56 protein-coding genes (2 of these 56 running past the window's edge) are annotated in these 55820 nt (G+C 62.5%); 26 read left to right on the top strand and 30 right to left on the bottom strand.

The annotated features are described in order from the left end of the window. The 8 genes from NGM28_RS13080 to NGM28_RS28810 all read right to left on the bottom strand — a co-directional run. Positions 1-497, bottom strand: partial view of a DUF1441 family protein gene (locus NGM28_RS13080; RefSeq protein ID WP_252090429.1) — the 5' portion only. It extends 25 nt beyond the left edge of the window; only the first 497 of its 522 coding nucleotides appear in the window; the start codon lies at positions 495-497; the stop codon falls past the left edge of the window. Positions 498-633: 136 nt separating this feature from the next. Next, positions 634-981, bottom strand: coding sequence for a phage holin family protein (locus tag NGM28_RS13075; protein WP_046856366.1), 348 nt, complete (start codon positions 979-981; stop codon positions 634-636). A gap of 208 nt (positions 982-1189) precedes the next feature. Continuing rightward, positions 1190-1732, bottom strand: coding sequence for a hypothetical protein (locus NGM28_RS13070; protein ID WP_252090428.1), 543 nt, complete (start codon positions 1730-1732; stop codon positions 1190-1192). A 2-nt stretch (positions 1733-1734) separates the two neighbouring features. Continuing rightward, the gene (locus NGM28_RS13065; protein ID WP_252090427.1) at positions 1735-2067 is read right to left on the bottom strand and encodes a hypothetical protein; all 333 of its coding nucleotides are present in this window, start codon (positions 2065-2067) and stop codon (positions 1735-1737) included. After that, complete coding sequence (locus tag NGM28_RS13060; RefSeq protein ID WP_252090426.1) at positions 2064-4802, bottom strand: bifunctional DNA primase/polymerase; 2739 nt, start codon at positions 4800-4802, stop codon at positions 2064-2066. Before NGM28_RS13060 ends, NGM28_RS13065 begins: the two co-directional genes overlap by 4 nt. Then, positions 4799-5002 (bottom strand): TraR/DksA C4-type zinc finger protein, encoded by a 204-nt coding sequence (locus NGM28_RS13055; RefSeq protein WP_252090425.1) that lies wholly within the window; start codon positions 5000-5002, stop codon positions 4799-4801. The genes NGM28_RS13060 and NGM28_RS13055 overlap by 4 nt, the downstream gene beginning before the upstream one ends. Continuing rightward, complete coding sequence (locus NGM28_RS13050) at positions 4995-5483, bottom strand: phage regulatory CII family protein (protein ID WP_252090424.1); 489 nt, start codon at positions 5481-5483, stop codon at positions 4995-4997. The genes NGM28_RS13055 and NGM28_RS13050 overlap by 8 nt, the downstream gene beginning before the upstream one ends. A gap of 126 nt (positions 5484-5609) precedes the next feature. Continuing rightward, a complete protein-coding gene (locus NGM28_RS28810; RefSeq protein ID WP_353620518.1) occupies positions 5610-5816 on the bottom strand; it encodes a Cro/CI family transcriptional regulator in 207 nt (68 codons plus the stop codon). Between the two features lie 109 nt (positions 5817-5925). Here NGM28_RS28810 and NGM28_RS13045 point away from each other — a divergent pair, with 109 nt between their 5' ends. The 10 genes from NGM28_RS13045 (at position 5926) to NGM28_RS13000 (ending at position 12677) form a co-directional block, all read left to right on the top strand. Next, positions 5926-6627 carry a LexA family protein gene (locus NGM28_RS13045; RefSeq protein ID WP_252090423.1) on the top strand — a complete coding sequence of 234 codons (702 nt, stop codon included), beginning with the start codon at positions 5926-5928 and terminating at the stop codon, positions 6625-6627. 287 nt (positions 6628-6914) lie between these two features. Further along, a complete protein-coding gene (locus tag NGM28_RS13040) occupies positions 6915-7424 on the top strand; it encodes a hypothetical protein (RefSeq protein ID WP_252090422.1) in 510 nt (169 codons plus the stop codon). After that, the gene (locus NGM28_RS13035) at positions 7421-7666 is read left to right on the top strand and encodes a pyocin activator PrtN family protein (protein WP_252090421.1); all 246 of its coding nucleotides are present in this window, start codon (positions 7421-7423) and stop codon (positions 7664-7666) included. The genes NGM28_RS13040 and NGM28_RS13035 overlap by 4 nt, the downstream gene beginning before the upstream one ends. A 112-nt stretch (positions 7667-7778) precedes the next feature. Next, a complete protein-coding gene (locus NGM28_RS13030) occupies positions 7779-8249 on the top strand; it encodes a hypothetical protein (RefSeq protein ID WP_252090420.1) in 471 nt (156 codons plus the stop codon). After that, positions 8246-8500 (top strand): AAA family ATPase, encoded by a 255-nt coding sequence (locus tag NGM28_RS13025; protein WP_252090419.1) that lies wholly within the window; start codon positions 8246-8248, stop codon positions 8498-8500. The genes NGM28_RS13030 and NGM28_RS13025 overlap by 4 nt, the downstream gene beginning before the upstream one ends. Continuing rightward, positions 8497-10302, top strand: coding sequence for a DNA cytosine methyltransferase (locus tag NGM28_RS13020; protein ID WP_252090418.1), 1806 nt, complete (start codon positions 8497-8499; stop codon positions 10300-10302). The genes NGM28_RS13025 and NGM28_RS13020 overlap by 4 nt, the downstream gene beginning before the upstream one ends. Further along, a complete protein-coding gene (locus NGM28_RS13015) occupies positions 10299-10628 on the top strand; it encodes a DUF4406 domain-containing protein (protein WP_252090417.1) in 330 nt (109 codons plus the stop codon). The genes NGM28_RS13020 and NGM28_RS13015 overlap by 4 nt, the downstream gene beginning before the upstream one ends. Before the next feature lie 256 nt (positions 10629-10884). Continuing rightward, positions 10885-11109: a hypothetical protein gene (locus NGM28_RS13010; protein WP_252090416.1), complete on the top strand. Its 225-nt coding sequence runs from the start codon at positions 10885-10887 to the stop codon at positions 11107-11109. After that, the gene (locus NGM28_RS13005; protein WP_240065368.1) at positions 11106-11381 is read left to right on the top strand and encodes a pyocin activator PrtN family protein; all 276 of its coding nucleotides are present in this window, start codon (positions 11106-11108) and stop codon (positions 11379-11381) included. The genes NGM28_RS13010 and NGM28_RS13005 overlap by 4 nt, the downstream gene beginning before the upstream one ends. A 336-nt stretch (positions 11382-11717) precedes the next feature. Then, positions 11718-12677: a T3SS effector SopD family protein gene (locus NGM28_RS13000; protein WP_252090415.1), complete on the top strand. Its 960-nt coding sequence runs from the start codon at positions 11718-11720 to the stop codon at positions 12675-12677. A gap of 351 nt (positions 12678-13028) precedes the next feature. Here the strand turns inward: NGM28_RS13000 and NGM28_RS12995 are convergent, their stop codons facing one another. Then, the gene (locus tag NGM28_RS12995; protein WP_252090460.1) at positions 13029-14150 is read right to left on the bottom strand and encodes a site-specific integrase; all 1122 of its coding nucleotides are present in this window, start codon (positions 14148-14150) and stop codon (positions 13029-13031) included. 132 nt (positions 14151-14282) lie between these two features. Between NGM28_RS12995 and dusA the strand changes: the two genes are divergently transcribed. From dusA to NGM28_RS12980, 3 genes are all read left to right on the top strand, one after another. Continuing rightward, positions 14283-15263, top strand: coding sequence for a tRNA dihydrouridine(20/20a) synthase DusA (dusA, locus tag NGM28_RS12990; protein WP_353620519.1), 981 nt, complete (start codon positions 14283-14285; stop codon positions 15261-15263). 268 nt (positions 15264-15531) lie between these two features. Further along, entirely contained in the window at positions 15532-16458 is a 927-nt protein-coding gene (gene tal / locus NGM28_RS12985) for a transaldolase (protein ID WP_240065371.1), read from the top strand. A 102-nt stretch (positions 16459-16560) separates the two neighbouring features. Next, positions 16561-18429 (top strand): alkaline phosphatase D family protein, encoded by a 1869-nt coding sequence (locus NGM28_RS12980; protein ID WP_252090413.1) that lies wholly within the window; start codon positions 16561-16563, stop codon positions 18427-18429. A gap of 97 nt (positions 18430-18526) precedes the next feature. Here NGM28_RS12980 and rssC read toward each other — a convergent pair whose 3' ends face one another. Next, positions 18527-19009, bottom strand: coding sequence for an anti-sigma factor antagonist RssC (gene rssC, locus NGM28_RS12975; RefSeq protein WP_011534794.1), 483 nt, complete (start codon positions 19007-19009; stop codon positions 18527-18529). Continuing rightward, positions 19006-20190: a two-component system response regulator RssB gene (rssB, locus tag NGM28_RS12970; protein ID WP_213657630.1), complete on the bottom strand. Its 1185-nt coding sequence runs from the start codon at positions 20188-20190 to the stop codon at positions 19006-19008. Before rssB ends, rssC begins: the two co-directional genes overlap by 4 nt. A gap of 269 nt (positions 20191-20459) precedes the next feature. Here rssB and NGM28_RS12965 point away from each other — a divergent pair, with 269 nt between their 5' ends. Beyond that, positions 20460-20759 (top strand): PilZ domain-containing protein, encoded by a 300-nt coding sequence (locus NGM28_RS12965; protein WP_240065374.1) that lies wholly within the window; start codon positions 20460-20462, stop codon positions 20757-20759. Positions 20760-20823: 64 nt separating this feature from the next. On the opposite strand, the gene NGM28_RS12960 is transcribed toward NGM28_RS12965, so the two are convergent. Then, a complete protein-coding gene (locus tag NGM28_RS12960) occupies positions 20824-21531 on the bottom strand; it encodes an MlaA family lipoprotein (protein ID WP_213657632.1) in 708 nt (235 codons plus the stop codon). Positions 21532-21720: 189 nt separating this feature from the next. Between NGM28_RS12960 and pcrP the strand changes: the two genes are divergently transcribed. Both pcrP and NGM28_RS12950 read left to right on the top strand, forming a co-directional pair. Further along, positions 21721-22284 carry an HAD superfamily inactivated hydrolase PcrP gene (pcrP, locus tag NGM28_RS12955; RefSeq protein ID WP_252090412.1) on the top strand — a complete coding sequence of 188 codons (564 nt, stop codon included), beginning with the start codon at positions 21721-21723 and terminating at the stop codon, positions 22282-22284. A gap of 123 nt (positions 22285-22407) precedes the next feature. Then, the gene (locus NGM28_RS12950; protein WP_213657634.1) at positions 22408-22671 is read left to right on the top strand and encodes a DUF4404 family protein; all 264 of its coding nucleotides are present in this window, start codon (positions 22408-22410) and stop codon (positions 22669-22671) included. Positions 22672-22779: 108 nt separating this feature from the next. Here NGM28_RS12950 and queF read toward each other — a convergent pair whose 3' ends face one another. Beyond that, positions 22780-23610 carry an NADPH-dependent 7-cyano-7-deazaguanine reductase QueF gene (queF, locus tag NGM28_RS12945; RefSeq protein WP_240065376.1) on the bottom strand — a complete coding sequence of 277 codons (831 nt, stop codon included), beginning with the start codon at positions 23608-23610 and terminating at the stop codon, positions 22780-22782. A 68-nt stretch (positions 23611-23678) separates the two neighbouring features. Beyond that, positions 23679-24197 carry a cupredoxin domain-containing protein gene (locus NGM28_RS12940; protein ID WP_252090411.1) on the bottom strand — a complete coding sequence of 173 codons (519 nt, stop codon included), beginning with the start codon at positions 24195-24197 and terminating at the stop codon, positions 23679-23681. Positions 24198-24427: 230 nt separating this feature from the next. On the opposite strand from NGM28_RS12940, the gene NGM28_RS12935 reads away from it, so the two are divergent. Further along, on the top strand, positions 24428-25108 hold the full coding sequence (locus tag NGM28_RS12935; protein ID WP_240065378.1) for a heavy metal response regulator transcription factor: 681 nt from the start codon (positions 24428-24430) through the stop codon (positions 25106-25108). Beyond that, positions 25108-26457, top strand: coding sequence for a heavy metal sensor histidine kinase (locus NGM28_RS12930; protein ID WP_286088983.1), 1350 nt, complete (start codon positions 25108-25110; stop codon positions 26455-26457). Before NGM28_RS12935 ends, NGM28_RS12930 begins: the two co-directional genes overlap by 1 nt. Before the next feature lie 93 nt (positions 26458-26550). Here NGM28_RS12930 and NGM28_RS12925 read toward each other — a convergent pair whose 3' ends face one another. From NGM28_RS12925 to NGM28_RS12915, 3 genes are all read right to left on the bottom strand, one after another. Further along, positions 26551-27795, bottom strand: coding sequence for a lipoprotein-releasing ABC transporter permease subunit (locus NGM28_RS12925; protein ID WP_252090410.1), 1245 nt, complete (start codon positions 27793-27795; stop codon positions 26551-26553). A 63-nt stretch (positions 27796-27858) separates the two neighbouring features. Continuing rightward, the gene (lolD, locus tag NGM28_RS12920) at positions 27859-28542 is read right to left on the bottom strand and encodes a lipoprotein-releasing ABC transporter ATP-binding protein LolD (protein ID WP_193383909.1); all 684 of its coding nucleotides are present in this window, start codon (positions 28540-28542) and stop codon (positions 27859-27861) included. Positions 28543-28549: 7 nt separating this feature from the next. Then, positions 28550-29800 (bottom strand): lipoprotein-releasing ABC transporter permease subunit, encoded by a 1251-nt coding sequence (locus tag NGM28_RS12915; RefSeq protein WP_240065380.1) that lies wholly within the window; start codon positions 29798-29800, stop codon positions 28550-28552. 93 nt (positions 29801-29893) lie between these two features. Here NGM28_RS12915 and NGM28_RS12910 point away from each other — a divergent pair, with 93 nt between their 5' ends. Further along, the gene (locus tag NGM28_RS12910) at positions 29894-30478 is read left to right on the top strand and encodes a PilZ domain-containing protein (RefSeq protein WP_252090409.1); all 585 of its coding nucleotides are present in this window, start codon (positions 29894-29896) and stop codon (positions 30476-30478) included. Positions 30479-30507: 29 nt separating this feature from the next. After that, positions 30508-31230 carry a glycerophosphodiester phosphodiesterase gene (locus NGM28_RS12905; RefSeq protein WP_011534808.1) on the top strand — a complete coding sequence of 241 codons (723 nt, stop codon included), beginning with the start codon at positions 30508-30510 and terminating at the stop codon, positions 31228-31230. 42 nt (positions 31231-31272) lie between these two features. On the opposite strand, the gene sthA is transcribed toward NGM28_RS12905, so the two are convergent. The 3 genes from sthA to NGM28_RS12890 form a co-directional block, all read right to left on the bottom strand. Beyond that, entirely contained in the window at positions 31273-32667 is a 1395-nt protein-coding gene (gene sthA / locus NGM28_RS12900) for a Si-specific NAD(P)(+) transhydrogenase (RefSeq protein ID WP_213657644.1), read from the bottom strand. A 203-nt stretch (positions 32668-32870) separates the two neighbouring features. Then, on the bottom strand, positions 32871-33869 hold the full coding sequence (locus tag NGM28_RS12895) for an FAD:protein FMN transferase (RefSeq protein WP_252090458.1): 999 nt from the start codon (positions 33867-33869) through the stop codon (positions 32871-32873). A gap of 218 nt (positions 33870-34087) precedes the next feature. Further along, positions 34088-35551, bottom strand: coding sequence for a glyceraldehyde-3-phosphate dehydrogenase (locus NGM28_RS12890; protein WP_240065382.1), 1464 nt, complete (start codon positions 35549-35551; stop codon positions 34088-34090). 167 nt (positions 35552-35718) lie between these two features. Here NGM28_RS12890 and mfd point away from each other — a divergent pair, with 167 nt between their 5' ends. Genes mfd through NGM28_RS12875 form a run of 3 tightly spaced genes read left to right on the top strand, consistent with a single transcriptional unit; the run spans position 35719 to position 43066 of the window. Next, positions 35719-39168: a transcription-repair coupling factor gene (gene mfd, locus NGM28_RS12885; RefSeq protein WP_240065383.1), complete on the top strand. Its 3450-nt coding sequence runs from the start codon at positions 35719-35721 to the stop codon at positions 39166-39168. A 9-nt stretch (positions 39169-39177) separates the two neighbouring features. Then, positions 39178-39738, top strand: coding sequence for a CsiV family protein (locus NGM28_RS12880; RefSeq protein WP_252090408.1), 561 nt, complete (start codon positions 39178-39180; stop codon positions 39736-39738). Between the two features lies 1 nt (position 39739). Further along, positions 39740-43066: a DEAD/DEAH box helicase gene (locus NGM28_RS12875; RefSeq protein WP_252090407.1), complete on the top strand. Its 3327-nt coding sequence runs from the start codon at positions 39740-39742 to the stop codon at positions 43064-43066. Positions 43067-43327: 261 nt separating this feature from the next. Here NGM28_RS12875 and nagZ read toward each other — a convergent pair whose 3' ends face one another. The 3 genes from nagZ to NGM28_RS12860 are packed head-to-tail and all read right to left on the bottom strand — an operon-like array spanning position 43328 to position 45611. Continuing rightward, entirely contained in the window at positions 43328-44326 is a 999-nt protein-coding gene (nagZ, locus tag NGM28_RS12870) for a beta-N-acetylhexosaminidase (protein WP_252090457.1), read from the bottom strand. Between the two features lie 22 nt (positions 44327-44348). Beyond that, positions 44349-44873: a L,D-transpeptidase gene (locus NGM28_RS12865; RefSeq protein ID WP_252090406.1), complete on the bottom strand. Its 525-nt coding sequence runs from the start codon at positions 44871-44873 to the stop codon at positions 44349-44351. Between the two features lie 39 nt (positions 44874-44912). Further along, complete coding sequence (locus tag NGM28_RS12860) at positions 44913-45611, bottom strand: TetR/AcrR family transcriptional regulator (RefSeq protein ID WP_240065387.1); 699 nt, start codon at positions 45609-45611, stop codon at positions 44913-44915. Positions 45612-45830: 219 nt separating this feature from the next. Between NGM28_RS12860 and lexA the strand changes: the two genes are divergently transcribed. After that, the gene (lexA, locus tag NGM28_RS12855; protein WP_252090405.1) at positions 45831-46439 is read left to right on the top strand and encodes a transcriptional repressor LexA; all 609 of its coding nucleotides are present in this window, start codon (positions 45831-45833) and stop codon (positions 46437-46439) included. Between the two features lie 13 nt (positions 46440-46452). Further along, positions 46453-46929, top strand: a complete 477-nt coding sequence (gene sulA, locus NGM28_RS12850) for an SOS-induced cell division inhibitor SulA (RefSeq protein WP_240065389.1) — start codon at positions 46453-46455, stop codon at positions 46927-46929. 36 nt (positions 46930-46965) lie between these two features. On the opposite strand, the gene NGM28_RS12845 is transcribed toward sulA, so the two are convergent. The 7 genes from NGM28_RS12845 to NGM28_RS12815 all read right to left on the bottom strand — a co-directional run bounded on the left by NGM28_RS12845 (position 46966) and on the right by NGM28_RS12815 (position 55281). Continuing rightward, on the bottom strand, positions 46966-47199 hold the full coding sequence (locus NGM28_RS12845; protein WP_011534820.1) for a hypothetical protein: 234 nt from the start codon (positions 47197-47199) through the stop codon (positions 46966-46968). A gap of 51 nt (positions 47200-47250) precedes the next feature. Beyond that, positions 47251-47772, bottom strand: a complete 522-nt coding sequence (locus NGM28_RS12840; protein ID WP_252090404.1) for a DUF6586 family protein — start codon at positions 47770-47772, stop codon at positions 47251-47253. Positions 47773-47971: 199 nt separating this feature from the next. Further along, a complete protein-coding gene (gene topA / locus NGM28_RS12835) occupies positions 47972-50581 on the bottom strand; it encodes a type I DNA topoisomerase (RefSeq protein ID WP_252090403.1) in 2610 nt (869 codons plus the stop codon). Between the two features lie 100 nt (positions 50582-50681). Then, on the bottom strand, positions 50682-50933 hold the full coding sequence (locus NGM28_RS12830) for a DUF1653 domain-containing protein (RefSeq protein ID WP_044488277.1): 252 nt from the start codon (positions 50931-50933) through the stop codon (positions 50682-50684). A 78-nt stretch (positions 50934-51011) separates the two neighbouring features. Next, positions 51012-52187: an acetyl-CoA C-acyltransferase FadA gene (gene fadA, locus NGM28_RS12825; RefSeq protein WP_011534824.1), complete on the bottom strand. Its 1176-nt coding sequence runs from the start codon at positions 52185-52187 to the stop codon at positions 51012-51014. A gap of 31 nt (positions 52188-52218) precedes the next feature. Continuing rightward, a complete protein-coding gene (fadB, locus tag NGM28_RS12820) occupies positions 52219-54366 on the bottom strand; it encodes a fatty acid oxidation complex subunit alpha FadB (protein WP_252090402.1) in 2148 nt (715 codons plus the stop codon). Positions 54367-54843: 477 nt separating this feature from the next. After that, entirely contained in the window at positions 54844-55281 is a 438-nt protein-coding gene (locus NGM28_RS12815) for a hypothetical protein (protein WP_240065391.1), read from the bottom strand. A gap of 110 nt (positions 55282-55391) precedes the next feature. Between NGM28_RS12815 and NGM28_RS12810 the strand changes: the two genes are divergently transcribed. Then, positions 55392-55820 carry the 5' portion of a universal stress protein gene (locus NGM28_RS12810; protein ID WP_213657660.1) on the top strand. It continues 12 nt past the right edge of the window, so the window shows 429 of its 441 coding nt (coding positions 1-429); its start codon is at positions 55392-55394; the stop codon falls past the right edge of the window.

Below are 55820 nucleotides of genomic sequence, written 5' to 3'. Positions count from 1 at the left end.
TCTTCGTCGTCTGGCTCGTCAGGATCCCCGGCGAGATCGTCGTCCTCGTCATACGCGGACAACCTCCTCAGTATTGATTCGATGGGTTCGCGGATCAGCTGGTTATCCACTTGCACGCCGTACTTGGCGGACAGCGAAATCGCCAGCTCATCGGGGAAGGTGTTCAGCAACTCGATCTTCGCTGCGGTGATCACCGCCTCGAAGCGCTCGACCATTTCGGCCTCGACCACAACCTCACCCAGCTCCCGAGCCAGTGCGATCTCTTCGCGGTCGCCACGCAGCCTGTCAAGTCGGTCCCGTGCGGACTCCTTCTTGCCGTTCAACGCGGCTTGGCGCATCAACCATTCGATTACCGCCTGGGTGTCGTACTGGTTTTCGTTGCCGCGACCCACGCCGAACTCATCAACCGGCATGCCCTCGTTCTGCCACCGGCTCAACGTACGTTCGTCGCGCCCAACGATCTCACCCAGTTCGACCTTGCTGACTGTCTTGCCCATCACTAAGTCCTTGAAAAGACGGACATCCCTGCCAGATTTCCAGCTGCAGAGAAACCGCGAGTCTGCGCACCCGTGTAGGGGGCGGCCCGGGGGGAGGACCCAGAAAATCGGCCCCCACCCCCTGCCCCCAGCCGGCTCACTGGCCTGCCTCGGTGCCAGCTGGCGGCACCTGCGCCAGGCCCAGCCGCTTGGCGGCCCAGCGCTCGTAGAGGTTGATCGCGACATCGGCACCGGCCATCGCGGTCAAGCAACCGACCGCCGCCGCCATCCACACCGAGGCGCCGAGCGCATACAGCAGCATGTTGGCCGAGAGCCCGCAGGTAACGCAGGCCCCCGAACGCAGCGCGAGCCGGCGAACCAATCCCCAGCCGCGAGCACCCGCCTTGTCCGCCCGCCACATTTCACCCGACACCCCGCCGACCAGGGACAGTACGATCACCATCCAGATCGGCATCTCGACTAACGCTTGTTGCTCGCTGTTCATGTAAGCCTCATTGGCAAAGCACGATGCCGGAAAAAGAAAACCCCGCCAGATGGCAGGGTTCTCGATGCGCCGACAGATCGGAGCGGGTTGCACAGCACGGTGCTTGTGGGGGGAAGCGCCTAAGCGCACTTTTGATATCGTGGCGCCTTTTTACCAGCGACCGGAAAAACCGAAAAGCGGTATTTTTCGGTACGCAGCCATGTGGTCGTTATGTAGCATCCATGTTGCAGGCAAGTTGCATAGTGACCCGACGAACGGTCATCAAGCGAACCCGCCCCGCCCTCGCTCCCAGGATGCCCAGCACCTGCAGGTGCAGCGCTTTCACCCAGTTGCGGTAGGTACGATCAGCGTCCTCGGCCAGCCCTACTTCGCGCATCTGCTCACGTACCGTCGCGTCGTGCAGGTAGCGCAGCTCGGCCAGCTTGGCCAGGGTTGCACCCCGAGCATCACGCCGCGCCAGCTCCGCCACTGCCGCATCAACTTCTGCTGCGGCATGGTCGAGGCCCGCACCCGATACCAGAATGCGCGCACCAGACGACCCTGTACGCGGCGCCGATCCCTTCCACTCCATGATCGTGCCCATCTGGCTGCCAAGACTCGCCTCCAGTCCCAGCTTCCCACGCTGCTCTCCCCAGTGCTTCATCAACTCGCCCACCAGGCGCAGGCGTTCGGTCTGGTCGATCAGTTGAGCCATGTCGACCTGGTGCTGGGCAAGTTGCACCAGGATCTGGAGGCGCAATCCGTGGTTCATCGTCATAGGCATCCCTCCAGAATCAGTACCCAACACAAAAACCAGCAACCCAACACAAACCCAACACAGATAAAACCCAATGAATTCAATGCATTTTCAATAGGTGTGTTGAGTGTGTTGGGTTTGTTGGGTTTTTGAGTCCTCGCATAGGTTTTTTTATTGAGCTGCCGGGGCATGAGAAATAAATCACGCGCACGCACGCGCGCGCGCGAACCCAACACACCCAACACAGGGGTACGGGAAGCCTTGAAATTCGGGGTCTCTACGCGTGTTGAGTTGCTCAAACCTACCCAACACAAACCCAACACACCCAACACGGGGGTTCTTGGTTTCATGCAGCGCCCCCCTTTACGTGTTCCCACGCATCGACGTTCCACCCTGCAAGTTTCGCCTTGCTGCGCCAGGTGATAACGGCTTGCCCAAGCTCGGCCGCATTAAACGATGGGGGCAGGGAAGCCTCAGGTCCATCGGGGAAGAAGAACGCCGCGAATCGCCGGTTATTCCTCTCTGTCCATGGGATCGAGCGCGTCTTATCGACCGTTGCACTGAGCATCAGTGAGAACTTCGTCTGACTCATAGAGTGCTCTTTGTTACGTGAGCACCACTCAATGAACAATGCGTAAAGGTCGGTCGCGAGACAGCAACCCCATAGGCCTCGACCAAGCTCTCCAGTTTGCCAGAGGTGCAGGAAAGTTTGCCATGCTGTTCGGCTAAGCGCGACTAACCGTTGCCGCGCTTCTGTCTTCGGAGGGCGGGTACGCTGGTCGAAATCACCCAGCTCGACAGCCAACAGCCAGCCGTACAAGGCTGCGACTCCACCATGGGCCAGTTCGTGACTGATCGCTTTCTGACGTTCAACGGGCAGCGTCTCCATGGGCCACATGACCAGCATCCGTCGGTCAGCGTCGCTGATCGGCCAGGGCATGATCTCGTTGCTCAAGAAGACCGCATTCATGTGGTTGGCCTCTTCCCAACCGTTGATGAACTTAGACTCCATGCGCACCGTCTTGCCGGTGATCATGTGCTTGATCTTGCCGACCTGGTTGTAGCGCTGGTCCCTACTGACGACCTCTTCGAACACTGCCCAGAGCTTGCGGCTCTGCCAGGCGTTGAAGCTGCCTTCTAGCTGCGTCTGCCCGACCGTCGCCGCATACTGTCCGTAAAGCTGACCGAAGACGTCGGCGAACAGCAGGCTTTTGCCCGAGCCCTCCATGATCGAGTGCATCAGAACGGCGGTATCCATCTTGGCGCCCATGTGCTGCAACGGGAACGCGAGCCACTTCGTCAGCCAGCTCAGCGCCTGCTCGTCGTGGTTGCACAAGAACGAGATCAGCCAGCGCAGGTTCTCGCAGGCGGCATCATTCCGCACCGGCTCCAGGGGCAGCCCCTCGAAGGTGTTGATGTAGGTATTTGGGTCTTTGGTCATGGTCGGGTCGAACACGATGTGATCGACGTCCACCACACGACGCTCCCGACAGTTCAGCCACCACTTGTACTCTTCGCCTAGGGCCATCTTCACAGCCCCCTCCGGGATTCGCCGCTTCTTCTCCCGGTCCCAGACATCCTTTGTACCGTCGATGTACACATAGCGCTCGATGGGGTCCAGCCTTAGCGCCCCGCCCTTCTTGCTCGCAAGGCGCCGTGCTTCATCCAGCTCCTGGGCCTGTTCAGGGGAGATCAGCTTTTTGTCGGCCCGCTCCATCCACTCCTTGGCTAACGGCTTGCCTAGCAACGCCTCGAAGCCCGATTTCTTCATCGGCTTCGCCTTGTCGATGTCCCAGACGTGCGTGGTACCTTCGATCAGTGCGAAGCGGCGCATAGCGCCTTCGATATCCAGCGCACTGCCCCCCTCCCCCCCGGAGGCCGAGGAGCCGGCCGGACTGGGCGCTGGCTCAACATCAGTGCAAGCTGACTGGTCGTCGTGGCCGGCCTGCTCGACCATCGATGGGGTACGGGGAAGCTCGCCCATCGGCGGCGGTGCCGGGGGTCGCGACTTGGCCTCGATACCGAGGATCTTCGCGGCCGCCCTGGTGGCCGCCCGCCGATCGCCATCGTGCACCAGGATGCAGAACACATCGAACGCATCGTTCCTGTGGTCGTTGGCCAGCGGGTCGGAGGCGTGATGTGAAAACAGCTTGCCATCCGTGATGGTCACGCCAGGCATCCCAGAGCTGCTGTGTGGGCTCAACCACTTCCCGTCGATACGCTTATAGCCGTGCGCCTCAATTATCGTGGCGATGTCATGTATGCGATTGAATTCAGGGATGACCTCGGGGAGCTTGTCACCAGACCGGGCTGCTGCCATGGATGGCTTTGGAGCTGGCCTAACGGCAGGCGCAGCCAGCTTCGGTTTCCACGGGCAAACGGCCTCCCCTTTTGGCTTGAACTCGTCCCAGCCCTGCCAGATAGCCAGCAATTCGGCCGGCAGGTCCGGCAAGCCACCCGCCTCTGGCTCGGTGCGCCATGTGTAGGGCTTACGAGTGCCAGGGTGAATGGATGGCGGCAATACATCCTGCACCAGGCCGCCCCGCAGCTCGAAAACTGTCACTTTCTTGAAGGGCTCAGCTGCCGTGCGGAAAGCTGCCTCGCGGCCGGTATCACCCTCGGCCATAGCAGTCTTCACTTGCGCCATGAGCCCCTTGTAGATGGCGCCATCCGGGTCGTTTTTGTTCGGCCAAACCAGGGCATGACGGCTCAGTTCCACGCCGTCAGGGACGCGGAACATCACGCGGAATCGTTCAGGGTTGCCCACCGAGGTTGGGTATGCATCAGCGAGTGCATCGACATCTAACCCGAGCGTCTGCTGCAAGACCTGCCGGGTCAACTCGACATCATCAACGTCGAGCGAGCAGACGCGACTCGGCCCGAGCACAACACCGAGGTTGTGGTTCGGGTTCGCGGTCCAGAACGCTTGAGCTTTCAAGGCATCAGTGAAATAGCCACCAGGCTTATTCCACCCGGCACCCTTCGGTCCCTTCTCACCCGGCTCAATCGAGACCAGGGCCAGACCGAAGGTTTCAATGTAACGCCGCGCCCAATCAGCTGTGGCAGGAGTTGGGCGCTCGCTCATCGGCGCCGCTCCCGCAGGCTCTGGCAATCAACGCAGGTTTCGCAGCCAGCAACCGACTGCTGGCGGGCCAGCGGGATCGGCTCGTCGCAGTCCTCGCAGAACTGCGCGCTCGGCTTGACCGGCAGTCGTGCAAGACGCTGCAGCGACAGCTGGAGGAAGTACTCGGCGTGGTCATTAGCGAAATCGACTTCATCAGCCATGATTAATGTCCTCCATGGCCTCGCGCGCACCCGCCGTGATGGCGAGCACCTGGCGGATAACATCCAACCCCCGCTGCTCCAGATCCAGCACCTCAGCCAAGGTCCATATCTTGTCCGAGGCACCGTCGTGCAGACTGCCCACGAACTGGCCGGATTCTTCGAGGAGTTTCGCCACAGCCTGCAGCGCATCGTTGGTAGCCGGCACCGGCTCAGGGCGGTACCACACCACGCCGGCCGGGCGGACCAGCGCATCAAGCAGACGCGGATCGGCGGTCAACTGCACGATCTCTTCCAACTCGTCGGGGGTTGGCCAGCGGCGCTCTTCGTTGTGGTGGAGCTTCTTCTGCAAGGTATCCACCTCTAGCCCCATGTCGAAGGCCAGCCTGGTGATACCACCGTGATAATCGCGACCAGCGCGATAGAGCGCCTGCCGCAAGGTGAGGACCGGGCCAGCGCCCGGCAATAGATCAATGCGACTCATAACCGTAAATCCTCGGTTTACGGCCTAGTCATAGGGCCAGGTAAGACCTATCCTACAACCACGACCGTACTGTGCTGTGCGACGTCGTAGCTGGGCTGGGGAGGTCAGAGTCCCCAGCCCAGCACCCTAGTGTTCCGGCTTGCGGCGCCGTCCAATTGGACGGATCTCGACAGCCGTGCATTCCCCAGCCTCATCACACCGCACACGGATATCGCGCGATGAGTTGAGCATCTGAGAAACCGCGCTCTGCGTGACACCAAGTAGCTCAGCCAACTCCGGCTGGCTCTTGTCCTTTGCGAAATCTCGCAAAGGCACACCAAACTCGCTTTCCATCCCAATGTCCTCAATGGGTCAGTGCGCGAATATTAGTATTACTTCTTTTTTCGAGCAAGCAAAAAATAAGCAACACTCTTTGATGACGATAAGGGACGCTAATAGTCTGATGGACATGACTACCAAACCCCCTTACCAGGCCCAAGAAGCCGATCGCCTCAAGGCGATCTACAGAGCCCGCAAATCCGAGGACCCAAGCCTCAACCAGGAGCGAGTTGCTCATGAGTGCGGCTGGTCCAGTCAAAGCGTGGTCAGCCAGTACATGAATGGCAAAATCCCGCTCAACATCACCGCACTAATAAGCCTGAGTCGAGTTCTGCGTTTCGCTCCTGAAGAGGTGAGCCCGCGCCTTATCAAGGCCCACCAGCTTGACAATGCCAACCTATCTATCAGAAACACCACGCCCCTTGGCCCAGCCGGCCGCCTTCTGCCGGTGATTGGCTATGTGAAGGCAGGCGCGTTCTGTGAGGCCATTGAGCAGTTCCAGCCATCTGATGCCGACGACTGGGTAGAGGCTGGAGGCCCCGCAGGTCCACGCGCCTTTGTTCTACGCGTGGAGGGCTTCAGCATGGAACCTGACTTCAAGCCAGGCGAAAAAGTTGTTGTGGATCCAGACATGCAATGGGAAACAGGGGATTTCGTCGTCGCCAAGCGCACCCGCGACCAGGCCGCCACCCTCAAGCAACTCCGAATGGAAGGCGGCAAGTACTATCTCTATGCCACCAACCCTGACTGGCCTGAGCGCATCATCCGGCTGGATGAGGAATGGACCATCTGCGGTAGAGCACGAAGAAAAATCGTAGACCTGTAACCTACACAAACCCGCTTCGGCGGGTTTTTTCATACCCGCCCACCAGAAATATCAGTGCCACTGTTGACAGCTTAAATCAGTAATACTAATTTTATCTCAGCTTTACACCTCTGACTGAAGGGCTGAGATATGAAAACCGCACAGCACACACTCACTTCCAAGGTCTTTCTGCACCCTACCGCGTGCAGCCGAGCCCGCATCGACGCATTTCAGCGCCGTACCGGTCTCCACATCGTCGTTTCCGCAAACGGTAACGCCCAAGCAGTACCAGCGACCGGGGGTGCCGCATGAGCGAATTCACCATCCCCCTCAGCCGGGTCATGGTGCTTGAGCGCACCCTCGAACATGGCGGCACCGCAACCTGCAAGCTGCAACGTCCCGAGGCATCGCTCGACGCCCAGGTCTACATCGAGAACGACAACACGACCCATCACATCAAGGTGACGATGGGGCCGCTTGTCAGCTCGCTGACCCTTCCCCGCAGGCTGGCGACCAAATGCCAATCCTTGCGCGACTTCCTGCAGGACCTGGCCAACGGCCGAGCTGATTCCGGTGCAATGTCGGAAGAGGCACTTGCCCTCCTGGAGGCGCAGGACAGCGTGGACGAAGTGCTACTGGTCGGCCAGATCGCCTACGTCATCAACACCGTCAACCGAGCACTCCCCCTTGGCGCAGTTGTGACCAACGACCAAGGCGAGGTATGCGCCGCAGTCACCGGATCCGACAAGGAGCACCTCGCCGCAGCCGTTCGCGCGAAGCTCCAGCCCGGCCATGAGGGGCTCGGGGAGTGCGCATGACCACGCTAGAACAGCTGCGCCGCGAATGGCCCACCCCCTACCTGACACTAACCGAGGTGAGGGAGCACTACTTCCCCCACATCGGGTCAGACCGCCGCTTTAGGGAGCTGATCAACAAGGGCGTAATCGAGTTGAAGATGAGCAAGATGCACAACTCAGTGAAAGCACAGAACGTGTTCTACCTGCGTAGCATCGCGCAGTACCTCGACGACCAGGCCGAACAAGCCTCGCAAACCGCTTGAACCAGGCGGCCCCGGCCTTCAGGGGCATTTAGCCCGCCACCGACTCTGACCCTTCCCGGTGGCGGGTTACTTCGGAGCACACCACATGCAACCGCATCACTACGCAATGGCCATGGGGATTATTTGGCTGATCACCCTGACAGCACTCCCCTACCCACTCGCGCGCTCCCATCGCCGGATGTACGACGCCGGCCGGGAGGCGGGGCTTGAAGAGCGTAACGCAGTCTATGCGTGCCAGACCCAGGCGCTGATCGACAACCTCGCCGACAAGAGCCTGGAGCTCGACGAGGTGCGAGCGCAGTCGCAACGCATCACCGCAGCCCACACCCACACCATCCGCGAGCTGGAGCAACGAATCATGTCCTACACCGGTATGGCGGTGACCAGGGCAGACTACGACAAACTACTCGGCACCGCCGAAACGCTACGTCTGGCCCAGCGCACGCTGAGCGTCTTGAAGGCGACCGATCAAGCCGAACGGGCTGCCGAACAGGCCGCCGCCGTAGACGACCTCGCCAAGCGCGTCCATGGCCAACTGCGCGCCACCCCGGCCAACCCAGCCAACGCGGGGGAAGCAGCATGACCGCCAGCACCCCACGTAGCTGCGTCGTCCACGGCCCCGAAGGCTGCGGCAAGACCACCAACGCCCAGGCCATCGCGAAGGCTCTGGGGCTACCCCACGTTCTCGACGGATGGGAGCCAGGCCAAGCCGCGCCGCTGATCAACACCTTGATCCTTACAAGCGCCCGCGATCCAAGCTGGTATTTCAAGGGCCGCGTCATGACCTTCGACCAAGCCATGTTGCTGGTCGGCCAGCAGGAGGTGCAGGCATGACCCCTCGCAAGCACGTCTTGAAGCACTTCCACATGTGCTGCGGCCTGGGCGGCGGCGCCAAAGGATTCAACCGCTCGAAACCCATCGTTGGCAACCTGCAGGCCGACTGGCAGTGCATCGGCGGCGTCGACGTCGACCCGGCCGGGCTGGCCGATTTCGAACGCCTGTCGGGCGTGAAGGGTACGCTGATCGACCTGTTTACCCGCGATCAGTACATCCGCTTCCACGGGAAGGAGCCACCACCAGGGTGGCGCGAGGCGACACCGGAAGACATCCGTCGCGCCGCAGGTGGCCAGCGCCCTGACGCCGTGTTCATCAGCTCCCCCTGCAAGGGCGCGAGCGGGCTGCTGTCCGAAACCATGAGCCTGACACCCCGGTACCAGGCCTTGAACGAACTGACGCTGCGCTGCATCTGGCTGTTCTGCGAGGCCTGGGCCGATGACCCAGTACCGCTGCTAGTGTTCGAGAACGTACCACGCCTCGCCACTCGCGGCCGGCACCTGCTCGACCAGATCAACAGCCTGCTGGGCCAATTCGGCTATGCAGTCGCCGAAACCACACACGACTGCGGCGTCATCGGCGGCCTGGCCCAGAGCCGCAAGCGCTTCCTGCTGGTGGCTCGCCACGTCGAGAAGGTCCCGCCGTTCCTGTACGAGCCAGAGAAGAAGAGCCTGCGAGCCGTAGGCGATATCCTCGGGCGCATGCCGCTGGCCGGCGACATCGCGGCGGCCGGCCCCATGCACCGAGTTCCCGCACTGCAGTGGAAGACCTGGGTACGCCTCGCCCTGGTCGAGGCCGGCAAAGACTGGCGCAGCCTCAACGACCTCGCGATCGAGGACGGCTACCTTCGCGACTTCGTGATCGTCCCCGAAGCCTACGCAGGCTATCTGGGCGTAAACGACTGGGAGAAAGCCGTGGGCACTGTCGCCGGCAAGTCCAACCCAACGAACGGAGCGTTCTCGATCGCGGATCCACGCGCCCAAGCCGGCGCCCTGCAGTATCAGCAGTACGGCGTGCGCCGCTGGGAAGACACCAGCGGCGCGGTAATTGGCGTCAAGAGCCCAGGGCAAGGCACGTTCAGCGTGGCTGATCCACGCCGCGCGGGGAGCGGCTTTGGCAAGTATCAGGTCACCCCCTTCACCAGCTCAGCCAACACCGTGATTGCTGGCAGCACCACCGGCCAGGGTGCCTTTGCGGTACAGGACCCGAGGTACCACAACTGGCACCCCGGCGCATCGAGCCGCAAGCTGAACGTGGTCGGAATGAACCAAACCGCTGGCACTGTCACCGGCTCGCAACAGGTCGCCAGCGGCGCCATGTCGATCGCCGACCCCCGGCCCGGCATGCGCCGCACCAAAGGCGATGCCTACCTCACTGGCGGGCATTACGGCGTAGTGCCGTGGGATGGCCCGGCAGGCGCCGTGTCCGCCAGCGCGATGCATGACAACGGCCGCTGGAGTGTCGCCGATCCCCGCCTACCCGCCGCCAACGAACGCCTGACCTGCGTAATCGAATCGCTGGATGGGACATGGCACCGCCCCTTCACCACCTTCGAGCTGGCCGCCATCCAGAGCCTGGTCGACCCGGAGGAGCAACTGGAGCTGGACGGTCTGAGCGACCAAGCCTGGCGGGAGCGGATCGGCAACGCCGTCCCACCAGCTGCTGCAGAAGCCGTAGCTGATGTGATGGGAACCACCTTACTGCTGGTCGCCCAGGGCGAAACTTTCGTGCTCAGCAGCATGCCGATCTGGGTGCGGCATGTTGCCGTGGGCCTGAGCGTTGCTCAGCGGGAGGCCGCATGAAGCGCATCTATATTTCAGGCCCGATGACCGGCCTGCCCGGGCTCAACTATCCAGCCTTCAATGCCGTGGCCGAGCTGCTGCGGGCCGAGGGGTTTGAAGTCGAGAACCCTGCCGAGAACCCAGAGCCAGAGTGCAGGTCGTGGACCGGCTACATGCGCCTTGCCCTGGTGCAGATCTCTCGCTGCGAGGGCTTGGTTCTGCTGCCCGGCTGGCCGGACTCGAAGGGTGCACGGCTTGAGCTGCACATCGCCCAGGAGCTCGGCCTACGGGTAGCCCAGCACACCGACAGCACGTCAGTAGCCGATCTCAGGTGGACCCAGCCATGAGCACTCGCAAAGAACTGAACACCTGGCGCGGGATCACCCTGGGACTCGCTATCGCTCTATCAGCAGCCATCGCTGCCGGCGTTATCGCAGCTGCGAGACTGACCATTCCACCTCAAAACACAGCCTGCAGTGCCCCCGTGGCGACTGCACAGGCTAACTCCACCACCCTGACGCAGTCCCCGGCAGCACGCCACGCTATTGAGAGGTATTGGCTGTGAATACTACCTATATGCCGAACTCCCGAGACGCCAAAGGCATGCAGACCTTCATCCGCCCGGCCATGGCGGTGACCTGCGATGTCTGCGGCATTCCCCGCACACGCGGCAACCACCAGCGCTGCGCCAAAATTCGCCAAGCGGTGGGCTTCATAAACAACGCCGATACGTCGGTCGGACACGTTCTAGACAAAGCGAAGGGCTGTAAGCCCGACCTCAACTTCCAGCCCGCCCAGGCTCAACAAGCCACGGAGAAAAGTGCATGAACACGGCTTTCGTATTGATGGCGCAATACAACGGCCTGGCGATAATCTCGCTCGAACAGGTGTGCGCCGACTACTTCACGCACCTCACGCCACTCGTATTCCAACGCAAGGTACTGGCAGGGGAGATCCAGCTGCCTATCACCCGGCTTGAGCCAAGCCAGAAGAGCGCCCGAGGCATCCACATTGCCGACCTGGCTCTCTACCTGGATCAGCAGCGGGATGCTGCGCGCAAAGAGTGCGCGCAATTGAACAAGACGCTAAGGGCAGGCTAACCGGAAACGGCACCTCACCTGATCAGTCGTCCGAAATGATCATCTGATCGTATTCGACCCGGTCAGCCAGCTGCATTCGTCTTGACTAACCTTCCTCGATGGCCGGCTACGATCGGCGGCTATCGACCCAAAGCTGACGATGGCGAGCTGTAAAATTTCGGCCACAAGCAGTCGCTGAGCCCATCAGCCCTGCGATTGACTCTAACTGGTTACGGTCTAGGGCTACTGCGCTGAACGATGAACATGAAAAAATAAAAATAAACGACGAACTCCAGCATATACATCACAAAATCTCAGAAACAATAAGAATCCAAAAACTTAAATGAGGCAAGAACGATGAGCATAGCAATCACAGGGAGCGGCACATTATCGTTCAACCGAGAGATCAGCGACGCAAGACTTCAGAAGCTGATGAATACAAAATCCTTAAGTGACGCTACTGAAATGGGGTGGTGGGATAAAATCAAAGACTGGTTCTGCGGATCAAGCAAAGCCAAAGCAATGGAGCATTTTCATTCTTTTTACCATGCAGACTCACTAGAAAAAGCTGAACTGCATTTCGATCAACTAAAAAGCAAAGTCGGCAGCAGACACATTGATCGCCTTGAAAAAAAAGCCAACGAAAAGGGCACCGAATTTGTCATCAAAACCTCAAGCAACCTAGTCGAGCCTGATCTGACGCGATACTTCAACACCGTCCGCGACTTGGCAATTTACAAGCCCGAAGAAATCGACGAGAAAACAGCTCAGAACTTCCGGGGTTTTAGCGACGCAATGCTCGATATCGCCAATGAAGACAAGCATGTAAAAATTAAATGGAGTGACCAGTGCACGCTATTTATTGATGATGAGCAAATCCAGCCAGATCAGAGCGACAAAGCGCTCGCACAGTTGACGAGAAACCCAGAACTGTCTTCCCTACTCGAAAAATACATTAGCCAAACTGCATTTGAAAAGCTTGAGAACTGCATAACCAACGGGCTTGTTGCGATGCCAAAACTAGACACGCCAGGGAAAATTGTAATCCCCCCAAATGGGCGCAAGGACGAAATCAAAATACTGAAACACGAACATGGCCTCACGATAGACTTTAGCCGAAATTTTAGTCATTTAAGAGCCATCAACCTGATCAGCCCCAGCAATCAAAACCTTTACGACTTAGAAAAAATCAATCTTCAATACCCTAGCCACGCAAACTTTAGATTCGCATTATTTATCGACAATGAAGCCAACGTCAGCGTGAATGGACTTATCAGCGATGTCGCGCTAATCCGCGACACATTTAAATTCGTATGAAGCGATACCCGCACAAGCCAGAAAACAATAAAGCACCAAAACATCAGTAGCTGTCGGCTGATTGCGCGTAAGTACTGGCGTGGTGTTTCAAAAATACCACTGAACATTTGGGTAGTGGATCCAAAACTCGCTGCCTGAGCGCTTCCTCAGGCAGCAGACCTGCTGTGAGACTGTTTGCCGCCGCCTGCATTCGGTGGCGCGACCGCTCACCTTCAACTCACAGCGGCGTTTCGGAGAAGGCGGATCATGGCCGACTTCGGTCAATTCATCCAGCGCACCGGTCAAGTCCGATGTGAACGCTCGCTAAGATGAATACAACGAGGTGCTCAATTCTGCGCACTACCCAGGTAACTAATCAACCCGAGCCCCGAGTTTAACCGGCGCTTGGATAATCTGATCCAACCACTTCCAACCCTTATACCGATCCCCTCGCCCACGCAAATGGGTATACCGCCGCAATGAGTTCCAATCGCGGTGACCCGATACGCTCGAAACTCTCGGTATATCCCAGTCCATTTCAAACAGGCGGCTCACTCCCTCATGGCGCAAGTCATGAAAGTGCAAGTCTTCGATTCCCCCCATCTTGCACGCTTTCGCCCAGGCCTTCCCAATTGAGTCGGTGTTGTAGGGGAAGATCTCCGGGCACTCGCGCGGCATACTATGCACGATCTGCCATGCCTCGTCCGGCAGGTGGCACCAGACATCGTTGCCGATCTTCTGGCCGGGATTTTTCATGTCTCGGACTTTCACCGCCTGCCGGTGCTCATCCAAGTCTTCCCACAGAATGCGGGTGATTTCGTCCATACGCCGTGTCGAGTAAATGGCAAAAGCCACAACCTTGGGCATGTGGATCACCGTCGGCCGGCGCTGCAACATCTCGAAGAAGTGCTCAAGCACCTGGTCGAGTTCGTCCAGCGCTGGACGTCGATCTCGCTCGCGACTCTTCAGGTTGTAGCCGAACTGCTTCAAAACCAATCGGGCGTCAGGCATCGCCTGGGGTTCGATCTCATAGCCCCAAGCCGCCCTGGCCAACGACAGTACCGAGCCTAAGTGCGCCATATCGTTACCAGCCGTCTGCGGCTTAATCCCTCCCCCCTCGGGACTCATGCGCCAAAGCGCGTAGTCCACAAGCACGTGCTGGGAGATATCGGAATCCACCCTCTCGCCAAGCGGACTTCTTTTGATCGCCTCAAGGGTGCGGCGTTTGGTTTCCCCGAGCGGCCGGGCTTTCTCGGCCTCGACCAGGTAGCGGTCGATCATGTCCTTGACCTTGTGCCCCACGCGACTGGCGCGCTCGATCGCACCAGGTTCTGCCAGCTCCGTCTCCCGTCGCTTCGCCCAGGCCACAGCGGCCTGTTTGCGGGCGAATGTCTGGCTCTCTTGGTAGACTGTCACCTTGTCGCGGTTGATGCGAATCTGAGCGGTGTAGCTGATGGTGCCATCGGCTTTCTTGCGCGGTCTGATCGTTGCCATAGGAAATTGGTACACGTCGTTGGTCGGTTGGTACATTGTACCAAGCGCTTGGTAAAAACGCCCCAAAACCCCCGAAAATCGGTACGAAACACGTTGAACGAAAACACAGCAAAAACAAGCTCAAAGCCAGAGATCACGCGCCCAGAGCCGTCCCGCCGCTTCAGCGTTGCGCCGATGATGGATTGGACAGACCGCCACTGCCGCTTCTTCCTGCGCCTGCTCTCCAAACACGCCCTGCTCTACACCGAAATGGTCACCACCGGCGCCCTGCTGCACAACGACGCACACCGTTTCTTGCGCCACGACGACAGCGAGCACCCGTTGGCCCTGCAACTGGGCGGCAGCGTGCCGGCGGACCTGGCGGCCTGTGCGCGCCTGGCGCAAGAGGCCGGCTACGACGAGGTCAACCTCAACGTCGGCTGCCCCAGTGACCGGGTGCAGAACAACATGATCGGCGCCTGCCTGATGGGCCACCCGGCGCTGGTGGCCGATTGCGTCAAGGCGATGCAGGATGCCGTGAGCATTCCGGTGACGGTCAAGCACCGCATCGGCATCAACGGCCGCGACAGCTACGCCGAACTGTGCGACTTCGTCGGCCAGGTGCGCGACGCGGGCTGTCGCAGTTTCACCGTGCATGCGCGCATCGCCATTCTCGAAGGGCTGTCGCCCAAGGAGAACCGCGAGATCCCGCCGCTGCGCTATGACGTGGCGGCGCAGTTGAAGGCGGACTTCCCGGACCTGGAACTGGTGCTCAACGGCGGGATCAAGACCCTCGAAGAGTGCCGCACGCACCTGGAGACCTTCGACGGTGTGATGTTGGGGCGCGAGGCGTACCACAACCCCTACCTGCTGGCCGAGGTCGACCAGCAGCTGTTCGGCAGCAGCGAGCCGGTGATCAGCCGCGCCGAGGCAATGGCCAAGCTGCGCCCGTATATCGTCGCGCACATGGAAAGCGGCGGCGCGATGCACCACATTACCCGGCATATCCTTGGTTTGGGCCAGGGCTTCCCGGGGGCGCGGCGCTTCCGCCAGTTGCTGTCGGCGGACATCCACAAGACCGACACGCCGCTGGCGGTGCTGGACCAGGCTGCGGAGCTGCTGCAGGGGCGCTGATGCCTGTAGGAGCGGCCTTGTGCCGCGAAAGGGCCGCAAAGCGGCCCCAGTTATATTGCGCCAAGGCAGAAATCCCGGGACCGCCTTGCGGTCCTTTCGCGGCACAAGGCCGCTCCTACAGGGGCACGTAAGATCCGAGCCCCGGGAACCTCTACCGCGCATTCGACTCGAACCCTCACCTTCCACGCAGCCCCACACGCATCAGGCCCGTTGCCGGGCCGCCGGGGCTCGGGTAATGTCGAGTCATTGCACAGGACAGAGCACGCCCATGACCTCCAAGCTGGAACAACTCAAGCAGTTCACCACCGTGGTCGCCGACACCGGCGACCTGGACGCCATCACCCGCCTCAAGCCGGTCGACGCCACCACCAACCCGTCGCTGCTGCTCAAGGCCGCCGCCATCCCGGGCTACGCCGACCTGCTCAAGCAGGTCAAGGCCGACGCCAAGGGCAATGTCGACCTGGCCTGTGACAAGTTCGCGGTCTCGGTGGGCGCGGGCATCCTCAAGGTCATTCCAGGCCGGATCTCCACCGAAGTGGATGCGCGCCTGTCGTTCGACGAGCCGGCGCTGCTGAAGAAGGCCCACCAGCTGATCGAGCTGTACGAAGCCGCCGGGATCAAGCGCGATCGCGTGCTGATCAAGCTGGCCTCCACCTGGGAAGGCATCCGCGCCGCCGAGAAGCTGGAAAAGGAAGGCATCCAGACCAACCTCACCCTGCTGTTCTCCTTCGCCCAGGCCCAGGCCTGCGCCGATGCCGGGGTGTTCCTGATCTCGCCGTTCGTGGGGCGTATCTACGACTGGTACAAGAAAAGCACCGGCAAGGAATACGTCGGCGCCGAAGACCCGGGCGTGCAGTCGGTCACGCGCATCTACGACTACTACAAGACCAACGGCTACAACACCGTGGTCATGGGCGCGAGCTTCCGCAACATCGGCCAGATCGAACAACTGGCCGGCTGCGACCGCCTGACCATCAGCCCCGAACTGCTGGTGCAGCTGTCCGATGACCAGGGCGCACTGCCTCGCATCCTCAAGCCGGGCAATGCCGGCGAGGCGAAGCAGCAACTGAGCGAAAGCCAGTTCCGCTGGGCGATGAACGAGGATGCCATGGCCACCGAGAAGCTGGCCGAGGGTATTCGCCAGTTCGCTCGGGACCAGGAAAAGCTCGAAGCCTTGATGGCCGACAAAGCCTGATACATATTTGGGTTGATCGACGGGCGGTAAATGCAGAGCATTTCCCGCCCGTTTTCCGTTGGGGTGGCCGATGACGCCATACTCAATAAAGCCGAGCCTTAGATGACCCCCAGCGCCACACTCCCCCTCGTCCTCGCCGGCCCCGTACTTCGCCGCCTGGAGCCCCAGCGCCTGGCCATCTGGCTGGTCGGCTCGCAGCCGCTGCGCCCCGAGCTCATCCTCGAACATGAGGGCATCATCGCCCATATAGGTCTTGAGGTGATCCCCGTTGGCACGCACGCCTTCATTCACCTGCTGGACATCCATTTCGACAATCCGCTGCCCAGCAACACGACCCTCGAATACGACCTGCGCCTGGACAACGGTCAAGGGATCGCCGACTGGGCACCGCACCTGCTCTACCCCGGCGCCAGCCGCCCCAGCTTCGTGCTGCGCGACCGCCTCGACCAACTGCTCCACGGGTCCTGCCGCAAACCCCATCACCCGGCCGCCGACGGCCTGCTCTGCGCCGACCGCCTACTTTTGACGGGACCGCGACCGGAAGAGCGCCCGGCCATGCTGCTGATGACCGGCGACCAGGTCTATGCCGATGACGTTGCCGGCCCCATGCTGCGTGCCATCCACGAACTGATCGAGTGCCTGGGCCTGTTCGACGAGACCTTGGATGGCGCCTTGGTAGACACTGGCGTCGCGCTCTACCGCCACCCGGCCTGTTACTACCACCGTGCCGACCTGCTGCCAGCCCAGCAAAGCAACGAAACCCTGCGTGAACGCTTCTTCGGCGGCAAGCGCAAGCCGATCTTCTCCTCCAGCAACGCCGACAACCACCTGGTGACCTTCGCCGAGGTCATGGCCATGTATCTGCTGGTCTGGTCGCCCGTACCTTGGACGCTGGTGCATCTGGACATGCCGCCCGGCCTGACTGACAAGCGCCAGGCCCGCTATTGCCATGAGCTGCCGCTGATCGAGGCTTTCCGCGGGGGGCTCGCACAGGTGGCACGCGTAATGGCCAACCTACCCTGCCTGATGATCTTCGACGACCACGACATCACCGATGACTGGAACCTGTCGGCGCAATGGGAGCAGACGGCCTACGGCCACCCGTTCTCCCGGCGCATCATTGGCAACGCGCTGCTGGGTTACCTGCTGTGCCAGGGCTGGGGCAATGACCCGGATGGCTGCGCGGCGTTGGTCGGGCGTTGCCGGCAGTTGGGCGAGGCACGGGACGAACTGATCGGCGAACTGCTGCGCTTCCAGGGCTGGCAGTACGCATTGCCGACGGAGCCGCCACTGCTGGTACTGGACACGCGCACCCGGCGCTGGCGCAGCGAAAACAGCCTGCAGAAGCCCTCCGGGCTGCTCGACTGGGAAGCCTTGTGCGAACTGCAACAGGCGCTGTTGGACCACCCGTCGGCGATCATCGTGTCACCGGCACCCATCTTCGGGGTCAAGCTGATCGAGACGGTGCAACGGGTGTTCAGCACGCTGGGCTACCCGCTGCTGGTGGATGCCGAGAACTGGATGGCCCATCGCGGCGCGGCGCAGGTGATCCTCAATATTTTCCGCCACTCGCGCACACCGGGGCATTACGTGATCCTCTCCGGGGACGTGCATTATTCGTTTGTCTATGAGGTGCTGATCCGCCATCGCCAGCGCAGCCCGCACCTGTGGCAGGTGACCAGCAGCGGGATCAAGAACGCGTTTCCCCGCCGCTTGCTGGATGTGCTGGATCGGCTCAATCGCTGGCTTTACTCACCGCGCTCACCGCTCAACTGGTTCACCCAGCGTCGGCAAATGGAGGTGGTGCCGCGCACGCCCAGCCATAGCAAGGCGGGTGAGCGACTGTGGAACAGCGCGGGGTTGGGCTGGGTGTTCTTCGATGGCGAAGGGCGGCCGGAACGGGTGTATCAGCTGAACGCCGATGGGCGCGAGACAACCGAGTTTGTTCGGCGAATGGGCGCTGGCAGCTAGGGCTTGTGTTGGTTTTCCGGGCCAATCGCGGGTAAACCCGCTCCTACAGGGCTTTCAGCGGCCTGTAGAGCGGCGCAACACCCGCAAATAGCAAGGGTCAGGAACGCTCTAGCGCGCTCACCAGGTCATGGAAGGCTTCGCGGTTGGAGTCGTTCAGCCCCATCAGGATCTTGTGCGCCTCCAACACCTTGGAGCGCACCACGTTCTCGTCCTGATCTTGCGACGGCAGGTCGGTCAGGCACTCCGGGCAGGGTATCGGGCGGTCGACGATATTGAACACCTGGTCGAAACCCATCGACTGCAGCAACCGGGAAATGTCCGGGTTGGTGGTGACCACGGTCGGCAGCAGGCCGACCTTCTGCCGGGACAGGATCGACAGCTTGGCCAGCAGGCCCAGCGTGGTGCTGTCGATGCTTTCGGTCTCTGTCAGATCGATGACGATGGCCGAGAAGTTCAGCGCAGTGAAAATCTTCTCGATCGTCGCATCCAGCGCCGAACACAGGGTCAGGCGCACTTCACCGACAAATTTCAGAACGAAGGTCCCGCTCTGTTCGGCGAACTGGATTCTACCGGTACTCATTCAAGGTTCCTGCTCAACACCAATAGGGCGATATCATCCGGCATCTCCCCAAGCGTAGCCAATTCGAAACGTTGGCGCAGCCCTTCCAGGCTGCCCCCTGCCTCCTTGACGATTTCCGGCAAGGACGCTTCCTTATCTTTGAGTGTGCCCCCCGGCAAAAGGTCCAGAATGCCATCGGACATCAGGGTGAGGCTGAACTGCGGTGGCAGCTCCAGCACCTGGTCCTGGTAGCTGGCCTCGTCGAACAGCCCCACCGGCAGGCCGCGACCTTCCAGATAGCGGGCCTGCCCTGGGGTGTACAGCACCGGCAACGGCAAATGGCCGCCAACGCTGTAGGTGAGCAGGCCAGTGTCCTCGTCGATGACGCCACCGACCATGGTCACATGCTTGCCCAGCTTGCAGTTGATCAGCCCACGGTTGATGTGGCTGAGCACCTGCGAAGGCTTGAACTCACGCATTTTGCCGCTGCGCTTGATCTCGAACAGCAGGCGCGTGGTCATGAACTTGAGCAGAACGGTAACGAATGCCGAGGATGCACCATGGCCAGACACGTCCGCCAGATAGAAGGCGATGCGCCGCTCGTCCACACGGAAGTAGTCGGCAAAATCACCTGACAGGTACAACGACGGGATAATCTGGTGCTCGAACGCGTATTCACCGGCCTTCCAGGGGCTTTCCGGCAGCATGTTCATCTGCACCTGGCGCCCGGCGTTCTGGTCCTCCTGCAGCAGGTGCAGGCTGGCTTCGAGTTCTCGGTTGGCCGCCTCGAGCTTGTCGCGATAGCGCTGGTTCTCAAGCACCAGGCGCGAACGGTCAAGGGCTCGACGCACCGAATGCTCGAGCACGGCCAGGTCTTCCAGGGGCTTGATCAGGTAGTCGGCGGCGCCAAGGCGCAAGGCTTCCACCGCGTCGCTCATGACACCAGCACCGGACACCACGATCACCGGCAACTGCGGCGCTCGCTCGCTGACCCGGCGGATCAGTTCGAGGCCGCCCATCTGCGGCATGCGCAGATCGCAGATCACGAGGTCAGGCTGGTGTTCTTCGAAGACCTGGAGGCCCTGCTGACCGTTGGCGGCCTGGAGGACGCTGAAACCGCTGTCTTCCAGATAGGCGGCGAGGCTGGCACGGACCACGTCGTCGTCATCGATTATCAGCAGCGTTGCACTGGTTTTCTGCATGTGGGCGAACGGCGCCAGATTTGGGTTGGCGTAGCGGCTGCGGATACCCCGTCAGACGCTACTGGATGCTCTCTAGCCACTCTCTATTTGAGTTGTAGGACAAGAAGACTGGTCCGGCAAATAGTAGAGGTGCCCTGTAAGGCGCTGACGGTACTCCCATCCGCCTGGCGTTTCAAGCATGGGAAGGTAGACTTCCCTGCACTTTACAGGGCAAATCACCTGGCGTTATAAGAAAGCCGACCCGTGCGATCCGATGAAAGGAAGCAGCCATGTCCCAGCCCCCCGTGAACTACAGCGAAAAACGCGATTTCATCCGCATGCGCATCGATACCGAGGTCAGCCTGCTGCATGCCGGCCAGGTGATCGCCGCCGTTTGTCTCGACCTCTCCAGCAGCGGCATGCAGGTGCAGGCACCGCAACGGTTCCAGGTGGGCGATCACCTCGAGGTGCGTATCGATTCCGACCACCCTGCACTCAAAGGCCTGCACGCCAGTACCGAGGTGGTGTGGATCGCCGACCAGTCTGGTGGCGAGCAGAAGCTCGGCCTGCGCATCCTGGCCATGCACTGAGCCCGACTGTGTTACAGGATGAAAAAAGGCGACCCGAAGGTCGCCTTTTTCACATCCAGCTGAATCAGAAGTCGTCTTCGACCGCGCCGTCCTTGACCTTGAACTCGCGGTTCTGCAGGTAGGCGTTGCGCAGGAAGATGTACTTGTCACCCTGGATCAGCTTTTCAGCCTGCAGCAGGCTGGCGCGGGTGTCGATCACGTCCAGGGCGAAGATCGAGTTGCGCGTGGGCACGTGGTCGATATAACGATAGGGTTCGGTGTAGGTGTCCGGGTACTTGGCCAAGCCGTCACGCACGGTGCTAGGGCCAAGCAGCGGGATGACCACGTACGGGCCGCTGGGCACGCCCCAGTAGCCGAGGGTCTGGCCGAAGTCCTCGTCGTTGCGCTGCAGGCCCATCTTGGTGCCGACATCGAAGAAGCCGCCGAGGCCGAAGGTGGTGTTGACGATCAGGCGCGCGGTGTCGACACCGGCGGCGTGCGGCTTGAGCTGCAGCACGTCGTTGGCCAGGTTGGTGACATCACCCAGGTTGCGGAAGATGTTGTGGATGCCGTCCTCGAGGAACTGGGGCGTCACAGCCTGGTAACCCTTGGCCAGCGGCTTGAGGGCATAGGTGTCCAGTGCATCGTTGAACTTGAAGATCGGTCGGTTGACCGCCTCCCAAGGGTCTTCCTCTGTGGCCGCCTGAGTAGCCGCCACAGGCGCCAGCAACAGGCTGGCGCAGACACAGGCCTGGGTGATTCGCTCGATCACTCCGGCACCGATCCTACGCATAGATGTCTCTCCATCTGATTTCACGGCGGCAACGGCCTTTGGCGCGCTGCTGAACAAGACGCCAGTATAATGGCTTGCTGGCTTAGGGATAGTCTTACATATCTCTGTCAAGATTTTGTGAACATGTGTGACCGTCATCCGCTGGTAACAAACACGGGATAGCCTGCGGGCTATTTCAGGGAAGTTGCCATGCAAGACGCCCCCGCCTTCACCGCCGTGTTGTTCGGACTGCGCGGCTGCCTGGTCCAGAGCTCGAATGGCAACCACCTGCCCGCGCCCGGCGCACTGGACTCCCTCGAACGCCTGCGCAAGCAGCAGGTACCTTGCATCTGGCTTGACGAACTCGATGCCGCTCAAGGCCGACAGCTCACCCGTGCACTTCCCGACTGGTTACCTGGCCATGCGGTCAACGGAGGCACCTGGCCGGCGCCCGACGCTTGCTGGCAAGCGCTGATGACCCTGGAAAGCCAACGGCTGGACGGTTGCGTTCTGGTCAGCGGCGAACCCCTGTTGCTGCAATCGGCGCTCAACGCAGGCCTGTGGACTGTCGGCCTGGCGGCTTGCAACCCTTCGTGCGACCTGAGCTCCAGCCAATGGCAAGGCATGACGCGGCAAGAACAGGAACTGGCCCGCGGCAAGGCTACCCTCGCATTGTTCGGCATGGGTGTGCATTCAGTCATCGACCACCTGGAGGCGCTCGACACCTGCCTGGCTGATATCGCCCAACGCCGGCACAAGGGCGAGAAACCCTGATACACCACAGTTGATGCGGGTCATGCAAAGCGCCGGCAGGTGGATTACGCTAGAAGGCAGGCAAGAACCTTTGGCGCTTCACCGAGGTCCATGCCTTGCCAAGCCATTGATGGAGTATGACCAATGCCCGCCCGCGAACTGCAAGAGCAACTCGATAGCCTGCGCGAGCAACTGGACCGCAATCCACCGCTCTCGCTGGAAGAGCGCGACCACCTGCACGAACTGATGCAGCAGATCGAAGCCCAGATCAAGCTCGAGGAGGCCACCCAGGACAACAACGTCGTCGATGGCGTGAACCTGGCCATCGAACGCTTCGAAGCCGAACACCCCGACCTGACAGCCACCCTGCGCAGCATTGTCAATTCGCTGCATAGCATGGGTATCTGAGCCCCTTTAAACACGACTGGGGCTGCGTTGCAGCCCATCGCCGGCATACGCCGATCCCTGTAGGAGCCGGCTTTGCCGGCGATGGGCCGCAACGCGGCCCCAATTACTTTACTGGCGTACCAGTCGCTGGTTGTTCGGCGAAATCTCGCGGGTGCTGCGGTACGGGTTGATATCCAGCCCCCCACGTCGCACATAGCGTGCATACACCGTCAAGTGCTCCGGTTGCAGCAGGTTTTTCAGGTCAAGGTAGATGCGCTCCACACACTGCTCGTGGAAGTCGGCGTGCTGACGGAAGCTGATCAGATAGGTCAAAAGGCTGGCATGGTCCAACGCAAGCCCCTTGTACTCGACCACCACGCTGCCCCAGTCCGGCTGCCCAGTGACCGGGCAATTGGACTTGAGCAGGTGACTGTGGACCGTCTCTTCCACCATGCGCTCGGTCGAGCAACGCAGCAGCTCGGGTTGCGGCTGCTCATAGTTGCTGATGCTAACGTCCAGCGCATCGATGCACTGCCCCGGCAACGGGGTGACCCCTTGGGCCTCGACTTCGGCCAGGGTACTGATCTTGACCCCCACCGTTTTGCCTGCTGCAGCGGAAAGATCCTTCACCAGGCACGCCTGCAGCTGGGCCACCGACTCGAATTTCGTCTGGTTCAACGAGTTGAGGTACAGCTTGAACGACTTGGACTCGATGATGTTCGGCGAATCGCATGGGATGGCGAATTCACCGATGGCCACCACCGGCTTGCCCGATGGCAGCAACCAGGACAACTCGAAACAGTTCCAGTAATCCACGCCTTGCCACGGCAAGGCATCACCGCTGACGCCCAGTTCGGCCCACTTGGCCAGGCGTGGAATCGGGAACAGCAGCGAGGGCGTGTAGGTGGCGATGTATTCGCTGGACTTGCCCAGCGGAGAGTGTTCGGCGGCGGGATGCATGGAAACTGACCTGAGGGTTCGAAATTGCCCCTAGTCTACCGGTTTTGCACCCCGCCTTGGGGCGCTTGTTACTCGATGGTCAGCGGCCCGACCATACCGGCCTGGTAGTGCCCCGGCACGTTGCAGGCGAACTCGATGGGCACGGACTTGCGGAAGGTCCAGGTCAGCTCGGCACGCTGGCCGGGCTGGACCAGCACGGTGTTGCCTGCCCCATGGCCATGGCCGCCCATGTTCATCTGGCTGTGATCCATCTGGCCATGGTCCATGCCCTCATGGTTCATGCCGGCGGTGAACAGCTTGCCCTGCATTGCCACCATCTCCTTCTGGTGCTCGACATGCATGGCCTTGTCACCCAGGTTGAACTCGTGGGGCAGCTTGCCTTCGTTGATCAGCACAAAACGCACGGTCTCGCCGGCCTTGACCTTGAGGCTCTTGGGCTCGAAGGCGATATCCTTGAGCACCACCTCGACGGTACGGCTGGCCTTCGCCGCTGGAGCCGGCTCACCGAAGGCGAAGTTCTTCGACTCGTCGGCGAAGGTGGGCAGGCTGAGCAGCGCGAGCGCGGCGGCGACAAACAGGTGTTTCATGAGTGGCTCCGAAGGGTGCGGGGAGAATGTGGCCATTCTCGAAAAGACTGGCTGGCAACTGGCTGACGAGGAGATTACAACTTTGTCAGCTTCGGCGAGGCGGCGGATCGTCACGTATGATTTCAGGCACCGCCCTTGTGGGGGCGGGCTCACTCGCGAGTGCTCCTGCGTTTTCGCGGATGAATCCGCTCCTACAAGGCTCGCGTGAACCTCCGGAACTGTGAAAGCCCATGAAACTACTGATCGTCGAAGACCAGGCCAAAACCGGCCAATACCTGTGCCAGGGCCTGAGCGAGGCCGGCTTTGCCACGGAACTGGCCACCGACGGTGACACGGGCCAGCACCTGGCATTGACCGGCGACCACGACCTGCTGATCCTCGACGTGATGCTGCCAGGGCGTAACGGCTGGCAGATCCTCCAGGCCGTGCGCCAAGCCGGCCTGGATACGCCCGTGCTGTTCCTCACCGCCCGCGACGCCGTCGAGGACCGCGTGCACGGCCTGGAGCTGGGTGCCGACGACTACCTGGTCAAACCCTTCGCCTTCTCCGAACTGCTGGCGCGGGTGCGCAGCCTGCTGCGCCGGGGCGCCAACGCCAGCCAGGACACCAACCTCGCGCTCGCCGACCTGCGCCTGGACCTGATCCGCCGCCGTGCCGAGCGCAGCGGCCAGCGCATCGACCTGACCGCCAAGGAGTTCGCCCTGCTCGAACTGCTGCTACGCCGCCAGGGCGAAGTGCTGCCAAAGTCGCTGATTGCCTCGCAGGTGTGGGACATGAATTTCGACAGTGATACCAATGTGATCGAAGTGGCCATCCGCCGCCTGCGCCTGAAGATCGACGACAGCCATCCCACCAAGCTGATCCACACCGTGCGTGGCATGGGCTACGTGCTCGAGGAGCGTCAGGACTGATGCGCCGCCTGTCCCTCGGCGGCCGCCTGGCCCTGCTGTTCGCCGCCTGTACCGCGACCGTCTCGCTGAGCGCCGGGCTACTGTTCAATCGTGCCAGCGAACGCCATTTTGTCGAGCTCGACCAACAGTTGCTCAGCGGCCGCCTGTCACTGATGCGCAGCTTGCTCGACGGCGTGGTCACTCCTGGGCAACTGAGCGCACGCCTGCCCGCGCTGAGCAACGAACTGAACCATCAGTCCGACCTCGCCCTGCGCGTACGCGGCGTCGATGGCACGACCTGGTTCGACAGCCGCGCAGGCCTGCCGGACGACCTGCGCCAAGCCGGCCTGGCCACACTGCATGCCAGCGGCGTCGACTACCGCAGCCTGAGCGTCCCGCTCAGCGAAAACCTACCTGCGTCACCGCAGCTCACCCTGTTCCTCGACATCACCCACCATCAGCACTTCCTCCAGGGCATGCAGCGCCTGATCTGGCTCACCGTCGGCTTGTCAGCCCTGGCCACCGCCCTGCTGGGTGCCTGGGCCGCACGCCGGGGCCTGAAACCGTTGCGGCGGATGGGCAAGGTCGCCGCCAGCGTCAACGCCCGCTCGCTGACCACTCGCCTGCCGGCGGCGCAGATGCCCGAAGAACTGGCAGAGCTGGCGAGCACGGTCAATGCCATGCTGCAGCGCTTGGACGACGCCTTCCAACGCCTGTCGGCGTTCTCCGCCGATATCGCCCACGAGCTGCGCACGCCGCTGTCCAACCTGCTCACCCACACCCAGGTCACCCTCACTCGCCCGCGCAGCCTCGAGGAATATCGCGAGGCCCTGCATGGCAATCTGGAGGAACTGCAGTGGATGGCGCAGCTGGTCAACGACATGCTCTACCTGGCGAAGGCCGATCACGGTTTGCTGATGCCCAACCGCCAGCCGCTGGACCTGGCCGTGGAGGTCGATGCGCTGCTGGAGTATTACGCGCCGCTGGCCGAGGAAGCCGAAGTGCGGCTGTCGCGCAAGGGCGAGGCGCATACCGAGGGAGATCGGCACATGCTACGTCGGGCGCTTTCCAACCTGTTGGACAATGCCTTGCGCTTTACGCCGGCCGGTGGCGAGATCCACGTGACACTGGAGCCAGGGTTGCGCGTCAGTGTGGCCAATACCGGGCCGGCCATTGCCCCACACCTCATGGAGCGACTGTTCGACCGATTCTATCGGCTAGATCCGGCTCGCCAGAAAGGCATCAGCGAACATGCGGGACTGGGGCTGGCGATCACCCGCTCGATCGTGCAGGCGCACGGAGGCAGCATCAGGGTGGAGTGTGGGAACGGCTGGACGCGGTTCGTGATCGAATTGCCTGAGTGGCAGTGAAGAAGGGGCCGCCTTGCGGCCCATCGCCGGCAAGGCCGGCTCCTACAGGGTCACGCTGCGCCTGTAGGAGCCGGCTTGCCGGCGAATGCTGCGTCACTCGTAGCGCAAGGCCATCGCCGGCTCGATCTGGGAAGCCCGATAGGCCGGATAGATGGTCGCCAGGAAGCTCATCACCAAACCCGCCACGCAGATGATGGCAACGTCTCCCCACTGCAGCTCGGACGGCAGGCTGCTGATGAAGTAGATGTCGGACGTGAAGATATGCTGGCCACTGACCCGCTCGATCCAGCCGACGATGGCACTGACGTTGAACGCCGCAATCACGCCCAACACACCACCGATCAGCGTACCGACAATACCGATCAGGCTGCCCTGGACCATGAACGTGCCCATGATCTGCGCCGGCGTGGCACCGATGGTACGCAGGATGGCGATGTCCGCGCCCTTGTCGTTCACCACCATCACCAAGGTGGCGATGATGTTGAACGCCGCCACCGCGATGATCATCATCAGCAGCAGGCCGATCATGGTCTTTTCCATCTTCATGGCGCTGAACAGGCTGCCCTGGGTGTGCGACCAGTCATCGGCGCGGTACCCCTCACCCAAACCGGCGGCGATAGCCTTTGACACCTGCGGCGCGGCATACAGGTCGTGCAGCTTCAGACGCACGCCTTGCACCTGGCCTGGCGCCCAACGCTGCATCTCGCCGGCATCGGCAACATGAATGTAGGCCTGGGAGCCGTCCAGCTCGGCGCCAACCTTGAAGATGCCAACCACCGTCAGGCGCTGCATGCGCGGTGTAATACCGCCTGGCTCCTTGCTGATCTCGGGGACGATCAGGGTCAGCTTGTCGCCGGTATTCAGGCGAAAGCGTCGGGCCGTCAGTTCACCGATGACCACCCCGTACTCGCCGGGCACCAGAGCCTGCAGGTTACCCTGGACGATATGCTGGGTGACAATCGAGACCTTACCCTCTTCGGCCGGATCGATACCCCCCACCTGAATCGGCTGCATGGCGCCTTTGTACGACAGCATGCCTTCCAGTTCGGTAAGCGGCGCGGCGGCAATGACCGCCGGGTTGCCCTCGGCGGCGCTGGCCACCTTGCGCCAGTCGTCCAGCGGCTGCACGCCAAGAATGCTGGCGTGGGGCACCAGGCCCAGCACGCGTGAGCTCATCTCGCGCTGGAAGCCGTTCATCACCGACAGCACCACGATCATCGCCAGCACGCCGAGCGACAGGCCGATCATCGAGGTCATCGAGATGAACGAGATGAAATGGTTGCGGCGCTTGGCACGGGTGTAACGAGCACCGATGAACAAGGGCAAGGGTCTGAACATGTACGGCAACACCTAAGAAGAAAGTGAACCGGGGCGCGCTTCACAGCGCCCCGCGCAAGCGACTCAGATCGCCACCAGGTGCCCGTCTTCCAGGCGCAGCACACGGTCCATCTGGCGCGCGAGGTTGAGGTCGTGGGTCACCACCAGGAACGCGGTCTGCGAGTGGCTGGACAGCTCCTGCATCAGCTCCTGGATGCCTTGGGCGGTATGGTGGTCGAGGTTGCCGGTGGGCTCGTCGAGCATCACCAGGCCCGGACGGTTGACCAGGGCGCGGGCGATCGCCACGCGCTGGCGTTCACCACCGGACAGTTCGGCCGGTTTGTGATTCAGGCGGTGGCCCAGGCCGACCCGCTTGAGCAACGCTTCTGCGCGCTCGCGGGCCTCCGGAATAGGCGTCTTGCCGATCAGCAGGGGCATGCAGGCGTTCTCCAGGGCGGTGAACTCCGGCAGCAGATGGTGGAACTGGTAGACGAAGCCCAGCGCGCGGTTGCGCAGCAGCCCACGCGCCCGCTCGCCCAGCGCCGACAACTCCTCACCGGCCAGCCAGACACTGCCTTGGGTCGGTGTATCCAGGCCACCCAGCAGGTTGAGCAAGGTACTCTTGCCCGAGCCGGAGCTGCCAACGATGGCCACCCGTTCCCCCGGCTGCAGCTCCAGGTTCAAGCCGGACAACACCTGCACCGACTCCGGGCCCTCTTCGTAGCTCTTGCCCAGGTTGCGGCAACTCAACACGGCTTTATCACTCATGCGCGACTCACTCATAACGTAGCGCCTCTGCTGGCTGGGTGCGCGAGGCGCGCCAGGCCGGGTACAGGGTGGCGAAGAAACTCAGGACCAGCGCCGCGCCGCAGACCATCCACACGTCCTGGGCCTGGAGCTGCGAGGGCAGGTAATCGATGAAATACACGTCGGCGTTGAGGAACTTGTGCCCGATCAGCGTCTCGATGCCGGCGATCGCCGCGCTCACGTTGAGCGCGCCGAGAATACCCAGCACCGCGCCGATCAAGGTGCCGACCACGCCGATCACCGTGCCCTGGACCATGAAGATGGCCATGATCTGCGCAGGTGTCGCGCCTAAGGTGCGGAGGATGGCGATGTCGCCGCGCTTGTCGTTGACCACCATCACCAGGGTGGAAATGATGTTGAATGCCGCCACCGCGACGATCAGCAGCAACAGCAGGCCGATCATGGATTTCTCCATGCGAATCGCCTGGTACAGGTTGCCGTGGGTGCGGGTCCAGTCACGTGGGTAGAACTGCTGCTCGCCCAACTGCTGGGCGATGTCCCAGGCCGCGCGCGGCGCCTGGAACAGGTCGTCGAACTTCAGCCGCAGGCCCTGGACCTGATCCGCTTTCCAGCGATGCAGGCGCGACAGGTCAGACAGGTTGGTCAAACCGAGATAACCGTCGATCTCACCGGCGCCAACATGGAAAGTGCCGACCACGGTGAAGCGCTTCATGCGCGGAAACATACCCGCCGGGGTGACGCTCACCTCGGGGGCGACGAAGGTCAGCTTGTCGCCGATGCCCACGCCCAGCTTCTGCGCGGCCTTGTCGCCGATCATGATGCCCCACTCGCCCGGTGCCAGCTTGTCGAGGCTGCCGTCGAGCACGAACTTGTCGATGATCGATACCTCGCGTTCGCGGGCTGGGTCGATGCCGTTGAGCAACACCTTCTGCACCTTGCCCTCGTGCGTCAGCAAACCCTGCATCTGGGTGAACGGCGCGACCGCCAGCACCTGCGGATTCTGCTTTACTTTAGAGGCAAGGGCCTGCCAGTCATCGATGGGCTGGCCGGTTTCCAGGGTGGCATGAGGGATCATCCCCAGCACGCGGGTACGCATCTCGTGATCGAAACCGTTCATCACCGAGAGCACCACGATCATCACCACCACGCCCAGGGCGAGGCCGATCATCGAGGTGAGCGAAATGAACGAAACGAAGTGATTGCGACGCTTGGCACGGGTGTAGCGCGTACCAATGAATACGAAAAGAGGTCTGAACATGTCGGGGCTTGTTCGGATGAAAGGGAACGTCCTTGTGGCGAGGCGCCTACGGCGGCTTTACACTCGGACAACCGCCGTAACCTTGGGTTCGCCATGACGACATTAGACGAAGAAGATCGCCGCGAATACTACCGCATCGAAGATCGGATCGCACTTCAAATCAGCCCCCTGAGCGCGGCCGAAGCCCTTGAAACAGAACTGTTGCAAGATGATTCGCCGCTGTTCAACCTGCTCAGCGAACTGCACCTGTCCGACTTCGAGTCGCAGCACCTGCTGCGCCAGCTGAGCGAGAAAGACCGCACCCTGGCCGCCTTCCTGCGCGCCCAGAACAAGCGCCTGGACCTGCTCAGCTCAGTGGTCGCGCAAACATTGATTGGCGAGATCGGCCAGCCACAACCGGTGATCATCTCCGAAGGCGGCATCGAGTTCGCCCAGGCGCAGAAAATCGCCCCAGGCACACGGGTGAAAGTGAAGATGGTGCTGATGCCCCGTGCACACGGGCTGCTGCTGCGCGGCCGAGTCACCCACTGCGCCCCACGCCCCGACGGCGACTACGAGGTCGGTACCGAGTTCATCGACATGACCGACGCCCAGCGCCAGCTGCTGGCCCGCTACATCCTGCAGCGCCAACAGCAGCAACGGCGCCAGGCATTGGAACAGAACGACCCCGCCTCCTGAGCCTTACCCTCTGATTTGAAGGAACGAACGTGACCCTTATCTACGGCCACCGCGGCGCCAAGGGCGAAGCGCCCGAGAACACCCTGAACAGCTTCCGCCAGTGCCTGTCGCACGGTGTGAACCGTTGCGAACTCGACCTGCACCTGTCGGCTGACAACGAGCTGATGGTGATCCACGACCCGACCCTCAAGCGTACCACCGGCCGGCGCGGCAAGGTGGCCGAGCGCACCGCGGATGAGCTGGTCAGCTACGACGCACGCAAGGGCGGTCCAGGGCATGTGCAGCCCTGCCCTATCCCACGCCTTGAGGAACTGTTCGAGAAGTGCGCCTTCGAGCACTGGCAGCTGGAGGTCAAGAGCGCCTCGCGCACCCGCGCCGCCAGCACCGTGCTGGCAATCCGCGAACTGGCCCAGCAATACGGCCTGCTGGACAAGGTCACCATCACCTCCAGCTCACGGGAAGTGCTGGGCGCCGCCCTGGAGCTGGTGCCGGATGTCGCCCGCGGCCTGGTCGCCGAGTATGCCTGGCTCGACCCACTGAAAGTGGCGCAGAACTATGAATGCCAGATGCTGGCGCTGAACTGGACGCTGTGCACCCCCGAGCGCCTGATCAAGGCGCAGCGCCAGGGGCTGCACGTGTCGGTATGGACGGTCAACGAGCCGGCACTGATGCGCCGGCTCGCCGACTTTGGCGTGGACAGCCTGATTACAGACTTTCCCGGTTTGGCCAAGACCACCCTCGGGCAGGGCTGAAATCGGTCTCTCCGACCGGCTCAGGCCACCGGTCGGAGCCGCTCAAAAAAGCCGGTTCAGACCATCGTAGGCAGCTACCCGATAAGCTTCGGCCATGGTCGGGTAGTTGAACGTGGTGTTGACGAAGTACTTCAGGTTGTTCTGCTCACCCGGCTGGTTCATGATCGCCTGGCCGATGTGGACGATCTCCGAGGCCTGGTAGCCGAAGCAGTGCACGCCCAGGATCTCCAGGGTTTCGCGGTGGAAAAGGATCTTCAGCATGCCCTGCGGCTCGCCGGCGATCTGCGCCCGCGCCATGCTTTTGAAGAAGGCCTTGCCCACTTCGTACGGCACCTTGGCTTGCGTCAGCTCTTGCTCGTTCTTGCCGATCGAGCTGATCTCCGGAATGGTGTAGATACCGGTGGGCACGTCATCGACGAAGCGCCAGCTGCCATTGTCTACGATGCTGCCGGCCGCCGAGCGGCCCTGGTCGTGGGCAGCGCTGGCCAGGCTCGGCCAGCCGATCACGTCACCGGCACCGTAGATGTTCGGCACGCTGGTGCGGTAGGCCTGGTCCACTTCGATCTGGCCACGGCTGTTGACCTTGATGCCAATGTTCTCCAGGCCCAGCTTGTCGGTGTTGCCGGTACGGCCGTTGCACCACAGCAGGGCGTCGGCCTTGATCTTCTTGCCCGACTTCAGGTGCAGGACCACACCGTTGTCCAGCCCCTCGACCCGCTCGTACTCCTCGTTGTGGCGCACGGTGATGTTGTTGTTGCTGAAGTGGTAGCTCAGCGCCTGGGAGATTTCCGAGTCCAGGAAGCTCAGCAACTGACCACGGTTGTCCACCAACTCCACCAGCACGCCCAGGCCACTGAAGATCGAGGCGTATTCGCAACCGATCACCCCAGCACCGTAGACGATCAGCTTACGCGGGGTGTGGCTGAGGCTGAGGATGGTGTCGCTGTCGTAGACGCGCGGGTGGTGGAAGTCGATATCGGCCGGGCGATACGGGCGCGAGCCGGTGGCGATGATGATGTGCTTGGCCACCAGCTTCTCGACCACGCCGTTGGGGCAGACCACTTCGACGGTCTGCTCGTCGGCGAAGCTGCCGGTGCCGAAGAACACGTCGACCCGATTGCGCGCGTAGTAGCCGGTGCGCGAGGCGACCTGCTTGCTGATGACCTTCTCGGCGCTCTTGAGCACGTCGGGGAAGGAGAACCAGCGCGGCTCGCCGATGGCGCGGAACATCGGGTTGGTGTTGAACTGCATGATCTGCCGCACCGAATGACGCAGTGCCTTGGACGGGATGGTGCCAAGATGGGTGCAGTTGCCGCCGACCTGGCGACGGCTGTCGACCATTGCCACCTTGCGCCCTGCTTTGGCGGCGTTCATTGCCGCGCCTTCTCCGGCCGGGCCGGAACCCAGCACCACTACGTCGTAGTTGTAGACAGCCATGCGTACTCCTTCAGAACTGGCCCGCCGGCCGGGTGGCCGCGGGGCGCGATCATGTCGCCGGGGCGCCATGAGAAAATTCGGGTGCAGTCTAATCAAGCGTGAACGCCGCGCACATTAACCCTTGGTCGCGTCGTAGGCCACTGTTGCCTGCACTACATGTGGTTCCACCGGGTCCGTGGTGGCGATCATCCATGCCTTGCCTTTCACTCGCCTTTCACCGCCCTGTCGAACGCGGGCGTGGAACGGGAGACGAAGCCACCTTCGGCTCGAGTCACCAGCACCGCGGCCAGATCGTGGGCAACGGCGAAGTCCCAGCCGCGCTCCGGCCCGAGGATCAGCAGCAACGTCGAGTAACCGTCTGCCTGGAGCGCCGAAACGTCGAGCACTGTCACTGCCGCCAGGTCATGTTCGACCGGGCGTCCCAGACGGGCATCGAAGGTGTGCGAATAGCGCCGGCCATTGTCCTCGAAATAGTGGCGATAGTCACCCGAGGTCGACACAGCCAGGCCCTGCACCGGAATGACCTGACGGGCAATCTGGCGATCCTCGCGCGGCAGTTCCAGCGCCACTCGCCAGGGGCTGCCGTCGGGTTTGCGCCCCACCGCCTTGAGCTCGCCGGTGGCTTCGGCCAGGAAGCTGTCGATGCCCATGGCCTGCAAGCGTTCGGCGATCAGGTCGACGGCATGGCCGGCGGCGATGCTGTTGAAGTCCAGCTCGACCGGAGCGTCCTTGCACAGCGTGTCCGCCTCGATGCGCAAATGCTGATAGCCCACCCGCTGGCGCGCGCGGGCCAGTGTCTGGGGTTCCGGCACCTGCATTTCCCGTGACTGCGGACCGAAGCCCCAGAGATCGAGCAGCGGCTCGACGGTGAGGTCGTACGCCCCCTGGCTCTGCTGGGCGAGCAGTTGGCCGAAGGTGACGAGCTCACGCAGGTCGCTGTCGATGGCCAGGCATTGGTTGGCCGGCAGCTGATTGAAGTGGCTGACGGTGGAGTCGCCGCGGTAGGTGGAGTAATGCGCATCGATGGACAACAGGATGTCCTCGACCACGGCTTGCACCTGCTCGGGTGCGGGGCCGCCAGGCTGGCGGACGTACTGGATGCTGTAGCTGCTGCCCATGGTCGGGCCGCCGAAGTGCTCCAGGGTGGGGGCTGGCTCACAGGCTGCAAGCAACGAAAGGCAACACAGAAGAACGGTGCGCAACATGGATTTCTCGGTTAACCGATCACTGTAGGAGCGGCCTTGCGCCGCGAAAGGGCCGCAAAGCGGCCCCAGCGATCTTTGCATGAACGCCGAAGCCCTGGGGCTGCTACGCAGCCCTTGCGCGGCACAAGGCCGCTCCTACAAAGACCGCGCTGAGCCAACAAGCAAAAAAAACGGGAACCCGAAGGTTCCCGTTTCTTCAACACATTACAAGCGAATCAGCGTGGAAACGCTGGCGGGTTCACACCGGCCATCTCTTCCATCACGCGAACGACCTGGCAGCTGTAGCCGAATTCGTTGTCGTACCAGACGTACAGGACAACACGGTTGTCGTTGCAGATGGTCGCTTCGGCGTCGACCACACCGGCGTGGCGGGAGCCCACGAAGTCGGTGGAAACCACTTCCTGGGAGCTGACGTAGTCGATCTGCTTGTGCAGGTCCGAGTGCATGGCGGTCTGGCGCAGGTACTCGTTCAGCTCTTCGCGATTGGTGGCCTTTTCCAGGTTCAGGTTCAGGATAGCCATCGACACGTTTGGCGTTGGTACGCGGATCGCGTTGCCGGTCAGCTTGCCTTTGAGCACTGGCAGTGCCTTGGCGGCTGCGGTGGCGGCACCGGTCTCGGTGATGACCATGTTCAGCGGCGCGGCGCGGCCACGGCGGCTGCCCTTGTGGAAGTTGTCGATCAGGTTCTGGTCGTTGGTGAACGAGTGAACGGTTTCGACGTGGCCGTTGATGATGCCGTACTGGTCGTTGATGGCCTTGAGCACCGGCACGATGGCGTTGGTGGTGCAGGAAGCGGCCGAAACGATCTTGTCGTCGGCGGTGATGTCACCGTGGTTGATGCCGTGCACGATGTTCTTCAGCGCGCCCTTGCCAGGTGCGGTCAGGATCACGCGGGCGGCGCCCGGGCAGGCCAGGTGCTGGCCGAGGCCATCGGCGTCACGCCATACACCGGTGTTGTCGACGATCAGAGCATCATTGATGCCGTACTGGGTGTAGTCGACTTCGCTCGGGCTCTTGGCGTAGATCACCTGGATCAGGTTGCCGTTGGCGGTGATGGTGTTGTTTTCTTCGTCGATGACGATGGTGCCGTCGAATGGACCGTGTACCGAGTCACGACGCAGCAGGCTGGCGCGCTTGGTCAGGTCGTTCTCGGCGCCCTTGCGCACGACGATGGCGCGCAGGCGCAGGCCGTCGCCGCCACCGGTCTTTTCGATCAGGATGCGCGCCAGCAGGCGGCCGATGCGGCCGAAACCGTACAGGACGACATCAGTGCCCTTGCGTGCGGAAGCGTTCTGCTGACCCACCACGTCGGCCAGCTCGTCACGGACGAACTGCTCGGCGCTGCGGCCATTGCCTTCGGCCTTGAACTTGCCGGCCAGCTTGCCCAGGTCAACCGAAGCGGCGCCCAGTTTCAGCTCGCTCATGGCCTTGAGCAGGGGGAACGTCTCGTGGACGGACAGCTCGGTTTCGTCGGCCTGACGGTGACGGGCAAAGCGGTGGGCTTTGAGAATCGAGATAACCGAACGGTTGATCAGGCTGCGGCCATAGATCGAGCTCACCACGTTGTTGTTGCGGTAGAGCTGACCGATAAGCGGGATCATCGCTTCAGCCAGGGCTTCACGGTCGATCCACTCACCAAGACACTGGTCGGGCTTCTGAGTCACGGTAACCTTCCACATGTAGGGGAACAAAAAAGGGGCTACATTATGACGCCCCTCGGCGTATCGGGCAATGAGCGCCTGTCGTCGGCCCCAACACCCATCGCCACGCCCTTTCGAGCCTGACAGCGAGCCTGCTCAACGGTACAATCGACCTCTTTGCCGCAACGCTTGGAGCCCGATCTCCCGTGTCAGTTCTGCGCCTTCCGCACATGTCGGCCACGGCCGGCAAACAAACCTGGGGCAACCTGCCCGGTGCCGCCTTGAGCCTGGCCATCGCCGAGGCCGCCAGCACCGCCGGTCGCTTCACCCTGCTGCTGACCGCCGACAGCCAGGCCGCCGACCGCCTGGAGCAGGAGCTGCGCTTCTTTGCGCCGGAACTGCCGGTGCTGCCCTTCCCCGACTGGGAAACCCTGCCCTACGACCTGTTCTCGCCGCACCAGGACATCATCTCCCAGCGCATCGCCAGCCTCTACCGGCTGCCGGAGCTCGACCACGGCATTCTTGTAGTGCCGGTCACCACCGCCCTGCACCGCCTCGCCCCCACGCGCTTCCTGCTGGGCGGCAGCCTGGTGCTGGACGTGGGCCAGAAGATCGATGTCGAGCAGATGCGCACGCGCCTGGAGGCCAGCGGCTACCGCTGTGTCGACACCGTTTACGAGCATGGTGAGTTCGCCGTGCGTGGCGCCTTGATCGACCTGTACCCCATGGGCAGCAAGCAGCCCTACCGCATCGACCTGTTCGATGACGAGATCGAGACGCTGCGCACCTTCGACCCGGAAACGCAGCGCTCGATCGACAAGGTCGACTCGGTTCGCTTGCTGCCGGCGCGCGAGTTCCCCATGCAGAAGGACGAGGTGACCCGCTTCAAGGCCCGCTTCCGCGAGCGCTTCGATGTCGACTTCCGCCGCAGCGCGATCTTCCAGGACCTGACCAGCGGCATCATCCCGGCGGGGATCGAGTACTACCTGCCACTGTTCTTCGAAGAAACCGCGACGCTGTTCGACTACCTGCCAGCGGACACCCAGGTGTTCTCGCTACCCGGCGTCGAACAGGCCGCCGAGCACTTCTGGAACGACGTACGCGGGCGCTACGAAGAGCGCCGCGGTGACCTGACCCGCCCCCTGCTGCCGCCCGCCGAACTGTTCCTGCCGGTCGAAGACTGCTTCGCCCGCCTGAAGCAATGGCCACGGGTGGTGGTCAGCAGCGAAGAAATAGACCCCGGCGTCGGCCGCGAGCGCTTCCCGGCCCGCGCCCTGCCCAACCTGGCCATCGAGGCCAAGGCCAACCAGCCGCTGGCGGAGCTTGCGAACTTCCTCGACCAGTTCCCCGGCCGCGTGTTGTTCACGGCGGAATCGGCGGGCCGGCGCGAAGTGCTGCTGGAGCTGCTCGAGCGCTTGAAGCTGCGCCCACATACCGTCGACGGCTGGGCCGACTTCGTCACTGGCAACGAGCGCCTGGCAATCACCATCGCCCCGCTCGACGACGGCCTGCTGCTGGATGATCCCGCTATCGCCCTGGTGGCCGAGAGCCCGCTGTTCGGCCAGCGCGTGATGCAGCGCCGACGCCGTGAGAAACGCGGCGAGGCGGCCAACGACGCGGTGATCAAGAACCTCACCGAGCTGCGCGAAGGCGCGCCGGTGGTGCATATCGACCATGGCGTGGGCCGTTATCTCGGCCTGGCAACACTGGAAATCGATGGCCAGGCCGCCGAATTCCTCACCCTCGAATACGCCGAGGGCGCCAAGCTCTACGTGCCGGTGGCCAACCTGCATCTGATCGCCCGCTACACCGGCAGCGACGATGCCCTGGCCCCCCTGCACCGCCTGGGCTCCGAAGCCTGGCAGAAAGCCAAGCGCAAGGCCGCCGAGCAGGTGCGCGACGTCGCCGCCGAACTGCTCGACATCTATGCCCGCCGCGCCGCGCGCAAGGGCTACGCCTTCGCCGACCCGGCCGTCGACTACGCCACCTTCAGTGCCGGCTTCCCGTTTGAAGAAACCCCGGACCAGCAAGCGGCCATCGAAGCGGTACGCGCCGACATGCTCGCCGGTCAGCCCATGGACCGCCTGGTCTGCGGTGACGTGGGCTTCGGCAAGACCGAAGTGGCCATGCGCGCCGCCTTCATCGCGGTGCACAGTGGCCGCCAGGTAGCGGTGCTGGTACCCACCACGCTGCTCGCCCAGCAGCACTACAACAGCTTCCGCGACCGCTTCGCCGACTGGCCGGTGACCGTCGAGGTAATGAGCCGCTTCAAGTCGGCCAAGGAAGTCGCCACTGCGGCGGCGGAACTGGCCGAAGGCAAGATCGACATCCTCATCGGCACCCACAAGCTGCTGCAGGACGATGTGCGCTTCAAGGACCTGGGCCTGGCGATCATCGACGAGGAACACCGCTTCGGGGTGCGCCAGAAAGAACAGCTCAAGGCCCTGCGCAGCGAGGTGGACATCCTCACCCTGACCGCGACCCCGATCCCGCGCACGCTCAACATGGCAGTCGCGGGCATGCGCGACCTGTCGATCATCGCCACGCCCCCGGCGCGGCGCCTGTCGGTGCGCACCTTCGTCATGGAGCAGAACAAGAGCACGGTCAAGGAAGCGCTGCTGCGCGAGCTGTTGCGCGGCGGCCAGGTGTACTACCTGCACAACGACGTCAAGACCATCGAGAAATGCGCCGCGGAGCTTGCCGAACTGGTACCCGAGGCCCGCATCGGCATCGGCCACGGGCAGATGCGCGAGCGCGAGCTCGAACAGGTGATGAGCGACTTCTACCACAAGCGCTTCAACGTGCTGATCGCCTCGACCATCATCGAGACCGGTATCGACGTGCCCAGCGCCAACACCATCGTCATCGAGCGCGCCGACAAGTTCGGCCTGGCGCAATTGCACCAGCTGCGTGGCCGGGTCGGCCGCAGCCACCACCAGGCCTACGCCTACCTGCTGACCCCTCCGCGCCAGCAGATCAGTGCCGACGCCGAAAAACGCCTGGAAGCCATCGCCAACACCCAGGACCTCGGCGCAGGCTTTGTCCTGGCCACCAACGACCTGGAAATCCGCGGCGCCGGCGAACTCCTCGGCGAAGGCCAGAGCGGGCAGATCCAGGCAGTCGGCTTCACCCTCTACATGGAAATGCTCGAGCGCGCGGTCAAGGCCATTCGCAAGGGCAACCAGCCGAACCTCGAACAGCCGCTGGGCGGCGGCCCGGAGATCAACCTGCGCCTGCCGGCGCTGATCCCCGAGGACTACCTGCCAGACGTGCATGCACGCCTGATTCTCTACAAACGCATTGCCTCGGCGGCCGACGAAGAAGGCCTCAAGGACCTGCAGGTGGAGATGATCGACCGCTTCGGCCTGCTGCCGGAACCAACCAAGAACCTGATGCGCCTGACCTCGCTGAAGCTGCTGGCGGAGAAGCTCGGCATCAAGAAAGTCGATGCCGGCCCCAACGGCGGCAAGCTCGAGTTCGAGGCCGAGACCCCGGTCGACCCGCTGACCTTGATCAAATTGATCCAGGGCCAACCCAAACGCTACAAGTTCGAAGGCGCGACCCAGTTCCGCTTCCTCGTGCCAATGGAGCGCCCGGAAGACCGTTTCAACACACTCGAAGCGCTGTTCGAGCGCCTGACCCCACAAACAAACTAAGGAAGCTCCATGCGTGCCATTCGTAGCCTGACCCTGTTGCTGGCGCTGCTCGCGCCAGCCGCCTTCGCCGCAGGCCCCTATCAGGTTGAAATGATTCTCGTGCGGCAGAACGCCGTGCCGGCCGTGACCAGCCCGTTCGCCCCGGAAGACTGGAGCAACGGTGCCACGCGCCTGGAAAAATCCGCCGAACGCCCGACGGGGCTGGATGACGAGATCACCCGCCTGCAGGCTACCCCGAGCTACACCGTGCTGCTGCACAAGGCCTGGCAGCAGGACGGCGACAAGATTGCCCTGGGTGCCGGCGAAGAACAGTTCGGCCACTTCCCCATCGAAGGCAACCTGAGCATCGCTGAAGACCGCTTCATCAGTGTCGACGCCAACTTCTGGGTCAACGAACTGGACGGCAACGGCAGCGTGCTGCGCAGCGAGCAGTTCAAGCAGAGCAACAGCAACATGAAGGCCGGGCAGCTGACCTTCCTCGATGGCGGGCACCTGGCCGTGCTGCTCAAGGTTACGCCTGCCGGCATGCGCAAGATGCCGCTGCCGGACCCGGAGATGATGGAGCAGTGAGGTGAGCGACGGTGATGTGCTGCAACTGCTCAGGGAGCATCCCGACTGGGTTGACTTCATCGATAGCGGTGCCCTGACCCGCGGACGTGCCTATGCTGCCCAGGGCCTCTCCCGGACCCTGTCGCTGCACGGCAAGACCGTCGAGGCGACCTGCCAGGGCTCGGGAGGCCAGCGCTATCACCAGACCATCCACCTGGTACTCAACGGCGCCGACCTGCGTGTGTTCGGAAAGTGCAGCTGCCCCGTCGGCATCAATTGCAAACACTGCATGGCGGCGCTGTTCCACCTTCTGGACAGCGCAAGCGATCTGCAAGTACCTCTGCCCCACGAACAGGCAGCACTGTCCTTGCCACCCGATCTCGACCAATGGGTCGAGGCACTCGAGGCGCCAGCCCTGCCCACCGCGCCCCGTGAACCGGCGCGCAAAGGCCCGGCCATTTACTTTCGAATCCAGGGCGACCACGAGCATTACCGGCTGGAAGCCGTCAAAGGCACCCGGCAAGCGGACGGCACCTTGAAATTCGGCCGGGTGACAGCACTGCCCGAACTGATCTACTACGCCCCACGCTACGTCACGGAAGATGATGTTCGGCTGCTGCGCCTGATCGACACCTGCAGCCGGGGGGCGCTCCCCGTTGTGAAGCTGGAGGGCAAGCAGGGCGCGGAGCTGCTGGGTTACGCCCTGGCCAGCGGCAAGCTGCTGTACGAGCAGGAACAAACGCCCCTGGTTGCCGGGCCACCCCTGCACGCTGAGTTCCGCTGGGTCAGGCTGGACAGCGGCAGTTATCAAGGCGCCTGGCATCATGAAGACCAGGTTGCGCTGCAGGCAGTACCCACCGACCCGCTGTTTTATGTGGACCCACGCAATCATCACCTCGGCAAGTTGCTGCACGACCTCGACCCCTTCATTGCCCAGCAGCTTGCGCGGGCACCCCTGGTACCCGAACACCTGATTGTCCCCTTGAGTCATCGATTGAACGCCTTGAACCGCCAAGTCCCCACACCAACCGCCGTCAGCAGCGAGCAGGTCGAAAGCATCGCCCCCAGCGGGCGACTGACCCTCGGCAGCCTCGAATTCAGCGCCTACACGCCCAAGACCGGGCGCATGCAGCGCCAGATGCAGCACCGCGCCGCCCTGTCGTTCGACTACGACGGCCTGCGCGCCAGCAGCAGTGACGACAAGCCACTGACGCGCCTGGTGGGCAGCACCAGCCAGCGCATCCGCCGCCAGCCCCAGGCCGAGCAGGCGCTGCGCAAAGTGCTGCGCGACTTCGGCTTCAAGCCCGCCACCCGCCAGAGCAAGGCCCTGCCCGACAGCGCTGGCGAGATGCACCAGTTGCCCGATGACGAAGCCTGGTTGCGCTTTGCCCGCGAAGGCCTGCCGCGCCTTCGCGACGCAGGCTGGGCAATCGACGTGCACCGCGACTTCGCCTTCAACCTGCACGAGGTCGATGACTGGTACGCCACCATCGAGGAGGCGCCAGGGCACGAATGGTTCGACCTGGAGCTGGGCATCGTCGTCGATGGCCAACGCCACAGCCTGCTGCCCATCGTCCTGCAGTTGCTGCGTGCCAGCCCGGAGCTGCTGCGCCCCAGCGAGCTCGCCCGGCGCAGCGACGACGAACACCTGCTGATCGACCTCAACCGCGCTCGCCAGGACAGTCCGGCGCTGCGCGTCGCCCTGCCGTATGGCCGCATCAAGGCCGTGATGAGCACCCTCGGCGAGCTCTATCTGCATGAAGACGCCGTCGGCCCCAGCCTGCGCCTGGAGCGCGCCGATGCCGCGCGCCTGAACGACATCGAACACCTGCCCCTGCAGTGGGAAGGCGGCACCCATGTTCGTGACCTCGGCCGACGCCTGCGTGACGCCCGCGACCTGCAGGTTGCGCCGCCCACAGGCCTGAACGCCACGCTGCGCCCGTACCAGCAACAAGGCCTGAACTGGCTGCAGGCCCTGCGCGAAATGGGCACCGGCGGCATCCTCGGCGATGACATGGGCCTGGGCAAGACCCTGCAGACCCTCGCCCACCTGCTGCTGGAAAAACAGGCCGGGCGCCTGGCCAGCCCGGCATTGGCCGTGATGCCCACCAGCCTGGTGCCCAACTGGCTCGACGAAGCCCGGCGTTTCGCCCCCGACCTGCGCGTATTGGCCCTGCACGGGCCGGGACGCACCAAGCACTTCGCGGCACTGGGCGAATACGACCTGGTGCTGACCACCTACGCCCTCGCCCCCCGCGACCTCGAACACCTCAAGGCGCAGCCCTGGCACCTGCTGGTGCTGGACGAGGCGCAGAACATCAAGAGCAGCACCAGCAAGGCCGCCCAGGCCGTTCGCGAGCTGCAGGCCAACCAGCGCCTGTGCCTGACCGGCACGCCCATGGAGAACAACCTGGGCGAGCTATGGTCGATCTTTCACTTCCTGATGCCCGGCTGGCTGGGCGACAGCAAGCGCTTCACCCAGGACTACCGCACCCCGATCGAGCGCCATGGCGATACGGAACGCATGGCCCATCTGGCCAGCCGTATCCGCCCGTTTCTGCTGCGCCGCACCAAGGAACAGGTAGCGACCGAGCTGCCGGCCAAGACCGAGATGATCCATTGGGTGGAACTCAGCGACGCCCAGCGCGATACGTATGAGGCGGTGCGGGTGGCGATGGACAAGAAGGTCCGTGAAGAGATCGCTCGCAGCGGCGCGGCACGCAGCCAGATCGTCATCCTCGACGCCCTGCTCAAGCTGCGCCAGGTCTGCTGCGACCTGCGCCTGGTCAAGGGTACCGAGATCAAGGGCACATTCGCCGACAAGGGCAAGCTTGGCAGCCTGCTGGAGATGCTTGAGGAATTGCTGAGCGAGGGACGCAAGGTGCTGCTGTTCTCGCAGTTCACCTCGATGCTGGCGCTGATCGAATTCGAGCTGGAGAAGCGCGGCATCCGCTACAGCCTGCTGACCGGTGACACCCGCGACCGTCGCGCGCCGGTGCAGCAGTTCCAGAATGGCGAAAGCGATGTATTCCTGATCAGCCTCAAGGCGGGAGGCACTGGCCTGAACCTGACCGCCGCCGACACCGTCATCCACTACGACCCTTGGTGGAACCCGGCCAGCGAGAACCAGGCCACCGACCGCGCCTACCGCATCGGCCAGGACAAGCCGGTGTTCGTATTCAAGCTGATCACCCGGGGCACGGTGGAAGAGAAGATCCAGTTGCTGCAACAGGAGAAGGCGGCGCTGGCCGCCGGGTTGCTCGATGGCGGCCAGGCTGGGCAGTGGAGGATGGGGGACGAGGAGATCGAAGCGCTGTTCGCGCCGTTGCCGGGCAAGCGAAGTCGATAAGCACTCGATCGCGGGGCAGGCCTGCTCCCACGAAGCACTGAGACCTTTCGTGGGAGCAACTGTCTTGCAGGGCGCCTGCCGCTGTAGGAGCGGCCTTGTGCCGCGAAAGGGCTGCGTAGCAGCCCCAGGATTTCAGCGTTGAGCAAAGATCGCCGGGGCCGCTTTGCGACCCTTTCGCGGCACAAGGCCGCTCCTACAGAGATCGCGCGAGGCTTAAAGTTAGTGCGGCTGGGGTGGGTGGGGCTTGCCCCGCGATGATGATCAATCGATCAGTTGCGCATCCTTCAACGCCCCCAGCGCCTCCAGCCAGCGTGGCTGCTGACGGTAGTCGGTACGGGCGTAGCCCTGCCCGCGCATCCGCGCGATCCGCGGCGACGGCTTGACCTTCATCCGCTGCGCCGCGCTCAGCGCCAGCTCCGCCGCGGCCCGGTCGTTGCACACCAGGCCCATGTCGCAACCAGCGCTCAACGCCGCCTCGATGCGGCTGGCGGCATCTCCCACCACATGGGCGCCAGCCATGGACAGGTCGTCACTGAAAATCACCCCGTCGAAGCCCAGCTCGCCGCGCAGGATCTCCTGCAGCCAGCGACGGGAAAAACCGGCCGGCTGGTTGTCGACCTGCGGATAGATGACATGAGCCGGCATCACGGCCGCCAACTGGCCGCTCAAGCGAGTGAAAGGCACCAGGTCGGCCGCGCGCAGTTGCTCGAGGCTGCGCTCATCCACCGGAATGGCGACATGGGAGTCGGCCTCGGCCCAGCCGTGCCCCGGGAAATGCTTGCCGCAGGCCGCCATGCCGGCAGCGTTCATGCCACGAATGAAGGCACCCGCCAGTTGCGTGGCACGCTCGGGGTCACCTTCGAAGGCACGGCTGCCCACCACCGCGCTGCGCTGGTGGTCGAGGTCCAGCACCGGGGCGAAACTGAGGTCCAGGCCAACCGCCAGCACCTCGGTCGCCATCAGCCAGCCGCATTGTTCGGCCAGATACTCGGCATTGGCGTTGTCGGCGATTGCGCGCATGGCCGGCAGGCGCACGAAGCCCTGGCGCAGACGCTGTACCCGCCCGCCTTCCTGATCGACGGCAAGGATGAGCTCGGGGCGAATGGCGCGGATCGACGCGCACAGCTCGCGCACCTGGCGCGGGCTGTCGATGTTGCGGGCAAAGATGATCAGGCCGGCCACTTCAGGCTGGCGCAGCAGATGCCGGTCTTCGGCAGTCAGCCATTTACCGGCGATGTCCACCATCAGGGAGCCTTGCAGGCTGACAGTCATAGCGAGTCCTTCATTGAAGATCCAGGGAGGCCCAGTGCGGGCAGGCAGCCTCGTCGATCCGCACACGGCAACCGGCCGGCACACGATCGAACAGGTCAAGCAGGTCGGTGTTGCGCAGGCGCACACAGCCATGGGACAGCGGGATACCCATAGGTTCAGTGTCGGGCGTGCCATGCAGATAGATGTAGCGGCGGAACGTGTCGACTTCACCGAGGCGGTTGAGGCCCAGCTCGCAGCCACTGAGCCAGAGAATGCGGCTGAGGATCCAGTCGCGCCCCGGATACTGCGCATGCAGTGCCGGTGACCAGACTTCGCCGGTCCAGCGCCGTGCGCAAAGCACTGCGCCCCTCGGCAGGCCAGCGCCAATCTTCGCACGCACCCGGTGCAGGCCACGCGGCGTACAACCGGAGCCGCTCAGCTCCCCCGCGCCATTGCGCGCCGAAGAGATCCGCAGGCGCACATGCAGCGCCCCATGGGCAAAGCCATAGAGACACTGGTCGGCGAGGGATATGTGCAGGAAATCGAGGTCGAGCATGGGCGCTAGCTTAGCCCAAGCGCCCTCCTGCGCCCAGTGTCAGGCCTTGGCGGGCGTGCCGCTCTTGCTTCGCGGCCGCAGTTGTGCGGTGGCCATGGCCTCGTCGGTAACCCCCGTGTCGGCACGCATGCCGGCAGCCAGGAACGGCACCATCAAGCGCATGACTTGCTCGATCGACGTATTGATACCGAAATCGGTTTCGGCGATGGCGCGCAGGGCCTTGATCCCGGACATGCTGAATGCCGCGGCACCCAGCATGAAGTGCACGCGCCAGAACAGCTCCAGCGGCGGGATGCGCGGGGCGGCTTCATTGACCAGCAGCATGTAGCGGCGGAACACCTTGCCGTACATGTCCTCCAGGTAGCGGCGCAGGTGGCCCTGGCTCTGGCTGAACGCCAACCCCAGCAGGCGCATGAAGATGGACAGGTCGTTGTTGCTGCGCGGCTGCACGGCGAGCGCCTGTTCGACCAGCATTTCCAGCAACTCTTCGAGCGACGCCTTCTGCTGTGCCTGGCGGCGATCCAGTTCACGCTCGAGGCTGGCGCAGAAAGGGCCGAGAAAACGCGAGAAGACTGCCTGGATCAGGGCCTTCTTCGAGCCGAAGTGATAGTTCACCGCCGCCAGGTTGACCCCAGCCTTGCTGGTGATCAGCCGCAACGAGGTTTCCGCGAACCCGCGCTCCGCGAACAGCTGCTCCGCCGCATCGAGGATACGTTCGACGGTTTCCGACTGGGCCATGACTACTCCACCTGACAAACAGTTGTTTGAAACATACGTTTCAGGCCTGTCGATGTCAAGGCTCGGTGACCGGGCGGTCGCCATTTAAAAGCGCCAAGCCGCAAGCTGCAAGCGACAAGATGCGCCCGACGCACACTGCTTCTTGCAGCTTGTAGCTTGCAGCGGGCTTCTTACTGTATATAATCCCAGTCACTGTATATAAAGACAGAGCCCTCGCCCATGCTGAAACTGACGCCACGCCAAGCCGAGATTCTGGCTTTCATCAAACGCTGCCTCGAAGACAACGGCTTCCCCCCGACCCGCGCGGAGATCGCCCAGGAGCTGGGCTTCAAGTCGCCCAACGCCGCCGAGGAACACCTCAAGGCCCTGGCGCGCAAGGGTGCCATCGAGATGACCCCCGGCGCCTCGCGCGGCATTCGCATACCCGGCCTGGAGGCAAAGGTCGAGGACAACGGCCTCCCCATCATTGGCCGGGTCGCTGCAGGCGCGCCGATTCTCGCCGAACAGCACATCGAGGAATCCTGCAACATCAACCCGGCCTTCTTCCATCCGCGCGCCGACTACCTTCTGCGTGTGCACGGCATGAGCATGAAGGACATCGGCATCTTCGACGGCGATCTGCTGGCCGTGCACAACACCCGCGAAGCCCGCAATGGCCAGGTGGTCGTGGCCCGAATCGGCGACGAAGTCACCGTCAAGCGCTTCAAGCGCGAAGGCAGCAAGGTCTGGCTGATTGCCGAAAACCCCGAATTCGCCCCCATCGAAGTCGACCTGAAGGAACAGGAGCTGGTGATCGAGGGCTTGAGCGTCGGCGTTCTGCGCCGCTGAACCAGGAGGCGTCATGCAGCCATCCATCCAAGCCCCCCTGCAAGCCCAACTGCCACTGTTCGAGGCCTTCCTCGCCCAGCCGGTGCTGCCAGGTCTCAAGGCCAGCGAACAGCCACGCAAGGGCAACCAGCCCGAGCTGTTCAGCGAACTGGCACTGCGTGGCGCCCCCGGGCATTGCCAGAGCCTGCTGGCTCCCGTCCTGCGCGAACTCAGCGAAGAAGACGAAACCCGCTGGCTCACCCTGATTGCACCACCTGGCAACCTTACTCAAACCTGGCTGCGCGAGGCTGGCCTGAACCGTGAGCGCATCCTGCTGTTGCAGCCAGGTGGCAACCAGACCGCCCTGCAACTCGCCTGCGAAGCACTGCGCCTGGGCCGTAGCCATACGGTTGTCAGCTGGCTTGGGGCAGTCAATAACAGCACTCGCCAACAGCTGCTGCGCGCTGCTGCGATCGGAAACGCACAAAGCCTGAACATCCGCCTCGGCTGATGTTCAGGCTTTGTCTGTCAAACGCTTGCTAGCGGGTCAATGAAGAACCCGTGGCCCCTCGTCACGCTCGAAGTCACCCTCGACCAGCTTGCCGGCCATCTGCACACCCACACTGAGCATGGCCTTGGCCACTTCCACATGCTGTCCTTGCAGAAATGCCTTGGCATCCTCGGAGAAATCCAGGGTTACCAGGGAACCTTCATCCTCGGCACGGCGCAGCTCGATCCGGCCATCAGGCAACTCGACAATTTCTAGGAAGGACGTTGACATATAGGGCCTGCTTTTCACGAAAGGCCGGCATTGTACCAGCCATGGATGCTGTCAGCACTCACTCAGCGCGTCGCGGAATCGTCTCACCAGGTCTTTCAAGCTCTTCCGCCAGGCCTCCAGCTCCTCGCGGGAAAGCACCAAGGGCTCGGCCTCGTCGAGATTGACAGCCTGGATCAGTGGCTGGGTGACGTCGGTCTTGATTATTTTTTTCGCGACCGGTGGTCGGAACAATTCGGCATACGTCGCAAGCAAGCGTGCCAGCCAGGTTTCCGATTGCCGCGCCAACTCCAACAGCTCGGCCATTTCCGGAATCGCCACGCTGCGTAGTGTTTCATCGTTGAGGAGCAGCTCGGCCTGTGCGGCCGACGCCTGGGGTAGGCGGTAGAAACCGGCGATCTCGTGGCACAACCCCAGCAAGGCGCCATACAGGTGGAACAACGCCGCTTCACGCTCGGCCTGGACCAAGCCCTGAGCATTCATCGCCCCACTTGCCTCAGCCTTGGCCATGGATTCCAGTGCGAGGCCGGCGAAGAACAGTTTCTGATTGGTGCGGGTGTAGAGTTCCTGGGCCATTTTCGATGACCTCCCATGGGCAGCAAGGCGATAACGCAGTGTCGGGGATAGGCTGGCATTCCCGCAAGCACAAACGAATCGGGGCCGCTTTGCGCCCCATCGCCGGCAAGGCCGGCTCCTACAGGTTATTTACGATACTTGTAGGAGCCGGCCTTGCCGGCGATGGGCCGCAAAGCGGCCCCAATACACGCGTGATCGATCAGCGCTTGTCTTCGACCTTCCACGCCTTGCCATCGAAGAACGCCTTCCAGCCGGTCGGCTTGCCGTCGACTTCGGACTGCACATACTGCTCCTTGGTCTTGCGGCTGTAGCGAATCACCGCTGGACGGCCATCAGGGTCCTTCTGCGGCGCGTCGCAGAGGAAGTGGTACTTCGGATCGATCTCGTGCTTGTGCGGCACAATCTCCAGTACCAATGGCGCACGAGTCTCGCGGTTTTTCGGGAACTGGCTGGCGGCCAGGAACAGCCCCGAGGCGCCATCACGCAGCACGTAGGTGTCGTCGACCTTCTCGCACTTGAGCTCCGGCATGTCCACCTTGTCCATCTTCGGTGGCGCCGCCTCGCCGCTCTTGAGCAGCTTGCGGGTGTTCTTGCAGGTCGCGTTGGTGCAGCCGAAGAACTTGCCGAAGCGGCCGGTCTTGAGTTGCATCTCGCTGCCGCACTTGTCGCATTCCAGGCTCGGCCCTTCATAGCCCTTGATGCGGTAGCTGCCCTCTTCGATCTCGTAACCTGCACAATCCGGGTTATTACCGCAGATATGCAGCTTGCGCTTCTCGTCGAGCAGGTAGGCGTCCATCGCCGTCGCGCAGATTGGGCAACGGTGCTTGCCACGCAGCACCAGCGACTCGGACTCACCCTCGTCGTCGGCAGCGATCTCATCGCCCGGCACCAGGTTGACGGTCGCCTTGCAGCGCTCCTTGGGTGGCAGGCTGTAGCCCGAGCAACCCAGGAACACGCCCGTGGACGCGGTGCGGATCATCATGGGGCGCCCGCACTCCTTGCAGGCGATGTTGGTCAGGGTCGGCTGGTTGGCACGCATGCCGTTTTCAACGGACTCAGCGGTCAGCAGCTTCTTGCTGAAGTCGCCGTAGAATTCGTCGAGGACGTTCTTCCAGTCACGCTCACCCTGGGCCACGTCGTCGAGGTTTTCTTCCATGCCGGCGGTGAAGCCGTAGTCCATCAGGTTGGCGAAGCTTTCGGACAGACGCTCGGTAACGATGTCGCCCATCTTCTCGGAGTAGAAACGGCGATTGTGCAGCGTGACGTAGCCACGGTCCTGGATGGTGGAAATGATCGCCGCGTAGGTCGATGGGCGGCCGATGCCGCGCTTTTCCATTTCCTTGACCAGGCTGGCCTCGGTGAAGCGGGCCGGCGGCTTGGTGAAGTGCTGGCTCGGGTCGAGCTGGATCAGCTTGAGCGCTTCGCCCTGGGCCATTTCTGGCAGCACATCATCTTCGCCCGGCTTGCTCTGCTGTGGCAGCACACGGGTGTAACCGTCGAACTTCAGAATGCGGCCCTTGGCGCGCAGCTCGAAATCGCCGGCCGCCACGGTGACGCTGGTGGACAGGTACTGCGCCGGCGGCATCTGGCAGGCCAGGAACTGGCGCCAGATCAGCTCGTACAGGCGCTCGGCATCGCGCTCCATGCCGCTGAGCTTGGTTGGGTGGGTGTTGACGTCGGAAGGACGAATCGCCTCGTGCGCCTCCTGGGCGCCTTCCTTGCTGCCGTACACCACGGGAGCGTCCGGCAGGTATTGCTTGCCGAACTCGTTCTCGATGTAGCTGCGCGCCATCTCCACCGCGTCGGTCGACAGGTTGGTCGAGTCGGTACGCATGTAGGTGATATAGCCCGCTTCGTAGAGACGCTGAGCCATCATCATGGTCTTCTTCACACCGAAGCCCAGGCGATTGCTCGCGGCCTGCTGCAGCGTCGAGGTGATGAACGGCGCTGACGGCTTGCTGCTGGTCGGACGGTCTTCGCGCTTGACCACGCTGTAGCTGGACGCCTTGAGCTTCTCCAGCGCCGCCATGGCCTGGGCTTCGTTGAGCGGTTTGAAGGCTTCACCCTTCTCACGCGCCACTTCGAAACGCACCTTGGCATTCTTGGCGGTGCCCAGGTCGGCATGGACTTCCCAGTATTCTTCCGGGTTGAACGCACGGATCTCGCGCTCACGCTCGACCACCAGCTTCACCGCCACCGACTGCACGCGACCTGCGGACAGGCCACGGGCGATCTTGGCCCACAACAGCGGCGAAACCATGTAGCCGACCACGCGATCGAGGAAACGACGCGCCTGCTGGGCATTGACCCGGTCGATATCGAGGTCGCCCGGCTGGGAGAAGGCCTCCTGGATGGCCTTCTTGGTGATTTCGTTGAACACCACGCGCTTGTAGCGGCTGTCATCACCGCCGATGGCTTCGCGCAGGTGCCAGGCAATGGCTTCCCCTTCGCGATCCAAGTCGGTTGCGAGATAGATGGTGTCGGCATCCTTGGCCAGGCGGCGCAGCTCGTCGATCACCTTCTCCTTGCCGGGAAGGATCTCGTACTTGGCTTTCCAGCCAGCCTCCGGGTCGACCCCCATGCGCGCCACCAGCTGACGACGGGCCTTCTCCTTGGGCGACAGGGCCGGCGCCTCACCCGCGGTCTTGCCGCGCTTGGCCGCCGGTTCCTTGCTCGCGCTGGCAGAACCGCTGGTGGGGAGGTCGCGGATATGGCCGATACTCGACTTCACCACGTACTGGTTGCCCAGGTACTTGTTGATGGTCTTGGCCTTGGCCGGGGATTCCACAATGACCAGCGATTTGCCCATGGATCGGAGTATTCCTGAATCTGAAGATGAAAAACGCGTCAGGTGCCAGACGCGGCACCGCTATATATAGTGGCAAAAGAGTGAGGTCAAGCGCGGAAGCTTACTCGCCTGCCTGGGCCAACAGCCCGGACAACCCTTCTTCGGCCTTGACCAAAGCAAAGCGTGGCACCTGCTCGCCGTCAACCTCGACCGACTCGAGGAACATCGAAAGGGGGCGAACCCAGAGCCCGAACTCACCGTAAAGAGCCTGGTAGAACACCACCCACTCCTCGGTCTCAGAGTGGCGCGCGGCGCCGAACACACGATACTCAGGCCCTTTGTAGTGCCGGTACACACCGGGTTGTATCTGCATGTCACTCAGCCTCTTGAACAAATCCTGTAAAAAACAAAAACCGGGGCACATGGCCCCGGCTGCTGGCTTGCAACGCGATCAGACGCGTTCGAAGACAGTGGTGATGCCTTGGCCCAGGCCGACGCACATGGTGGCAACGCCGAGCGTGCCGCCATTTTGCTTCATGACGTTGAGCAGGGTGCCGGAAATCCGCGCACCGGAGCAACCGAACGGGTGGCCCAGGGCGATAGCGCCGCCGTGCAGGTTAACCTTCTCATCCATCTTGTCGAGCACTTTCAGATCTTTCAGCACTGGCAGGGCCTGTGCGGCGAAGGCTTCGTTGAGCTCGATGAAGTCGATGTCGGCCATGGTCAGGCCGGCGCGCTTGAGGGCTTTCTGCGTCGATGGCACCGGGCCGTAGCCCATGATCGCCGGGTCGACACCCGCGACAGCCATCGAGCGGATGACCGCCAGCGGCTGGATACCCAGGTCCATGGCGCGCTGGCCGGACATGACGATCATGCACGAAGCGCCGTCGGTGATCTGCGAGGAAGTACCCGCAGTCACGGTGCCGCCTTTCGGGTTGAACGCAGGCTTGAGCGACGCCAGGCCTTCGAGGGTGGTTTCCGGGCGAATGGTTTCGTCGAAGTCGAAGACTTTCAGGAAGCCGTTCTCGTCATAACCCTGCATCGGGATGATCTCGTCCTTGAACTTGCCTTCGACCGTCGCCTTGTGGGCGAGCTGGTGCGAACGCACACCGAACAGATCCTGTTGCTCACGGGTGATGCCGTGCATCTTGCCGAGCATTTCGGCGGTGAGGCCCATCATCCCGGAGGCCTTGGCAGCGTGCAAGGACAGGTGCGGGTTGGGATCGACACCGTGCATCATGCTGACGTGGCCCATGTGCTCGACACCACCGATGACAAACACGTCGCCGTTGCCGGTCATGATCGCCTGGGCAGCGGTGTGCAGCGCGCTCATCGACGAGCCGCACAGGCGGCTGACGGTCTGCGCGGCGGAGGTGTGCGGGATCGGGGTCATCAACGACGCCATGCGGGCGATGTTCCAACCCTGCTCCATGGTCTGGTTGACGCAGCCCCAGATCACGTCCTCGACTTCTTTCGGGTCGATCTTGTCGTTGCGCTCCAGCAGCTTGCTGATCAGGTGCGCGGACATGTCTTCAGCGCGGGTGTTGCGGTGCATGCCACCCTTGGAGCGGCCCATCGGCGTGCGACCGAAGTCGACAATCACCACGTCTCTTGGATTCAGGCTCATATCAATAATCTCGCTCTAGCTCGTTGGGCGCTCAGTTGAAGAAGCGCTGGCCGTTCTTGGCCATTTCGCGCAGCTTCGCCGTGGCGTGGTACAGCGGCCCCAGGTCGGCGTACTTGTCGGCCAGTGCGACGAACTCGGCGACCCCGATCGAATCGATGTAGCGCAGCGCGCCACCGCGGAAGGGAGGGAAACCGATGCCGTAGACCAGGCCCATGTCGGCTTCGGCAGCGGTTTCGACGATGCCGTCTTCCAGGCAGCGCACGGTTTCCAGGCACAGCGGGACCATCATCCAGTTGATGATGTCTTCGTCGCTGACTTCACGCTGCTCGAAGATGATCGGCTTGAGCACGTCGAGGACGCTGGCGTCGGCGACCTTCTTCGGTTTGCCGCGCTTGTCGGTCTCGTAGGCGTAGAAGCCCTTGCCGTTCTTCTGGCCCAGGCGATTGGCCTCGTACAGGGCGTCGACGGCGGAGCGGCGATCATCCTTCATGCGGTCCGGGAAGCCTTCGGCCATCACATCGCGACCATGGTGACCCGTGTCGATGCCGACCACGTCCATCAGGTAGGCCGGGCCCATCGGCCAGCCAAACTTTTCCATGACCTTGTCGATGCGCACGAAGTCGACACCTGCGCTGACCAGCTTGGCGAAACCGCCGAAGTACGGGAACAGCACGCGGTTGACCAGGAAGCCCGGGCAGTCGTTGACCACGATCGGGTTCTTGCCCATTTTCTTGGCGTAGGCCACGGTGGTGGCGACCGCCACTTCACTGGATTTCTCGCCACGAATGACTTCGACCAGCGGCATCATGTGCACCGGGTTGAAGAAGTGCATGCCGACGAAGTTCTCAGGGCGCTTGAGCGCCTTGGCCAGCAGGTTGATGGAGATGGTCGAGGTGTTGGAGGCGAGGATCGCGTCTTCCTTCACCTGCCCTTCCACTTCCGCCAGCACGGCCTGCTTGACCTTCGGGTTTTCGACCACGGCTTCGACGACGATGTCGACATTGCCGAAATCACCGTAGGACAGGGTCGGGCGAATGGCGTTGAGCGCCTCGGCCATCTTCGCCGGGGTCAGGCGACCTTTCTCGACGCGCTTGCCGAGCAGCTTGGAGGCTTCGTTCAGGCCCAGCTGGATGGCTTCCTCGCGGATATCCTTCATCAGGATCGGAGTACCCTTGACCGCCGACTGGTAGGCGATGCCGCCACCCATGATACCGGCGCCGAGCACGGCGGCCTGCTTCACGTCGTGGGCGATCTCGTCATGGGCCTTGGCCTTGCGCTTGAGCTCCTGGTCGTTCAGGAACAGGCCGATCAGGCTTTCGGCTACCGAAGTACGGGCCAGCTTGGCGAAGCCGGCGGCCTCGACTTCCAAGGCTTTGTCGCGGCCGAAGTTGGCGGCTTTCTGGATGGTCTTGATGGCTTCGACCGGCGCCGGGTAGTTCCGGCCGGCCTGGCCGGCAACGAAGCCCTTGGCGGTCTCGAAAGCCATCATCTGCTCGATGGCGTTGAGCTTGAGCTTCTCAAGCTTGGGCTGGCGCTTGGCCTTGTGGTCCAGCTCACCGCTAATGGCGCGCTTGATCAGGTCCAGGGCACCGGCCTGCAGCAGTTCAGGGGCGACCACTGCATCGACGGCGCCGACTTTCAGCGCGTCTTCGGCGCGGTTCTCTTTACCGGCAGCGATCCACTCGATGGCGTTGTCCGAGCCGATCAGGCGCGGCAGACGCACGGTACCGCCGAAACCTGGGTAGATACCCAGCTTGACTTCCGGCAGGCCAATCTTGGCACTGCTGGACATGATCCGGTAGTCGGCCGCCAGGCACATCTCCAGGCCACCGCCCAGGGCGATGCCATTGATGGCGGCGACGGTTGGTACTTCGAGGTCTTCGAAGTCGCTGAAAATACGGTTGGCTTCCAGGTTGCCGGCGACCAGTTCGGCCTCGGGCAGCTTGAAGTTGTCGACGAACTCGGTGATGTCGGCGCCGACGATGAACACGTCCTTGCCGCTGCTGACGATCACGCCCTTGACCGAAGCGTCGGCCTTGATGGCGTCCACTGCCTGACGCAGCTCGTTCAGGGTAAGGCGGTTGAACTTGTTGACGGACTCACCCTTGAGGTCGAACTTCAGTTCGACGATGCCGCTTTCAAGAGCCTTAACCGTGATGGCTTTACCTTCGTAAATCATCAACTGATCTCCACGATATGGAAGCTGAACTGTACACGCCGATCGCTGGCGCAAGGGCCGGTCTGCCGGTCCCTTGCCACAGGCACACCCGTCGGCGCGCTAATCGGGATTCTGTAAGAGCCGTCTGACATACAAACGCTCAATTCATACGCCCGTTTGATTCGGGTGTGCACACATTCTCCGAAAAGAACGGCGTTGTCAAATGCTCGCGCACTCCCTGAAAACGCGACTTTGCGGTCACTCTCTACTGGCTCTAGCTGAAACATGATGACAGTGATTGCCGACTATTCATGTCAGCGATAGTCGATCCGCAAACGAGGAACGCCGCATTTTCCCAAACATGCCCGGCAGCGGCGGCTACACTGGGGCTTCACCACGAAGTTCCGGCCTGCCTGGCCTTTTTCTGCACCGCAGAAACGACAACGGGGCGCACGCGAGCACTGATGCTCGTGTGCGCCCCGTTGTCGTCCTGGCCAGTCAGGCCAGGGTATCGAGGGCCTGGGCAACATCCTGCAAAACAGATTTATCGCCCCGCTCACTCCAGTACAGCGCGATCATGCGGCTGTCGGCCTCGAGCTTGTAGACGCTCTCCGGCAAGCGGGACAAAACGTCGAGGTGGCGCGGATCGGCGCAAGGCTCACGCCACTGGTTCCACCAGACACCGGGAGTGACCTGCCAGTAGCACCAGCTATCCTCATGCCCCTTGCGGCGCGCCCGGTGGTACTGCGGGCATGGGCTGGGAGGCTCCGGCTCCAGCCAGTGCGGCCACTGCTGCGGCGCCAACTGCATGGCCAGGCCCATGCGCCGCCCCTCCAGGCGCAAGTTCATCTGCTCACTCTGCTTGCGTGAAGGGCGCAGCCAGGCGAGCGGGCTGAGCACCACCGCAAGGATTGACACCACCAGCCATACCGTCATATCTGTAGACCTTATAAAGCGTTGCAAATGAGCGGGTTAGTCAGGATTCACGGAAGACCCGCGCGAAAGCGACCATACTTCTTCTATCGCGATTGTCAGGAGTCATGCTCATGTCTTACGAACACCTTCTGGTCGCCGTCGACCTGACCGAAGAATGCGACCCGGTGATCAAGCGCGCCAAGGCAATTGCCCTGGCCAGCGGCGCCAAGGTCTCGCTGGTGCATATCGTCGAGCCCATGGCCATGGCCTTTGGTGGCGATGTGCCAATGGACCTCTCGCAACTGCAACAACAGCAGTTCGACCAGGCCAAGGAGCGCATGGACCGCCTGTTCAACAAGTACCCGGATATCAACCGGGGCGATTCGCACCTGGTCTACGGCCAGCCGCGCCAAGAGATCCATCAACTGGCCAAGGATCAGAAATGCGACCTGATCGTGGTCGGCAGCCATGGCCGCCATGGGCTGGCGCTGCTGCTGGGCTCCACCGCCAATGACGTGCTGCATGGCGCGCCTTGCGATGTGCTGGCAGTACGCCTGCTG

It is taken from the genome of Pseudomonas sp. MWU13-3659 (assembly GCF_023757525.1).
In the GTDB taxonomy this organism is placed as follows: Bacteria; Pseudomonadota; Gammaproteobacteria; order Pseudomonadales; family Pseudomonadaceae; genus Aquipseudomonas; species Aquipseudomonas entomophila_E.
Note: the sequence above shows the minus strand (reverse complement) of the source record. Positions and strands in the feature narration are given on the sequence as shown.

Excerpts from the sequence above, each read along its gene's own strand:
- NGM28_RS13075 (WP_046856366.1), bottom strand. The coding sequence starts at position 981 with ATGAACAGCGAGCAACAAGCGTTAGTCGAGATGCCGATCTGGATGGTG.
- NGM28_RS13070 (WP_252090428.1), bottom strand. The coding sequence starts at position 1,732 with ATGAACCACGGATTGCGCCTCCAGATCCTGGTGCAACTTGCCCAGCAC.
- NGM28_RS13065 (WP_252090427.1), bottom strand. The coding sequence starts at position 2,067 with ATGAAACCAAGAACCCCCGTGTTGGGTGTGTTGGGTTTGTGTTGGGTA.
- NGM28_RS13060 (WP_252090426.1), bottom strand. The coding sequence starts at position 4,802 with ATGAGCGAGCGCCCAACTCCTGCCACAGCTGATTGGGCGCGGCGTTAC.
- NGM28_RS13055 (WP_252090425.1), bottom strand. The coding sequence starts at position 5,002 with ATGGCTGATGAAGTCGATTTCGCTAATGACCACGCCGAGTACTTCCTC.
- NGM28_RS13050 (WP_252090424.1), bottom strand. The coding sequence starts at position 5,483 with ATGAGTCGCATTGATCTATTGCCGGGCGCTGGCCCGGTCCTCACCTTG.
- NGM28_RS28810 (WP_353620518.1), bottom strand. The coding sequence starts at position 5,816 with ATGGAAAGCGAGTTTGGTGTGCCTTTGCGAGATTTCGCAAAGGACAAG.
- NGM28_RS13045 (WP_252090423.1), top strand. The coding sequence starts at position 5,926 with ATGGACATGACTACCAAACCCCCTTACCAGGCCCAAGAAGCCGATCGC.
- NGM28_RS13040 (WP_252090422.1), top strand. The coding sequence starts at position 6,915 with ATGAGCGAATTCACCATCCCCCTCAGCCGGGTCATGGTGCTTGAGCGC.
- NGM28_RS13035 (WP_252090421.1), top strand. The coding sequence starts at position 7,421 with ATGACCACGCTAGAACAGCTGCGCCGCGAATGGCCCACCCCCTACCTG.
- NGM28_RS13030 (WP_252090420.1), top strand. The coding sequence starts at position 7,779 with ATGGGGATTATTTGGCTGATCACCCTGACAGCACTCCCCTACCCACTC.
- NGM28_RS13025 (WP_252090419.1), top strand. The coding sequence starts at position 8,246 with ATGACCGCCAGCACCCCACGTAGCTGCGTCGTCCACGGCCCCGAAGGC.
- NGM28_RS13020 (WP_252090418.1), top strand. The coding sequence starts at position 8,497 with ATGACCCCTCGCAAGCACGTCTTGAAGCACTTCCACATGTGCTGCGGC.
- NGM28_RS13015 (WP_252090417.1), top strand. The coding sequence starts at position 10,299 with ATGAAGCGCATCTATATTTCAGGCCCGATGACCGGCCTGCCCGGGCTC.
- NGM28_RS13010 (WP_252090416.1), top strand. The coding sequence starts at position 10,885 with ATGCAGACCTTCATCCGCCCGGCCATGGCGGTGACCTGCGATGTCTGC.
- NGM28_RS13005 (WP_240065368.1), top strand. The coding sequence starts at position 11,106 with ATGAACACGGCTTTCGTATTGATGGCGCAATACAACGGCCTGGCGATA.
- NGM28_RS13000 (WP_252090415.1), top strand. The coding sequence starts at position 11,718 with ATGAGCATAGCAATCACAGGGAGCGGCACATTATCGTTCAACCGAGAG.
- NGM28_RS12995 (WP_252090460.1), bottom strand. The coding sequence starts at position 14,150 with ATGGCAACGATCAGACCGCGCAAGAAAGCCGATGGCACCATCAGCTAC.
- tal (WP_240065371.1), top strand. The coding sequence starts at position 15,532 with ATGACCTCCAAGCTGGAACAACTCAAGCAGTTCACCACCGTGGTCGCC.
- NGM28_RS12980 (WP_252090413.1), top strand. The coding sequence starts at position 16,561 with ATGACCCCCAGCGCCACACTCCCCCTCGTCCTCGCCGGCCCCGTACTT.
- rssC (WP_011534794.1), bottom strand. The coding sequence starts at position 19,009 with ATGAGTACCGGTAGAATCCAGTTCGCCGAACAGAGCGGGACCTTCGTT.
- rssB (WP_213657630.1), bottom strand. The coding sequence starts at position 20,190 with ATGCAGAAAACCAGTGCAACGCTGCTGATAATCGATGACGACGACGTG.
- NGM28_RS12965 (WP_240065374.1), top strand. The coding sequence starts at position 20,460 with ATGTCCCAGCCCCCCGTGAACTACAGCGAAAAACGCGATTTCATCCGC.
- NGM28_RS12960 (WP_213657632.1), bottom strand. The coding sequence starts at position 21,531 with ATGCGTAGGATCGGTGCCGGAGTGATCGAGCGAATCACCCAGGCCTGT.
- pcrP (WP_252090412.1), top strand. The coding sequence starts at position 21,721 with ATGCAAGACGCCCCCGCCTTCACCGCCGTGTTGTTCGGACTGCGCGGC.
- NGM28_RS12950 (WP_213657634.1), top strand. The coding sequence starts at position 22,408 with ATGCCCGCCCGCGAACTGCAAGAGCAACTCGATAGCCTGCGCGAGCAA.
- queF (WP_240065376.1), bottom strand. The coding sequence starts at position 23,610 with ATGCATCCCGCCGCCGAACACTCTCCGCTGGGCAAGTCCAGCGAATAC.
- NGM28_RS12940 (WP_252090411.1), bottom strand. The coding sequence starts at position 24,197 with ATGAAACACCTGTTTGTCGCCGCCGCGCTCGCGCTGCTCAGCCTGCCC.
- NGM28_RS12935 (WP_240065378.1), top strand. The coding sequence starts at position 24,428 with ATGAAACTACTGATCGTCGAAGACCAGGCCAAAACCGGCCAATACCTG.
- NGM28_RS12930 (WP_286088983.1), top strand. The coding sequence starts at position 25,108 with ATGCGCCGCCTGTCCCTCGGCGGCCGCCTGGCCCTGCTGTTCGCCGCC.
- NGM28_RS12925 (WP_252090410.1), bottom strand. The coding sequence starts at position 27,795 with ATGTTCAGACCCTTGCCCTTGTTCATCGGTGCTCGTTACACCCGTGCC.
- lolD (WP_193383909.1), bottom strand. The coding sequence starts at position 28,542 with ATGAGTGATAAAGCCGTGTTGAGTTGCCGCAACCTGGGCAAGAGCTAC.
- NGM28_RS12915 (WP_240065380.1), bottom strand. The coding sequence starts at position 29,800 with ATGTTCAGACCTCTTTTCGTATTCATTGGTACGCGCTACACCCGTGCC.
- NGM28_RS12910 (WP_252090409.1), top strand. The coding sequence starts at position 29,894 with ATGACGACATTAGACGAAGAAGATCGCCGCGAATACTACCGCATCGAA.
- sthA (WP_213657644.1), bottom strand. The coding sequence starts at position 32,667 with ATGGCTGTCTACAACTACGACGTAGTGGTGCTGGGTTCCGGCCCGGCC.
- NGM28_RS12890 (WP_240065382.1), bottom strand. The coding sequence starts at position 35,551 with ATGTGGAAGGTTACCGTGACTCAGAAGCCCGACCAGTGTCTTGGTGAG.
- NGM28_RS12880 (WP_252090408.1), top strand. The coding sequence starts at position 39,178 with ATGCGTGCCATTCGTAGCCTGACCCTGTTGCTGGCGCTGCTCGCGCCA.
- NGM28_RS12865 (WP_252090406.1), bottom strand. The coding sequence starts at position 44,873 with ATGCTCGACCTCGATTTCCTGCACATATCCCTCGCCGACCAGTGTCTC.
- NGM28_RS12860 (WP_240065387.1), bottom strand. The coding sequence starts at position 45,611 with ATGGCCCAGTCGGAAACCGTCGAACGTATCCTCGATGCGGCGGAGCAG.
- lexA (WP_252090405.1), top strand. The coding sequence starts at position 45,831 with ATGCTGAAACTGACGCCACGCCAAGCCGAGATTCTGGCTTTCATCAAA.
- sulA (WP_240065389.1), top strand. The coding sequence starts at position 46,453 with ATGCAGCCATCCATCCAAGCCCCCCTGCAAGCCCAACTGCCACTGTTC.
- NGM28_RS12845 (WP_011534820.1), bottom strand. The coding sequence starts at position 47,199 with ATGTCAACGTCCTTCCTAGAAATTGTCGAGTTGCCTGATGGCCGGATC.
- NGM28_RS12840 (WP_252090404.1), bottom strand. The coding sequence starts at position 47,772 with ATGGCCCAGGAACTCTACACCCGCACCAATCAGAAACTGTTCTTCGCC.
- topA (WP_252090403.1), bottom strand. The coding sequence starts at position 50,581 with ATGGGCAAATCGCTGGTCATTGTGGAATCCCCGGCCAAGGCCAAGACC.
- NGM28_RS12830 (WP_044488277.1), bottom strand. The coding sequence starts at position 50,933 with ATGCAGATACAACCCGGTGTGTACCGGCACTACAAAGGGCCTGAGTAT.
- fadA (WP_011534824.1), bottom strand. The coding sequence starts at position 52,187 with ATGAGCCTGAATCCAAGAGACGTGGTGATTGTCGACTTCGGTCGCACG.
- fadB (WP_252090402.1), bottom strand. The coding sequence starts at position 54,366 with ATGATTTACGAAGGTAAAGCCATCACGGTTAAGGCTCTTGAAAGCGGC.
- NGM28_RS12815 (WP_240065391.1), bottom strand. The coding sequence starts at position 55,281 with ATGACGGTATGGCTGGTGGTGTCAATCCTTGCGGTGGTGCTCAGCCCG.